The 57,671-nt window shown below is 68.8% G+C and carries 45 protein-coding genes (2 of these 45 cut by a window edge); 20 read left to right on the top strand and 25 right to left on the bottom strand.

What is annotated here, in order from left to right:
• Both ABZ345_RS31605 and ABZ345_RS31600 read left to right on the top strand, forming a co-directional pair.
• Positions 1–15,620 carry the 3' portion of a glycosyltransferase gene (locus tag ABZ345_RS31605; protein WP_359856712.1) on the top strand. Its footprint begins 11,896 nt before the window's first position, so the window shows 15,620 of its 27,516 coding nt (coding positions 11,897–27,516); its start codon lies beyond the left edge, outside the window; it ends in the stop codon at positions 15,618–15,620.
• 10 nt (positions 15,621–15,630) lie between these two features.
• Positions 15,631–16,479, top strand: coding sequence for an XRE family transcriptional regulator (locus ABZ345_RS31600; RefSeq protein ID WP_359856709.1), 849 nt, complete (start codon positions 15,631–15,633; stop codon positions 16,477–16,479).
• Positions 16,480–16,545: 66 nt separating this feature from the next.
• Here the strand turns inward: ABZ345_RS31600 and ABZ345_RS31595 are convergent, their stop codons facing one another.
• The gene (locus ABZ345_RS31595) at positions 16,546–17,406 is read right to left on the bottom strand and encodes a hypothetical protein (RefSeq protein ID WP_359856706.1); all 861 of its coding nucleotides are present in this window, start codon (positions 17,404–17,406) and stop codon (positions 16,546–16,548) included.
• A 294-nt stretch (positions 17,407–17,700) separates the two neighbouring features.
• Here ABZ345_RS31595 and ABZ345_RS31590 point away from each other — a divergent pair, with 294 nt between their 5' ends.
• The 6 genes from ABZ345_RS31590 to ABZ345_RS31565 all read left to right on the top strand — a co-directional run bounded on the left by ABZ345_RS31590 (position 17,701) and on the right by ABZ345_RS31565 (position 28,413).
• Positions 17,701–18,993 carry a prolyl oligopeptidase family serine peptidase gene (locus ABZ345_RS31590; protein WP_359856704.1) on the top strand — a complete coding sequence of 431 codons (1,293 nt, stop codon included), beginning with the start codon at positions 17,701–17,703 and terminating at the stop codon, positions 18,991–18,993.
• Between the two features lie 316 nt (positions 18,994–19,309).
• Complete coding sequence (locus tag ABZ345_RS31585; RefSeq protein WP_359856701.1) at positions 19,310–22,879, top strand: discoidin domain-containing protein; 3,570 nt, start codon at positions 19,310–19,312, stop codon at positions 22,877–22,879.
• A 25-nt stretch (positions 22,880–22,904) separates the two neighbouring features.
• A complete protein-coding gene (locus tag ABZ345_RS31580; protein ID WP_359856698.1) occupies positions 22,905–26,234 on the top strand; it encodes a CARDB domain-containing protein in 3,330 nt (1,109 codons plus the stop codon).
• Between the two features lie 54 nt (positions 26,235–26,288).
• Positions 26,289–27,140 (top strand): universal stress protein, encoded by an 852-nt coding sequence (locus tag ABZ345_RS31575; protein WP_359856695.1) that lies wholly within the window; start codon positions 26,289–26,291, stop codon positions 27,138–27,140.
• Between the two features lie 6 nt (positions 27,141–27,146).
• Positions 27,147–27,551: a hypothetical protein gene (locus tag ABZ345_RS31570; protein WP_359856692.1), complete on the top strand. Its 405-nt coding sequence runs from the start codon at positions 27,147–27,149 to the stop codon at positions 27,549–27,551.
• Positions 27,552–27,585: 34 nt separating this feature from the next.
• Positions 27,586–28,413 carry a hydrolase gene (locus tag ABZ345_RS31565; protein ID WP_359856690.1) on the top strand — a complete coding sequence of 276 codons (828 nt, stop codon included), beginning with the start codon at positions 27,586–27,588 and terminating at the stop codon, positions 28,411–28,413.
• Here ABZ345_RS31565 and ABZ345_RS31560 read toward each other — a convergent pair.
• The 3 genes from ABZ345_RS31560 to ABZ345_RS31550 all read right to left on the bottom strand — a co-directional run bounded on the left by ABZ345_RS31560 (position 28,410) and on the right by ABZ345_RS31550 (position 32,375).
• Positions 28,410–29,345 carry an alpha/beta hydrolase gene (locus tag ABZ345_RS31560; RefSeq protein WP_359856687.1) on the bottom strand — a complete coding sequence of 312 codons (936 nt, stop codon included), beginning with the start codon at positions 29,343–29,345 and terminating at the stop codon, positions 28,410–28,412. The genes ABZ345_RS31565 and ABZ345_RS31560 overlap by 4 nt on opposite strands.
• A 143-nt stretch (positions 29,346–29,488) precedes the next feature.
• Positions 29,489–31,489 carry a neutral/alkaline ceramidase gene (locus tag ABZ345_RS31555; protein WP_359856684.1) on the bottom strand — a complete coding sequence of 667 codons (2,001 nt, stop codon included), beginning with the start codon at positions 31,487–31,489 and terminating at the stop codon, positions 29,489–29,491.
• Positions 31,490–31,514: 25 nt separating this feature from the next.
• On the bottom strand, positions 31,515–32,375 hold the full coding sequence (locus ABZ345_RS31550; RefSeq protein WP_359856682.1) for an EamA family transporter: 861 nt from the start codon (positions 32,373–32,375) through the stop codon (positions 31,515–31,517).
• 257 nt (positions 32,376–32,632) lie between these two features.
• On the opposite strand from ABZ345_RS31550, the gene ABZ345_RS31545 reads away from it, so the two are divergent.
• Positions 32,633–33,481 (top strand): LysR family transcriptional regulator, encoded by an 849-nt coding sequence (locus ABZ345_RS31545; RefSeq protein WP_359856679.1) that lies wholly within the window; start codon positions 32,633–32,635, stop codon positions 33,479–33,481.
• On the opposite strand, the gene ABZ345_RS31540 is transcribed toward ABZ345_RS31545, so the two are convergent.
• Genes ABZ345_RS31540 through argG form a run of 4 tightly spaced genes read right to left on the bottom strand, consistent with a single transcriptional unit; the run spans position 33,469 to position 36,725 of the window.
• Positions 33,469–34,296, bottom strand: a complete 828-nt coding sequence (locus ABZ345_RS31540; protein ID WP_359856676.1) for a phosphotransferase — start codon at positions 34,294–34,296, stop codon at positions 33,469–33,471. The genes ABZ345_RS31545 and ABZ345_RS31540 overlap by 13 nt on opposite strands.
• Positions 34,289–34,915, bottom strand: a complete 627-nt coding sequence (locus ABZ345_RS31535) for a hypothetical protein (protein WP_359856673.1) — start codon at positions 34,913–34,915, stop codon at positions 34,289–34,291. The genes ABZ345_RS31540 and ABZ345_RS31535 overlap by 8 nt, the downstream gene beginning before the upstream one ends.
• Complete coding sequence (locus tag ABZ345_RS31530) at positions 34,915–35,229, bottom strand: hypothetical protein (protein WP_359856670.1); 315 nt, start codon at positions 35,227–35,229, stop codon at positions 34,915–34,917. Before ABZ345_RS31530 ends, ABZ345_RS31535 begins: the two co-directional genes overlap by 1 nt.
• 50 nt (positions 35,230–35,279) lie before the next feature.
• A complete protein-coding gene (gene argG / locus ABZ345_RS31525) occupies positions 35,280–36,725 on the bottom strand; it encodes an argininosuccinate synthase (protein ID WP_359856668.1) in 1,446 nt (481 codons plus the stop codon).
• 324 nt (positions 36,726–37,049) lie between these two features.
• Between argG and ABZ345_RS31520 the strand changes: the two genes are divergently transcribed.
• A complete protein-coding gene (locus ABZ345_RS31520) occupies positions 37,050–37,736 on the top strand; it encodes an NPP1 family protein (RefSeq protein ID WP_359856737.1) in 687 nt (228 codons plus the stop codon).
• A 3-nt stretch (positions 37,737–37,739) separates the two neighbouring features.
• Here ABZ345_RS31520 and ABZ345_RS31515 read toward each other — a convergent pair whose 3' ends face one another.
• On the bottom strand, positions 37,740–38,411 hold the full coding sequence (locus tag ABZ345_RS31515) for a helix-turn-helix domain-containing protein (protein ID WP_359856665.1): 672 nt from the start codon (positions 38,409–38,411) through the stop codon (positions 37,740–37,742).
• A 94-nt stretch (positions 38,412–38,505) separates the two neighbouring features.
• On the opposite strand from ABZ345_RS31515, the gene ABZ345_RS31510 reads away from it, so the two are divergent.
• Entirely contained in the window at positions 38,506–39,231 is a 726-nt protein-coding gene (locus tag ABZ345_RS31510) for an SDR family oxidoreductase (RefSeq protein ID WP_359856662.1), read from the top strand.
• The gene (locus ABZ345_RS31505; protein WP_359856659.1) at positions 39,231–40,103 is read left to right on the top strand and encodes an SDR family NAD(P)-dependent oxidoreductase; all 873 of its coding nucleotides are present in this window, start codon (positions 39,231–39,233) and stop codon (positions 40,101–40,103) included. The genes ABZ345_RS31510 and ABZ345_RS31505 overlap by 1 nt, the downstream gene beginning before the upstream one ends.
• 2 nt (positions 40,104–40,105) lie before the next feature.
• On the opposite strand, the gene ABZ345_RS31500 is transcribed toward ABZ345_RS31505, so the two are convergent.
• From ABZ345_RS31500 to ABZ345_RS31480, 5 genes are all read right to left on the bottom strand, one after another.
• Positions 40,106–40,825, bottom strand: coding sequence for a polysaccharide deacetylase family protein (locus ABZ345_RS31500; RefSeq protein WP_359856656.1), 720 nt, complete (start codon positions 40,823–40,825; stop codon positions 40,106–40,108).
• Positions 40,822–41,307 (bottom strand): MOSC domain-containing protein, encoded by a 486-nt coding sequence (locus ABZ345_RS31495; RefSeq protein ID WP_359856653.1) that lies wholly within the window; start codon positions 41,305–41,307, stop codon positions 40,822–40,824. Before ABZ345_RS31495 ends, ABZ345_RS31500 begins: the two co-directional genes overlap by 4 nt.
• 52 nt (positions 41,308–41,359) lie before the next feature.
• Complete coding sequence (gene msrA, locus ABZ345_RS31490; RefSeq protein ID WP_359856651.1) at positions 41,360–41,857, bottom strand: peptide-methionine (S)-S-oxide reductase MsrA; 498 nt, start codon at positions 41,855–41,857, stop codon at positions 41,360–41,362.
• A 23-nt stretch (positions 41,858–41,880) separates the two neighbouring features.
• Positions 41,881–43,044, bottom strand: coding sequence for an AI-2E family transporter (locus ABZ345_RS31485; protein ID WP_359856648.1), 1,164 nt, complete (start codon positions 43,042–43,044; stop codon positions 41,881–41,883).
• An 89-nt stretch (positions 43,045–43,133) separates the two neighbouring features.
• Positions 43,134–43,529 (bottom strand): nuclear transport factor 2 family protein, encoded by a 396-nt coding sequence (locus ABZ345_RS31480; protein WP_359856645.1) that lies wholly within the window; start codon positions 43,527–43,529, stop codon positions 43,134–43,136.
• An 84-nt stretch (positions 43,530–43,613) separates the two neighbouring features.
• On the opposite strand from ABZ345_RS31480, the gene ABZ345_RS31475 reads away from it, so the two are divergent.
• Positions 43,614–43,982, top strand: a complete 369-nt coding sequence (locus ABZ345_RS31475; protein WP_359856642.1) for a helix-turn-helix domain-containing protein — start codon at positions 43,614–43,616, stop codon at positions 43,980–43,982.
• Here ABZ345_RS31475 and ABZ345_RS31470 read toward each other — a convergent pair.
• Positions 43,979–44,884 carry an NAD-dependent epimerase/dehydratase family protein gene (locus ABZ345_RS31470; RefSeq protein ID WP_359856639.1) on the bottom strand — a complete coding sequence of 302 codons (906 nt, stop codon included), beginning with the start codon at positions 44,882–44,884 and terminating at the stop codon, positions 43,979–43,981. The genes ABZ345_RS31475 and ABZ345_RS31470 overlap by 4 nt on opposite strands.
• A gap of 58 nt (positions 44,885–44,942) precedes the next feature.
• On the opposite strand from ABZ345_RS31470, the gene ABZ345_RS31465 reads away from it, so the two are divergent.
• The gene (locus tag ABZ345_RS31465; RefSeq protein ID WP_359856637.1) at positions 44,943–45,488 is read left to right on the top strand and encodes a helix-turn-helix domain-containing protein; all 546 of its coding nucleotides are present in this window, start codon (positions 44,943–44,945) and stop codon (positions 45,486–45,488) included.
• Between the two features lie 12 nt (positions 45,489–45,500).
• On the opposite strand, the gene ABZ345_RS31460 is transcribed toward ABZ345_RS31465, so the two are convergent.
• A complete protein-coding gene (locus ABZ345_RS31460) occupies positions 45,501–46,268 on the bottom strand; it encodes a DUF4142 domain-containing protein (protein ID WP_359856635.1) in 768 nt (255 codons plus the stop codon).
• A 95-nt stretch (positions 46,269–46,363) separates the two neighbouring features.
• Here ABZ345_RS31460 and ABZ345_RS31455 point away from each other — a divergent pair, with 95 nt between their 5' ends.
• Positions 46,364–46,852 carry a MarR family transcriptional regulator gene (locus ABZ345_RS31455; protein WP_359856632.1) on the top strand — a complete coding sequence of 163 codons (489 nt, stop codon included), beginning with the start codon at positions 46,364–46,366 and terminating at the stop codon, positions 46,850–46,852.
• A gap of 30 nt (positions 46,853–46,882) precedes the next feature.
• Here ABZ345_RS31455 and ABZ345_RS31450 read toward each other — a convergent pair whose 3' ends face one another.
• The 4 genes from ABZ345_RS31450 to ABZ345_RS31435 form a co-directional block, all read right to left on the bottom strand.
• Positions 46,883–47,311, bottom strand: a complete 429-nt coding sequence (locus tag ABZ345_RS31450; RefSeq protein ID WP_359856629.1) for an SRPBCC domain-containing protein — start codon at positions 47,309–47,311, stop codon at positions 46,883–46,885.
• An 82-nt stretch (positions 47,312–47,393) separates the two neighbouring features.
• The gene (locus ABZ345_RS31445) at positions 47,394–48,458 is read right to left on the bottom strand and encodes a CU044_5270 family protein (protein WP_359856626.1); all 1,065 of its coding nucleotides are present in this window, start codon (positions 48,456–48,458) and stop codon (positions 47,394–47,396) included.
• Entirely contained in the window at positions 48,451–49,041 is a 591-nt protein-coding gene (locus tag ABZ345_RS31440) for an RNA polymerase sigma factor (RefSeq protein ID WP_359856623.1), read from the bottom strand. The genes ABZ345_RS31445 and ABZ345_RS31440 overlap by 8 nt, the downstream gene beginning before the upstream one ends.
• 70 nt (positions 49,042–49,111) lie before the next feature.
• On the bottom strand, positions 49,112–49,678 hold the full coding sequence (locus ABZ345_RS31435) for a GNAT family protein (protein WP_359856621.1): 567 nt from the start codon (positions 49,676–49,678) through the stop codon (positions 49,112–49,114).
• A gap of 58 nt (positions 49,679–49,736) precedes the next feature.
• Between ABZ345_RS31435 and lexA the strand changes: the two genes are divergently transcribed.
• Positions 49,737–50,390, top strand: coding sequence for a transcriptional repressor LexA (gene lexA / locus ABZ345_RS31430; protein ID WP_359856618.1), 654 nt, complete (start codon positions 49,737–49,739; stop codon positions 50,388–50,390).
• Here lexA and ABZ345_RS31425 read toward each other — a convergent pair.
• Complete coding sequence (locus ABZ345_RS31425) at positions 50,387–51,913, bottom strand: nucleotidyl transferase AbiEii/AbiGii toxin family protein (RefSeq protein WP_359856615.1); 1,527 nt, start codon at positions 51,911–51,913, stop codon at positions 50,387–50,389. The genes lexA and ABZ345_RS31425 overlap by 4 nt on opposite strands.
• Before the next feature lie 89 nt (positions 51,914–52,002).
• On the opposite strand from ABZ345_RS31425, the gene ABZ345_RS31420 reads away from it, so the two are divergent.
• Genes ABZ345_RS31420 through ABZ345_RS31410 form a run of 3 tightly spaced genes read left to right on the top strand, consistent with a single transcriptional unit; the run spans position 52,003 to position 54,247 of the window.
• The gene (locus ABZ345_RS31420) at positions 52,003–53,160 is read left to right on the top strand and encodes an LLM class flavin-dependent oxidoreductase (RefSeq protein WP_359856612.1); all 1,158 of its coding nucleotides are present in this window, start codon (positions 52,003–52,005) and stop codon (positions 53,158–53,160) included.
• Between the two features lie 29 nt (positions 53,161–53,189).
• On the top strand, positions 53,190–53,582 hold the full coding sequence (locus ABZ345_RS31415; RefSeq protein ID WP_359856609.1) for a MarR family transcriptional regulator: 393 nt from the start codon (positions 53,190–53,192) through the stop codon (positions 53,580–53,582).
• On the top strand, positions 53,579–54,247 hold the full coding sequence (locus ABZ345_RS31410; RefSeq protein WP_359856606.1) for a CE1759 family FMN reductase: 669 nt from the start codon (positions 53,579–53,581) through the stop codon (positions 54,245–54,247). Before ABZ345_RS31415 ends, ABZ345_RS31410 begins: the two co-directional genes overlap by 4 nt.
• On the opposite strand, the gene ABZ345_RS31405 is transcribed toward ABZ345_RS31410, so the two are convergent.
• On the bottom strand, positions 54,244–55,074 hold the full coding sequence (locus tag ABZ345_RS31405) for an SDR family NAD(P)-dependent oxidoreductase (RefSeq protein ID WP_359856603.1): 831 nt from the start codon (positions 55,072–55,074) through the stop codon (positions 54,244–54,246). The two genes, ABZ345_RS31410 and ABZ345_RS31405, sit on opposite strands and share 4 nt — an antisense overlap.
• A 58-nt stretch (positions 55,075–55,132) precedes the next feature.
• Here ABZ345_RS31405 and ABZ345_RS31400 point away from each other — a divergent pair, with 58 nt between their 5' ends.
• Positions 55,133–55,789: a TetR/AcrR family transcriptional regulator gene (locus ABZ345_RS31400; protein ID WP_359856600.1), complete on the top strand. Its 657-nt coding sequence runs from the start codon at positions 55,133–55,135 to the stop codon at positions 55,787–55,789.
• On the opposite strand, the gene ABZ345_RS31395 is transcribed toward ABZ345_RS31400, so the two are convergent.
• The 3 genes in view from ABZ345_RS31395 to ABZ345_RS31385 are tightly spaced (each overlapping or abutting the next) and all read right to left on the bottom strand, a layout consistent with a single transcriptional unit that may run on beyond the window.
• Complete coding sequence (locus ABZ345_RS31395) at positions 55,780–56,511, bottom strand: ABC transporter permease (RefSeq protein WP_359856597.1); 732 nt, start codon at positions 56,509–56,511, stop codon at positions 55,780–55,782. The two genes, ABZ345_RS31400 and ABZ345_RS31395, sit on opposite strands and share 10 nt — an antisense overlap.
• On the bottom strand, positions 56,508–57,236 hold the full coding sequence (locus tag ABZ345_RS31390; protein WP_359856595.1) for an ABC transporter ATP-binding protein: 729 nt from the start codon (positions 57,234–57,236) through the stop codon (positions 56,508–56,510). Before ABZ345_RS31390 ends, ABZ345_RS31395 begins: the two co-directional genes overlap by 4 nt.
• Positions 57,233–57,671: the final stretch of an ABC transporter substrate-binding protein gene (locus ABZ345_RS31385; RefSeq protein ID WP_359856593.1), read on the bottom strand. The gene runs 548 nt beyond the window's last position; 439 of the gene's 987 nt are visible here — the last part of the coding sequence; the start codon falls outside the window, past its right edge — the gene reads right to left on this strand; its stop codon occupies positions 57,233–57,235. The genes ABZ345_RS31390 and ABZ345_RS31385 overlap by 4 nt, the downstream gene beginning before the upstream one ends.

Raw genomic sequence — 57,671 nt, 5'->3', positions numbered from 1 at the left:
CTGTGGAGTCGGTGCCGGACCTGTCCGGTGTCGTCAACGAACTCACGGGCAAGCTCTCCGCGAACACCAAGAAGTTCGGCAGCGACTCGCTGATCCCGGACTCGGTGCTCAAGGACTCGATGAGCAACCTGCAGCGCATCGTCGACCTCAACTCGCCGGCCAGCGTCAAGGCGATGATCGACAGTGCGATGGACGGCGGCGTGCCGCTGCTGGTGCACCAGCCCGGCACGTTCGGCAAGGACTCCTACCAGGTCACGTTGCGGGCCAAGGCGGGCGAGCCGCAGTTCGACCAGGTCGTCAACGACGGCGTCGACATGACCCACAACAACGGCGGCTCCCGCAAGGAGAGCCAGGGTCAGGGCCGCGGTTCCGGCTGGGGCGCGGGCATCCGCGCGCCGGGCCTTGCCTCGCCGGGCAGCGCGAACCCGAACGTCTCCGGCACCGCTGGTGCGGCCGTGGGCGCGAACATCGGTGGCAGCAAGAGCAGTTCGGTCACCACCTCGACCACCGAGGCGTTCAGCAACACCCGGACCGCGAGCGGACCGGCGGCGCAGTACACCGTGCCGGTCGAGTTCGAGCTCGTCGTCGAAAAGGGCACCAAGGAGATCGCGAAGGCCGGGAGCGGCAAGCAGGAGATGGTGGTCCGCACGCACGCGGACAACCAGAAGGTCTCCCAGCCGACGTCCGGTCGCGGGAACCCGCAGCCGTACATGTCCGCCGCCAGCAAGCGCGGCAGCGAGTTCGGCACGCCCGAGGCGACGTTCGCCTTCCAACAGGACAGCCGTGCCACGCAGCTGCCACCGACCGCGTCGGTCGAGAACCTGCGCGGTGCCAACGACCTGCGCGACGCTGCGGTGAAGGCGTTGACGGAGGCGGGCGCGGGCAAGGGTCTCACCGGCAAGGGCACGGGCTCGTTGAACAGCCTGCTGGCCACGCTGAGCCCGGAGAACCTGCAGCCGCACCTGCCCTCGATGCTGTCGGGCCCGCTGGACGTGCCGGGTCTGAAGGAAGCGGCGCTGACGTTCGGGCAGGACGCCGACGTCAAGGTCTACGCGAAGCTGGTGAACCCGCAGCTGGGGTCGCTCAGCGACAGCGTCAAGATCGAGAACCCGCTGACCACGAAGACTTCGGAGACCTCCAGCGAGGCCAAGTCTTCCGAGACCGCCGACGTGTCGGTGGGTCTCGCGCAGGGCAGCGCGGCGGTCAAGCAGGGCACGGACCCGAAGGACACCGTCAACTTCGGCACCGGAGGTGTCGAGGCGCGGCACGCCGGTGAGGACTCCGCCGCGGTGTCCGGTGGACCGGCGCAGGCCGAGGGCGGCAACATCAAGCCCAAGGACACCCCGCGCACCGGGCTCGTGCAGTTCGACGTCGAGTACCGCGTGGTCGCGACGATCGGCGGCAAGACCGGTGTCGTCGACCTGACCGTGCCCGGTTCGGCCGGCGTGCGCATGCCCGACACCGCGGTCGAGACCGTGCTCAAGCACGAGCTCGGCGACTCGGTGAAGGACGCCCAGACCGAGGTCAAGAAGGCGGCCGACGACTGGCGGACCGCGGAGAAGGACGTCGAGAAGGCCCGGCACGACGCCCAGGACGCCATCAACGAGGCCGCGGCCGTGCTGGCGAGGACCGACCAGCCTCGTGGCGACGCCGCGACGGCGTTGAACGCCGCGGTCGACGCCCACTTGGACGCCGAGGCCAAGCTCCCGGCGCTGGAGGCCGAGGCCGCCAGGACGCAGGCCGAGGTGGCGCGCACCCGCGCCGAGATCCAGGAGCTCAACCCGCAGATCACGTCGCTGAGCCAGGACGCCCTGTCCACCAAGGACGCTCTCGACGACGCGCAGATCAACGGCGCTCCCCAGGCCGAGCTGGACCGGCTCGGGCAGGAGGCCGACGCGGCGCACACCGCGCTGACCGACGCCCAGCAGCAGCTCACCGACGCCCACGCGGACCTCGACGCCCAGCGCAAGGCCGCCGCCGACGCCCGCGCCGAACTGCAGGCACAGCACCAGGTCGTCGCTGAAGCGGACAAAGCCCGCGCCGACGCCGAGGCCGCGCACCAGAAGCTGGTGGACGAGCAGACCGCGGCCGAGAAGGCGATCAAGGACGCCGAGACCAGGCTCGACGACGCCCGGCGCGCCGCGGACGCCAAGCAGCAGGCGTGGTGGGACGCGAAGGCCGAGGTGGACCGCCAGATCGACGCGTTCAACACGGCCGCGCAGGCCCCGCCGCCAGTGCCGCCCAAGGACCAGCCGTCGACGAGCACGACCGCCGACACCACCACCAGCAACACGACGGCCGACACCAACGCGAACGCGAACGTCGGCCTCGACCAGAAGCCGTTGCCGCCGCTGCCCCCCGAGTCCTCCGTGGCGGAGACCAGCCGCAGCGGTGCCGAGGCGAGTTCGTCCCGCCCCGCGCCGCCGGCATCGTCCACTCAGGTCCGCAGCGGTGGCGCGCCGCCCGCGATGACGCCGCCGACCGCGGAGTCCCACCGCGGCAAGGACGTCATCACTGACGAGTCGTGGCGGCACGACCCCGCGAAGACCGCGGACTGGTCCCGCCCGAACAACCCGGCCGACCGCAGCAGCTGGGCCGACCGCAGGGACGACAAGAACGTCCGGACCGTCGACCAGGTCGTCCACGACGTCCGCACCGACAGCACGCCGGGCAACATCAAGTCCTACCAGGGACTCATCAACTACGACCTGCGCCGCATCGAGACGACTCCCGGCAACTTCGTGCAGGAGTACACCGTCAAGGTGCACGTCGACCCGGCCAAGGGCGTCAGCCCCGAGGTGATCGCACAGGTCAAGGACAACGCCTCCAACGGCGTGAACTCGTTGCTGAACCAGGGTTTCCGGTTGCCCAGCGGCGACCAGTTCCACCTCAACCTCGAGTTCACCGACAACCAGGCGGACGCGCACACCACCATCAAGGTCGACCCGAAGAATCCCAACGTCGACCAGACGCACTGGAACCCGGACACCAGCCCCGAGGTCCTCGCCCACGAAACCCTGCACTACCTGGGCATCCCGGACGAGTACAGCGACTCGAGCCGCGTGTTCCAGCAGCACGACACGAACTCCGGTGTCCACAAGGACGACGGCGGCATGATGGGTGCCGACGTCCACCTGCCCGACCCCGGCATCCGGCCACGTCACCTCTGGCTGATCGAACGCACCGCCAACAGCCAGGTCATGGTCCCGGACACCAGGCTGCAGCCCGCGGGCCCGGCGACCGTGCCGCCCCCGGCAGGCTGGACCCCGCCCGCCGACACTCCGCCCAGCACGAACACCAGGCCCGGCAGCAAGCCCGAGGTCGAGGGCGACACCCGGCCGATGAAGCGCGCGGCCAGCGCGGACGCCAACGACCGCGTGACCAAGCGCAAGCCCGCCGAACAGGCCTGGGCCGAGCCCGGTCCGAGCACGCAGTCGAGCACCGGCATGGACGTCGACGCCCAGCCGGACGTCCAGCCAGACAGCCAGCTCGACAACCTCGCCGCCAGCTTCGGCGACCTCTCGCTGGGCGAGGTCGACTTCGCCTACAACCCGTCGTTCGCGCGGCTGGCGAACGGCGACGTCGACCTGCCGACGAAGGACACGTACCTCCAGAACCTCAAGAAGAGCGTCGACAACGACACGCCGCCGTCGTTCGTTGTCAACATGATCGTCGGCAAGGACCAGATCGGTGACATCAACAACGTCATCGACAGCATCACGGCGGACGCGGGCGACCTGAAGAACAACATGGTGTTCGTGGTCGGCGTGAACGCCAAGACCGCGGACCTCCCGGCGCTGCAGCAGGCCATCAACGACGCCAACGCGACCGTGCAGGGCCGCACGGAACCGATCGCACTGGTGGCGCTGGATGCCGGAAACGGGGCCAAGTTCCCGTACGGCAAGATGCGCAACGACACGATGACCAGCAACGCCAACAAGTTCGCCGTCGGCGCCATGCTGGGCAAGGGCACGCACCCGTACCTCTCGATCCAGGACTTCGACAGCGGTTCACGGCGCGTGCCATCGGGCAAGGACGTCTTCACCCACTTCACCGAGACGGTCCACTCGCCGGAGGCCGGTTCGCTGCGGCCGTTGATGTACGTCGGCGGTTACCGGGTCGCCGACCCCGCCGCGCTCGTCAACGACGTCCAGACCCGGATCGACCGGGAGCAGGCGGCTCTGAACGCCGACACCGAGCTCGACGCCAAGGCCAAGAAGAAGAAACAGGACGAGCTCGACACCGCCCAGGCGCAGGTTCGCCGGGCCGACTTCGTCCAGAACTTCGAGCAGGCCATGCGCGACGACATGGACGCGCGGGCCCGGCAGGCGGACGTCAGCCCGCTGCTGCCGTACTCCCCCGAGCCGAACCTGTTCATCGACGCCGTCGTGCCGCTGGTCGACGAGAACGTGCGGTTCAGCCCCGGCACCGCGGAGTTCAACGGCCTCGGCAAGTCGATGAACGAGTTCGCGGCGGGCGAGATCGTCGACATCCACAAGGCCAAGTCCGCGTCGCAGAAGGACATGAGGACCCGCGTCGAGGACATCGTGACCGGCGCCGCGGTCGACGGCGCGACGAACCGCAACCCGTACCGCGGCGAGACCTTCTCCAGCGATTTCGTCAACGGGGCGGTCGGGACCGACCTGTCGAGGATCGCGCTCGGCTTCGCCAAGGACAAGGGCCAGAACTGGCCGCAGTCGCACGTCGAGTTCGACACGGTGCCCGGCCGGTTCTTCGGCGACAAGCCGGGGCCGGACGACAGGGCGGCGAAGCAGGGCACGTCTCCCAACGACATCCGCAAGGGGTTCCAGGGCAAGACGCACGCGGAGCGCGAGGCCCAGCAGCTCAAGGAACACACCTACGTTCCAGACCCGGCCACCGGCCGCCAGAAGCTCGAGTCCACCGACGGCGCGTGGACACCGAGTAAGGAAGACGCACGCAAGCTCGGCTGGCAGGACAAGAACAAGCTCGACAAGGGTGTCTCCGCGCCGTTGAAGGACGGTCTCGGCTACTCCGGCCTCGACCCCGAGGCCGCGCCGGCGCCCGCTCCCGGCACGACCGCCGGGCCTTCCACGAGCTCCGACGCCATGGACGTCGACACCCCGCCCGCCAAGAAGGGCAAGGGCGCGAAGAAGGAGAAGGCGCCGAAGCTCACCGCAGCGGAGAAGAGGGCCGCGACGGCGGCCAAGGAAGCGCTGCTGCCGGCGATCACCGTCGAGACCAAGCAGCACAAGATGGCCGCCATGCTGGACATGGCGTTGTCGGACAACAACAGCAGCGTCACCCGCACGTTCGGCACGTTCCAGCACGGCGTCCTGCCCCTGGCCCCCGCGCCCCGGCAGGACGGCGTGTTCAACGCGGTGCACCAGGCCCTGGGCAGCCCCGCGGACATCTCGCCGGAAAGCCTGCGGCACAACACCATCGAGAGGGCGTCGACCGCCTCGGCGCCGACCACCACGAAGATCGCCCGCTTCCAGCAGCAGCACGACCTCGCGGGTGGCCACCTGGTCAACGCGTTCATCGAGCCCGGCCCGACGCCGCAGACCCGCATTCCGGCCCACTTCAACCCAGGCTCCGGCGAGGTCGGGGTCGACAACGACGGCACGCCCGGCCGCGAGCTCACGGACGTCGAGCGCGAAGTCCAGAACCAGGTCGACGCCGACGAGAAGAAGGCCGACAACGCCAAGGCCGCCAAGGCCGAGGAACTGGCGGTCAAGCTGCTCGCGACCGAGATCGGCCGGCCGATCCGGGTCCACGGTCCCGGCGGGGTCTCGACCATCCAGCCGTTCGCCGAGCCGAGGCCCGAACTCGGGCCGAAGGCCACCAAGGCGGAGAAGGCGGCGGTTCAGGCCTGGCAGCCGCGGGTCTTCGGGGAGCCGCTCGACATCGACGCGCGGCCGAACCCCAGTGGCAACGGCAAGACCATCTTCAGCCCGCACACCCCGCCGAACGACCTCGGCGAGGGCCCGTCGCACCGCGCCGCGCCGCCCGCGCCCGAGGTCCAGACGCGTCCGGCACCGCCGAACCCGGTCATCCCGATGACCACACTGGCGCCGCAGCCGGTGGGCCAGGTCATGCCGGGGCAGCAGAACCTGCCCGCGTTCTTCCAGGACAACAAGGCGCTCGGCACGATCGCGTCGACGGACGTGCGCGGCGCCGACCAGGTCACCAACGCGATCGCGAACCTCAAGCCCGCCGACGCCGCCCGCATCCAGCAGGCGCTCACCGGCGACTTCGAGTCGTTCCTGGGTGGCGGCCGCACCTTCCAGGTCAAGATCGGCAACACCTGGTACGAGGCGGGCGTCCGCGCCACCATGGCGGCACCCGCCACACCGTCCACCGTGGACGCGCCGGACGTGAAGGTCGACGCGGTCGCGCAGTCCGGCAACTCGTCGGCGACCACACACACCGTCGCCACGGCCAACGACATCGGCGGCTCGGCCACGGCCGGTGTCGCCATGGGCCCGTACGGCTCGCTCGGCGGCAAGGCGCAGTTCGCCACGCCGGCGCAGTCGCAGACGTCGTCCACCTCGCTGACCGACCAGCGCGCGATCCGGGCGGGCGAGGGCTCGACGCAGGCCACCGTGCCGGTGGCGTACGACATCACGCTCACCGACGCGAACGGCAACGTCCAGACCTTCGACCCGGTCACCACCGGCACCGACGTCACGCTGCAGATCCCGAACGACCTCGCGACGATCACCAGCTCCGGCAACACCTCCGCCGCGGTCACGCCGCCGGACGCCGGGTGGGGCGCGAAGATCGAGCACCCCGCCCCCGAGGCGGTGTCGGTCGACGACCAGCAGAAGGCGTTCTCCGACGTCGCGGCGAAGCTGCACCCGTCGATCACCAAGGTCGGTTCTCCCGGCCGCGAGGCGCTGCAGAACTTCATCAGCCCCACCACGATCCGCAACAACCTCGGCTCGATGCTCGGCGGCGCCTACGTGACGTCGCCGGACCTGATCAGCCCGCACGCGAGCAAGGGCGCGGCGGTGCAGATGACGGCGACGCTGAAGACCGCGGAGCTGGTCGGCACGCACAACAGCTCGGTGCTGCGCCTGCACGACACGGCGTCGCACAGCAGTGGCGTGTCCTCCACGACCAAGTCCGGTGGCGGCGTCACGGCCGGCTTCGGCGGCAACATCGGTGTGCCGAACGCGGTCGGCGGCCAGGTCGGCGCCACGCTCGGCTACTCGGCCAGCGCCGCGGAGAACGTCAACGCGGGCACGAACGTCAGCCACAAGAGCGGCATCCAGATCAAGGGCGACACCGGTCTGTACAAGGTCACGGCCGAGGTCGAGGTCCGCACGCCGAGCGGTGCGCCGGTCAAGGTCCCGGTCACCACCTACCTGCGTCTCGGCCTGCCCGAGGCCGGCGCGCTGGGCCTGCCGACGCCGGACGGCACCCGCAACTCCACTGTGGACCCGGCCACCGCGGGCACGAAGTTCGCGCCGCCGTACATGGCCGGCGCGATCGCCGCGGGCAACGCGAAGGTCGGCGAGTTCACGCCGGCCGCGCAGGTGCAGAACCAGGTCGAGGACGCGGTGCGCGGCCTGCCGGGATTCTCGAAGTTCCTGCCGAGCTGGAACAACCCGAGCGCCAACCCGCGCAGCGGCAAGGGCCAGAGCTTCGCGGACGTCGCCGAGCAGATCGAGAACCAGCGCAAGCTGACCTCGCAGCTCTCGCCGGCGGCGTTGAAGACCAACATGGACAGCCTGATGGGCCCCGGCGTCCAGGTGCAGCTGAAGAACAGCGGCAAGGCCACCAACACCTACGTCAACGTCACCGTCAAGGCGAAGCTGACCAACCCGCAGCACCTCGGCCAGGCCGACGCGCGCAACGTCCGTGACGCGTCGTCGACCGGACCGAAGCTCGACGCGTCCACGACGACCACCAAGGGCTGGAGCGGTGGCGTCGAGGGCAAGGTGACGATCCCGGTCAAGACCGACGTGGCCGCGCTGACGCCGTCGCCGCAGTTCGGCGTGAAGTACAACCACTCGTGGGCGGACAAGACGACGGCCGGCCCGTCGGTCAACAGCACGTCGCTCAACGTCGGCAGCCCGAACGCCCAGGTGTTCCAGCACGACGTCGAGTTCGAGGTCGAGATCACGACGTTCACCCGGCCGCGCGCCTGGGTGCGGCGGATCGTGCCCGGTGCGCCCGGATTCCAGTCGCCCGAGGTGGCGACCGTCGCCAAGACGGGCGCGGGCCTGGACAAGATCGACGGCAAGGTCAACCTGTGGGTGTCGGACAGCTCCACTTTGGACACCGACCCCGGTGACGGGTTCAAGCCCGGCGACCCGGAGACCCGCAAGCTCAAGGACGCGCCGACCGTCAAGGACCTGCTGAGCGCGAAGCCCAAGGAGAGGTCACCGGACTTCCTGCACGTCGAGGCGGTCGCCAACACCGAGGCGCTGCGCAACGAGGCCATCGACGCGCTCAACCGCGCCGCCGGTGGTGACTCGGCGCTGACCGTGCCGGGCACCGCGTCGCGAGCGCAGATCGACAGGATGTTCTCCCCCGAGAACATCAAGGCCAACCTGCGCAAGCTGACCGAGACCGGCATGCAGGAACAGGGCCTGAAGTACGACCGGCGGGTTACCGACCGCACCGGCGCTCTCGGGATGTCGTTCCAGCTGAGCAACCCCAAGATCGTGTCCATTTCGGACAACACCGGAACCGAGAACGCGAACACCGGCGGCTACAAGGCTTCCCAGTCGTCGTCGACGAGCCGGTCGGTCGACGTCACCGGTGGCGTCAACGTCCCGATCAAGCCGAACCCGGCCGCGCCGGCCTCGCAGACCAGTGGCGCCGGCGGTGTCGCGGTGGCGGGCAAGTACACGCCGTGGTCGGACTCGAAGTCGTCGTCGAACGAGATCGGCGGCGCGGTCGACCGCAACTACGTGACGCCCGCCGGCGGCCGCACCGTCCTGGTGCAGCTGGACGCGGACGTCACCGTCGTCGGGGAGAGCCGCGCGGCGAACTTCCTGCACGGCGGCACACCACGGGCAGAGGGTGCTTCCGTCACGCTGCCCAACTCGGTGTTCGTGCGCGTGACCGAGGACGTGGCACGGGACATGGGCCTGCTGCCCGACGTGCAGCCGAACGTGCCCAAGCCCGACTTCCCGAAGATGGCGCCGCCGTCCTCGGTCGCCAAGGGCGAGCCGAGCGCGCTCGGTCTGTCCACTGTGGAGTCCGTGCCGGATCTCTCGGGTGTGGTCACGAAGCTGACCGAGGACGTCAACGCCAAGACCGCGAAGCGCTTCGGTGACCCGCTCGTGCCGGACTCGGTGCTCAAGGACTCGATGAGCAACCTGCAGCGCATCGTCGACTTCAGCTCGCCCGCCAGCGTCAAGGCGATGATCGACAGCGCGATGGACGGCGGCGTGCCGTTGCTGGTGCACCAGCCCGGCACGTTCGGCAAGGACTCGTTCCAGGTCACCCTGCGCGCCAAGGCGGACACGCCGCGGTTCCAGGAGGTCGTCAACGACGGCGTCGAGATGGAGCACACGGCCCAGGGCTCGCAGAAGGTGACCTCCGGCCAGGGGCGCGGCACCGGCTGGGGCATCGGCATCAAGGCGCCGGGACTCGCGTCGCCCGGCAGCGCGAACCCGAACGTGTCCGGCACCGCGGGTGTGATCGCGGCGGCGAACATCGGGCAGTCGCAGAGCCAGTCGGTAACCCAGTCGACCGTCGACCAGTTCAGCCAGTTCCGCGGCGCGAGCGGACCGGCGGCGCGCTACACCGTGCCCGTCGAGTTCGAGCTCGTCGTCGAGAAGGGCAGCAAGGTCGTCGCGCGGGCCGACTCGGGGCCGCAGGAGATGACCGTCCGCCTGCACGCGGACAACCAGAAGGTCGCCGGCTCCGGGCAGCCGCGGCCGTACTGGACGGAGATCCACACCCGCACCGCGGACCAGGGCAGCCCGCAGGCCGCGGCGCAGTGGCAGCAGGACGGTTCTCCCGCCGCGCTGCCGCCGACCGCGTCCGTGGAGAACCTGCGCGGCGCCCAGGACCTGCGCAACGCGGCGATCCAGGCGCTCACCGACGCGGGCGCGGGCAAGGGTCTCACCGGCAAGGGCACCGGCTCGTTGAACAGCCTGCTGTCCACACTGAGCCCGGAGAACCTGCAGCCGCACCTGCCGTCGATGCTGTCCGGTCCGTTGACCGTGCCGGGCCTGCACGAGGCAGCGCTGACGTTCGGGCAGGACGCGGACGTCAAGGTGTACGCGAAGCTGGTCGACCCGACGCTGAACTCGTTGAGCGACGCCGTGGCGCTCGAGAACCCGAAGTCGCAGGTCAGCTCTACCAGCAGCGACGCGAAGGTCTCCGAGACCGGGGACGTGTCCGTGGGACTCGCGACCGGCGGCGCCGCGGTGAAGCAGGGCACGGACCCCAAGGACACGGTCAGTTTCGGTGCGAGCGGCGTCGAGCTGCGGCACGCGGGCGAGGACTCGTCCGGGCTCTCCGGCGGACCGACCGACAACAAGACCAGCAACCTCAAGCCGAAGACCCGCACCGGCCTGGTGCAGTTCGGCGTCGAGTACCGCGTGGTCGCCACGATCGGCGGCAAGACGGCCGTCGTCGACCTGTCCGTGCCCGGCTCGGCCGCGGTCCGCATGCCGGCGGCCGAGGCGCAGACCGTGCTGGGCCACTCGTTCGACGCCGGGCTGACAGACGCGCAGACCGAGGTCAAGAAGGCGGCGGACGACTGGCGCAAGGCCGAGGTCGAGGTCGACGCCAAGCGGCACGAGGCGCAGCAGGTGATCAATGAGGCCGCCGCGCTGCTCGCCCGCAACGACTCCGCGTTCACGCGCGTGCAGATCGACTTCAACACGTCGATCGACCAGCATCTCGACGCGCAGGCACGGGTTCCGGCCCTGGAAGCCCAGGCCGAGACCGCGCGCATCGAGGAGGCTCGCACCACCGACACCATCGCGGACCTGACCGCACGGGTCGACGCCCTCGGCCTCGACGTGCTGGGCCTGCAGTCCCAGGTGGCCGAGGCCCGGCTCGACGCCGACGCCAAGGCGCAGACGCCCGAGCACGCGGCCGCCTCACTCGCGTTGCAGAACGCGCAGCAACGGGCCGAGGCTGCGATGAGCGCGTTGGAGCAGACACAGCAGCAGCTCAACGACGCCCGTGCGACGCTCGAGGTGCAACGCCAGGAAGCCGCCGACCGCCATGCCGACCTGACCGCACAGGAGCAGGCCGTCGCTCAGGCCGACGACGCCCGCACCGCCGCGGAGACCCAGCACGCACAGGCCGTCGCCTCCCTCGCCGCCGACCGCGCGGCGCAGGAGAACCGCATCAAGGACGCGGAGACTGTGCTGAACGACGCCCGCCGTGCCGCGGACGCCAAGCAGCAGGCGTGGTGGGACGCGAAGGCCGAGGTCGACCGGAAGATCGCCGACTTCAACACGGCTCCGGCCAGCAGCGACACGCAGACGCCTCCGCCGCCCCCGCCGCCTTTGGACAAGGGCAAGGGCGAGCAGCTGCCGCCATTGCCGCCTGCCGTGGGTGGCTTCGAGGCGGGTCCGAGCGGGAGCAGGTCGGCCCCGGCGGAGACGAACCCGGAGTCGAGCAAGGCCGGGCCGAGCCACGCCGAGTCGAGCAAGGCCGGGTCGAGCCACGCCGCGCCCAGCCACGCCGAGCCGAGCCACGCCGGATCCAGCCACGCCGAGTCCAACAAGGCCGAGTCCAACCACACCGAGCCCCGCCACGCAGAGCCCCGCCACGCCGGATCCAGCCGAGCCGGGTCCAGCCAGGACGTGCAGACGCGCCCGGCGCCGCTGCCCCCTTCGGCGCCGGCGGTCACGACCACGGCTGCCGACACCAACGCACCGACGGCCGCCACCACCACCGACGTCCACACCACCGCCACCGACGCCGACGCGCCCGTCACCCCGAGCACCACCACCGACGCGCCCGTCAGCCCAAGCACCCCCTCCGACACCCATCCCGACGTCACCGGGTCCACCGAGCTGGACACCCGGCTCGCCGCCCTCACCTCCGACGCCATGGCCACCGCGTCCCCGATGGCCAAGCTGGTCGAGATGAAGCTGCAGTCCGACCCGCGCAAGTACGTGCAATCCGAAGCGGGGCTGCACCTGCTGCACGCCTCGGTGGTGCTCGACACCAGGACCGACGAGATCGCCGCGATGGTCCAGGAGCACGGCATCGACGAGGTCGCGCGGACGTTCAACAAGGCGTTCGAGCGGCCGATCATCGAGACCGCGCAACTGCGGCAGTTCGGCGACCTCGGCAACCCGGACAACCGGGCCAGGTTCGACGAGTGGGCGCACCAGCTGTGGTCCACGGTCAACGGCGCGGACGGCCTCAACGCCGATCCGGACCGAGTCGCCGCGGACATCTTCAACCACGACAAGGGCTACAACCGCGCGTTCAACTTCGCGCAGGAGGCCGCGGTCGAGGGTCTCGTCGAGGCGCCGAGCCTCGGCCAGGCGATGGCCAAGTTCGGCGACCACGGCACCGAAGCCCCGGCGCAGGCGATGTGGTTGTTCCAGGTGATGGCCGAGGCGCAGCTCATCCCCAACGGCGGTGCGGTGAGCTCGGCGCAGTTCACCGCGGCGGTCAACAGCAACCTCGACGGTCTTCCGGCGGGGCTGGGGCTGAACGACGACAAGATCGCCGAGCTGGCCGAGATCCTCGACTCCTACGCGATGCTCGACGATGACACTGACACGGACGCAGCACCGCCCGCTCCCCCGGCCGATGCGGCTCCGGGCAAGCAGAACCCGTTGCACAGCACCGCGACCAGCGCGCCGTGGTTCGACCCTCGGACGCCGGTGTCCTCCCAGGCCATCGCGGACGCCCGCGCCACGACCCCGGCGACCAGCTGGGTGCGCGGCGAGGACGGCGGTGTCCTGAACACCACGACGGTCGGGCCGCGGGGCATCACCATGCAGTCCTGGCGCGGACCGATCGCCTACGACAACCGCGTGCTGAACGTCGACGGCGTGCCGGTGCGGGACTTCACGGTCCGGCTGCACCTGGACAACGCGGAAGGTGACATCCGGGACCGGACCCGCGCGGGCGTCGAGGAGATGTTCAACCAGGGGTACCGGCTGCCCAGTGGCGAGCAGTTCCACGTCACGGTGGAGTTCACGGACAACCCCGGCGACGCGCACGCCACGATCAACGTCACCGACGACCCCGAGGGCCGCGCGAACCAGCTGACCTGGCCCGCGCACACCGACCAGCGCAGGCTCGCGCACGAGGTCGGGCACTTCCTCGGCCTGCGCGACGAGTACCTCGAGACCGGTGACGTGAAGCCGATCTTCCAGCACCAGGACGGCAAGGGACGCGTAGTCAGCGACAACTCCCCCATGACCGCCGGCATCGACCGGGCGGACGCGAAGCTCAAGCCTCGTCACCTGGAGTTGATCGAGAGCCGGATGACCGCGCTGCAGTCGCACAACCGGCCGCAGCCGACGGCGTTCGACGCCGATCTGCCCGCGCCGAACATGCCCAAGCGCGAGCGTCCGGACACGATGGACGTCGACCAGGACGGCGATCCCACCAAGCGCCGCCGCGACGACGACCACGTGTTCGACGCGGGCGAGGAACCGTCCGATGTGGACATGGATGCGCCGGAGGTCGAGCTCGGCAACGAGAACGGCGTGCACAATGCCGCGTTCGAGAACCTCGCGAACGGGCAGACGCTCACGCCCATCACGGCCGAGAACTACTTGCGGCGCACCAGGGACAGCATCGCGAACAACGAGCCACCGGCGTTCGTCGTGAGCATGATCGTCCGGGCGGGCGAGCTGAACCAGCTCGACGACGTCATCAACGGCGTCATGGCCAACACGAACAACATGGACGGCCGCGTGGCGTTCGTGCTCGGCGTGAACGCGTCGTCGCAGCAGGACATCGACGACGCGATGACGGCCGCGGCACCGGTGGTCAACGGTCGCACGGAGCCCATCGCGCTGGTGAGCGTGCCGCACGGGCCGAAGGGCTTCAAGTTCGGCGAGACCCGCAACGCGACGCTGCAGAGCAACGCGCACGAGTACGCGGTGACGGCGTTGGCGGCCAACGGAACGCACCCGTACGTGTCGATCATGGACTTCGACGCGGGCGACCGCAGGACGCGCGAGGGCGGCCACGTCTTCGACCACGTCGAGCAGCTCATGGCCGCCGAGGAGGTCGGCCCGGCGGACGGCCCCGACACCCCGGCGCCGTTGCGCCCGTTGATGGTCGGCGGCGGTTACCGCGTGGCCATCACGCCGGAGCAGCTGCACGCGGACGTCACGGCCCGCATCGATGGCGACTCGAAGACCAGCGACGCGCAGAAGCAGGCCTACAAGGCCAAGCTGAACGAGCCGGGCTTCGCGGACCGGTTCGTGCACATGATCGACGCGGACATGCACGCGCGCCGCACCCAGCAAGGCATCCACCCGTTGCTGCCCTACACGCCGGAACCGAACCTGTTCTTCGACGCACTGGTGCCGCTCGCCGACCCGTCGGTGAAGTTCGGCGAGGGCGCGACGGAGTTCGGGCAGCTCAGCTCGTCGCTGAACAGGTTCCACGCCGTGGAGATCGCCGGTCACTACGACCCGCGCACGCCGGAGGAGAAGGCCGGGACCGTCCCGGTCGACCAGGCGAAGCTGGCCGCGGCCGCCGAGCTCGTCAGGGTCGACGTCCAGAACAACCGCGACCCCGTGCGCGGCCAGGCGTTCACCGCGGACTTCGTCTCGGGCGACACCGGCACCGACCTGTCCAGGATCGCCTACGGGCTGATCAAGGACGGCAAGCTGCCCCAGTCGCACACCGCGCTGCCGAACGTGACCGAGCGCTTCTTCGACGGCAAGCCCGCCAAGAAGGGCACCGCGTTCGCCGACGAACGCGAGCGGCTCTCGACCGGCGAGCAGCGGGTCGTCGAGCCGTTCCGCCCGCCCGCCGAGGGGCAGACCACGAACACGTGGAGCCCGCCCCGCAAGATGGAGACGCAGCTCGGCGCGCCGGCGAAGAACCGGATGAGCCCGGCCGTGTCGGCACCGCTGCCCGCGCCGTTCGGGCAGCAGCAGGCAGGTGTCCAGAAGGACCAGAAGGTGGTGGCGGCGCACGGGATCGTGGCGTCCGATCACCTCAACCAGACCCTGCGGCAGATCCGGCATCTCAACACGGACGTGCTGCGCGGCCAGAACCCGCCGCCGACCACCGACAACGGCCTGTACGCCGCGATCGGCGCGGCGAAGCAGGTCCACCCGGCGGCGCTGCGGCTGCAGGTCGTGGAGCTCGCGTCGAAGAGCCCCGCGGTGGCCAAGGCAGTGGCCGACTTCACCGTCAACAGGCCGATGCACACCGGGCACATGGTCGGCGCGCTGGTGGAGAACCTGAACTGGAACATGCAGCCCGACGCCCAGGAGAACAGCGGCGCCGGCAACGCACGTGACCTGGTCGGACACCTCATCGCGACCCAGCAGCGCGTGAACGTGCGGATCCACCAGCCGGGCGGCAACCCGGTGCTGCTGCGGCCGATGGGCGAGGCGACGAACGAAACGGTCGAGATCGAGATGGTGATGAACGGGCGTCAGGTCACCTATCGGCCGTACCGTGGCCCACAGGGGCTACACCAGGACGAATCGATGCTTTAGCGTGACGCGCGTGGACGAGTTCGCGGAAGCGCTCCGGTCGGCGATCACCAATCGTGGTCTCGGCCTGGAGCGACTCCGCGAACACCTCTCCCAGCACGGCGTGTCCGTGTCCCTGGCGACGCTGAGCTACTGGCAGACCGGTCGCAGCAAGCCCGAGCGCAAGAAGTCGCTGCAGGCCGTAGTCCACTTGGAACACATCCTGCAGGTGCCGCCGGGGCACCTCTACGAGCTTCTCGGGCCGCCCCGGCCGCGTGGCCGGTGGCTGCGCAAGGCCCCGGCGCCGATGTCCGCGTTCTGGTCGGAGCCGTCCCAGGTCGAGCACGCGCTCGACGACATGGAGACGCGGTGGGACGACCAGCTGATCCGGGTCAGCCAGCAGGACTTCGTGACCATCGGGGCGGACCGCACCGAGCGGTCGTTCCGTTCCCGCCAGGTGCTGTCGGCGTCGATGAACGGGCCCGACCGGTGGGTCGTGATCATGCACGTCGACGAGCGCGACCGGCCGTTGCCCGAGGTGCGGGCGTTGAAGAACTGCCAGATCGGGCGGTTGGTCGCGGACGAGACGCAGGGGTTCGTGGTGGCGGAGCTGCTGTTCGACAAGGTGCTGCGCAAGGGCGAGAGCATCGTGATCGAACACGAGCTGGTCAACGCCGCGCCGTGTCCACTTGCGACGAGCTACGAGCGCAAGTTCCGCCTGCCGGCACGGGAGTACGTGCTGGAAGTGACGTTCGAGGGGTCGCCGCCGAATTCTGTCGTGCAGCTCTCCGACAACTCCGCCGTGGATCCGGGCCGGACCTTGCTGGACGTGGCTTTGGACGTTCAGCCGGGTGTCCGGGGATTTCGGTGGGACTGGGCCTGAGACACGACTGAGGACGGGTGTTCCCCCGCGCCTTTCAGGGAACACCCGTCCACAGTGGATCGGTGATCAGCCGATCTTCTCGATCTTCGCCTTGCGGATCAGGAACTTGCCGGGCTCGCGGACCTGTTCGAAGGCCGCGTTGTTGAGCAGCACGCAGCTACCGGACACCGACGCCACCTTCACGGTGGTGGACTTGTTGTTGTCCAGGTTGGTGACCTTCAGCGTGGTGCCGATCGGGAACTCGCCACTCGACGCGGCGGGAGCGCCGCCCTCGCCGGAGAGCGTCACGGTAGAACCGTTGCAGACCTGCTGGCCGGACGCGCCGCCACCGTTGTTGTTGCCCTGGTTCGCATCGGGCTTCGGGGCGGGCTGGGCCGTGGCCTGGCCCTGGTTACCAGCGTTGTTGCCTTGGTTGTTGTTGCCCTGATTGGCGTTGCCCGCGCCGCCGTCACCCTTGCAGCCGGCCGCCTTGCGCCGCTGCTGGATGAGGTCGACCACGGCCTGCCGGTTCGCGATGCGGGCCTCGGACTGCGAGTCCGGGCTGGCCTTCTGCCCCGCGATGAAGTTCAGGTTGTTCTGCAACGCCTTGTCGAGCCCGCCGCAGTCCTCGCCGGACGTGGCGGCCTCGCCCTTCGCGGGCTGTTGCGCCTGGACCTTGTTGCCACAGCCGGCCGCCTTGCGCCGCTGGTTGATGAGGTTGACGACCGCCTGCCGGTTGGCGATGCGAGCCTCCGACTGAGCGTCGGGGTTCGCCTGCTGACCGGCGATGAAGTTCAGGTTGTTCTGCAGGGCGGTGTCCAGTCCGCCGCAGTCCTCAGCCGCGTTCGAGTCGGTGCCGCTGAAGGCGAAGATGCCACCGGCGACAGCAGCGACCGCGAGCATGGCGCCCGCGCCGATCATGGCGGGCTTGCGGTGTCGAGCGCCCATTCGATTCTCCTCGGGGTGTTCATCGGTGTTGTACCGGTGACTACGGGAAGGTCACGGACGGGGTTCAAATCGGACTAGACCACGTTGCTTTTAAATGCCTTTAAGGTTTTGCCGGCGAGGTGATCTTGCTGGTCAGAGCCGGTTTTCGTGTCCTGGCACGGAGTTGGGACTCGTGGTTCGTGAATGGACCAAGCGAGCGAATACCAGTGCGCTCGGTGGTCTGTTGGGCGGCTCAGCGGTTCGACGGCATTCGACGCAGCGGCGACTTGGGCGTTCGACAGCCGGGGCGGCAGAATGACACGCACCAAGACAGGGGGCCTCGGGGTGCGGGATCTGACCGACGAGATGGTGGTCGACCACTGCCCGCCTGCCGCGGACACAGCCCCGCCCAGGGATGTGCACGTCCCCGGACGGCACGTCGCCGAAGTCGCCAGGCATCCCGACGGACGGCTCGCGGTGATCACCTGGTCGTCGCCGGAGATCGACCCCGGCCTGCTCCACCCCGCGCTGCACGTGATCCGCGACGGCGAGATCACCGATCTGGGCCCGACCCCGGCCGACGCCGGGAAACCCGTGTGGTGGAACGACGAGGTCTGCTACCTCGCGCTGACACCGCCGCACCTGCAGGGCGGCAACGCCGTCTTCGACCAGCACCACCGCAACCTCACCGAAGGCCTGCCAGGCTGCCCCACAGACCTGATCCAGGACGACGGCCACGCACCGATCATGGTCGTCGCGACCGGGCTCGACACCGAGTTCCACCGCCTCGGCCACGGACTCCTCGGCCGCATCACGGGCGCGCACCGGCCGCGAGGCGGTCACGCCGACCAGCTCGGCGACGTCGAGTGGGGCGTCCAGGAACGCCTCCGCTACCGAGCCAGGGACGGACTCGACCTCGACGGCCTCCTGGTGCTGCCACCGAACAAGACCCGGCGCGACGGGCCGTTCCCGCTCATCACCCTGATCCACGGCGGCCCGTACGACCGCTGGTCCGACGACTTCCAGCTGCACTGGGTGCCGTCCGCGCAATGGTTCGCGCACCAGGGCTTCGCGAGCTTCCTGCCCAACCCCAGAGGAAGCCTGGGCAGGGGCCACGAGTTCGCGGCGGCCGTCGCCGGACGCGTCGGCCAGGAGGAGTGGCACGACGTCGAAACCGGGATCGACCTCCTCGTCGAGCAGGGAGTGGCCGACCCGGACAGGCTCGGCATCTCGGGCTGGAGCCACGGCGGATTCATGGCCGCGTGGGCGACGACCCGGACCGACAGGTTCAAGGCCGCACTGGTCGGCGCGGGCATCTCCGACTGGCCGAAGCTGATCGAGAAGGGCGAGTGGGGCACATTCGAGGCGGCGCTGGGCGACAGCCCTGAGCACAGCCCGCTCACCTACGCGGACCGCATCCGCACGCCACTGTTGATCGTGCACGGCGCCGAGGACACCAACGTTCCGCTGGAGCAAGCCGAACTGCTGCACCGAGCCGTGCGGCACTCCGAACTCGTCGTCTATCCCGGCGAGGGCCACTCGCTCAAGGCGCGTGAGCACAGGCTGGATCTGCTGAACCGAGCCAGAAGGTTGTTCGCGACGCTCTGAGGTTTGCGCAAGCCTTGCGCAAACGCTGCAACACGAAGGCAAGCCGTCGCAAGCGAGCCGATCGACAGAGAATCAATTTATCGGGGACGTTCGGGAACGAACCTCCTGCACCGGCAGATGAGCCGCCGCTGGTGATCGCCTTGCCGCGCCCACGACGGGGTTCAGGTACCGGAACTGAGGCAGGTCTTTCCTGTTCAGAGGGCTCTGTCGCAAATTTGCGCAATCACGTCGACATATTGCGGTAATCTGCTAGGCACTTCTACGGTGAGGCGCACCACACCCCCTCGCGTCCCCACCGAGAAGGGCCAAGCACGCCATGTCAACGACGACACGCGTCCGCTCCCTGCTAGCCCCGTTAGCCGCTTTGACGCTCACGGCAGCAACGCTCGTCATCGCCCCTGCCGCGCAAGCCGTGGGAGCCCTCGACCCGACGCTCCTGGCAACCACCTACAGCGCCAGCAGCACCAACCAGACCTACGGGCCGGGCAACGCCGGCGACGGCGACCAGTCGACCTACTGGGAGAGCGCGAACAACGCGTTCCCGCAATGGATCCAGGCGGACCTGGGCTCGGCGGTCAAGGCCGACCGGGTGGTCCTCAAGCTCCCCGCGGCGAACTGGGGCACCCGCACCCAGACCCTGTCGGTCCAGACCAGCACGGACGGCACCACCTTCACGGATCTGGTGGCGTCCAAGGGGTACGAGTTCAACCCCAGCGCCGCCAACACCGTCACCATCGGCTTCACCGCGGCCACCACGCGGTACGTCAGGCTGCGGATCACCGCGAACACCGGCTGGCCCGCCGGTCAGCTCAGCGAGTTCGAGGTCCACGGCCCCACCAGCGGTGACACCACGGCACCCAGCGCACCGGGCAATCTCGCCTTCACCCAGCCGCAGTCCGGCCAGATCCGCCTGACCTGGAACGCGAGCACGGACAACGTCGGCGTGACCGGCTACGACGTCTACGCCAACGGCAGCCTTCGCACCACGCTCACCGGCACCACGTACACGGACACCCAGCCCGACGGCCTCCGCGTGACCTATCACGTGATCGCCAGGGACGCGGCGGGCAACCAGTCCCCCGCCAGCAACTCCGTGACGCGGGAAGGCGCGACCGGCGAGAACCTCGCGCAGGGCAAGCCCGTCACCGCGTCCGGCTACGTGCACACGTTCGTCCCGGCCAACGCCAATGATGGAAACGTCCAGACCTACTGGGAGTCCAACGGCCTTCCCGGCACGCTGACCGTCCAACTGGGATCGAACGCGGACCTGAGCTCGATCGCGCTCAAGCTCAACCCCGACCCGGTCTGGGGCGCCCGCACGCAGAACGTCGAGGTGCTCGGCCGCGAGCAGAGCGCCACCGGCTTCACGAGCCTCGTTGCGGGCCGCGACTACCGCTGGGACCCGGCGAGCGGCAACAGCGTCACGATCAACGTCAGCGCCCGCGTCGCCGACGTGCAGTTGCGGTTCACGTCCAACACCGGCGCGCCCGGCGCCCAGGTGGCGGAGATCCAGGTGTTCGGCACCCCTGCCCCGAACCCCGACCTCACCGTCACCGCCACGTCGTTCACTCCGGCCGGCCCCGTCGAAACCGACCAGATCACGCTGAACGCCACCGTCCGCAACGCCGGGTCAGCCGCGTCCGGTGCCACCGACGTGACGTTCTTCCTGGGCACCACCGCCGTGGGCACCGCCCAGGTCGGCGCGTTGCAAGCGGGCGCGCAGGCGAACGTGAGCACCACGATCGCGGCCCGTCCGGAAGGCTCGTACCAGTACACCGCGAAGGTCGACGAGACCAAGAAGGTCGCGGAGCAGAACGAGACCAACAACTCCCGCCTGCACCCGGACCCGCTCGTCGTCACGCCCGTGCCGAGCTCCGACCTCGTCGCGGTACCGGCCTGGTCACCGAGCAACCCGAGCAGTGGTCAGAACACCACGTTCACCGTCGCGATCAAGAACCAGGGCACGATCAACAGTGCCGCGGGCGCTCACGGCATCACGCTCACGATCCTGAGCAACGGCCAGACCGTCCGCACGTTCCCCGCGAGCCACAGCGGCACGATCAACGCCGGCGCCACGACCGCACCGGTCAGCCTCGGCACCTGGGCCGCGGCGGACGGCCGGTACACGATCCGCACCACGATCGCGAACGACGGCAACGAGATCCCGGCCAAGCAGGGCAACAACACCAGCGAGCAGTCGCTGTTCATCGGCCGTGGTGCCAGCGTTCCGTGGCAGCACGTCGAGGCCGAGGACGCGGTCACCGGCGGTGGCGCGCAGGTCCTCGGTCCGAACAGGACGATCGGCGACCTGGCGGGTGAGGCGTCCGGCCGCAGGGCCGTCACGCTGAACAGCACCGGCCAGTCGGTCGAGTTCACGACGTCTGGCCCCACGAACACGCTGGTCACCCGCTTCTCCATCCCGGACAACTCGGGTGGCGGTGGCATCACCTCGAACCTCAACGTCTACGTCAACGGCCAGTTCCACAAGGCCATCGACCTGACGTCGAAGTACATGTGGCTCTACGGCAACGAAGCCGAGCCGGGCAACTCTCCCGGAGCGGGCGGGCCGCGCCACATCTACGACGAGGCGAACGTGACGCTCGGCTCGACGTTCCCGGCGGGCACGAAGATCAAGCTGCAGAAGGACGCGGCCAACACCACGAACTACGCGATCGACTTCGTGAACTTCGAGGACGTCCGCGCCGCCGGGAACCCCGACGCCGCACGCTATGCCGTACCCGCCGGGTTCACCCACCAGGACGTGCAGAACGCGCTCGACCGCGTCCGCATGGACACCACCGGCACCCTGATCGGCGTCTACCTGCCCGCGGGCACCTACCAGACCAGCCAGAAGTTCACCGTCTACGGCAAGGCGATCCGCGTGATCGGCGCGGGACCGTGGTTCACCAGGTTCCAGGCACCGACCGGCCAGGAGAACACCGACATCGGCTTCGACGCGCAGTCGTCCGCGAGCGGCTCGACGTTCAGCGGGTTCGCGGTGTTCGGCAACTACACCGCGCGCATCAACGGGCCGGGCAAGGTGTTCAACTTCGCCGACGTGCAGAACATGACCATCGAGAACATCTGGGTCGAGCACATGATGTGCCTGTTCTGGGGCAACAACGTCGACAACAACGTCATCAAGGACAGCCGCATCCGCAACATGTACGCGGACGGCCTCAACATGACCAACGGGTCGGCGGGCAACAGGGTCTCCAACATCGAGGCCCGGTCGACCGGTGACGACGCGTTCGCGCTGTTCGCCGCCACCGACTCCGGCGGAGCCGGCCAGCAGAACAACACCTTCGAGAACCTGAGCGTGCTGACTCCGTGGCGCGCGGCGGGTCTCGCGGTCTACGGCGGCAAGAACAACGTGTTCCGCAACATCTACGTGGCGGACACGCTCACCTACTCCGCCGTGACGATCAGCTCGCTCGACTTCGGTTACCCGATGGAGGACTTCGGGCCGGAGCCGACGACGTTCAGCGGCCTCACCCTGGTCCGTTCCGGCGGCCATTTCTGGGGCGCGCAGACGTTCGGCGCGATCTGGATGTTCTCGGCTTCCAAGAAGTACACCGGGATCCGGGTGAGCGACGTCGAGATCATCGACCCGACGTACAGCGGAATCATGTTCCAGACCAAGTACAACGGTGCGGCCGAGAACATCTTCCAGGACACCGTCCTGTCCAACGTCAGCATCTCGGGTGCGCGCAAGAGCGGTGACCAGTTCGACGCCAAGTCCGGCTTCGGCCTGTGGGCCAACGAGATGCCCGAACCCAACCAGGGCCCTGCCGTCGGTGAAGTGACGATCAACGGCATTCGGTTCAGCAACAACTTCCAGGACATCAGGAACACCACGACCACCTTCAAGATCAATATCAGTTGATTTCCCTGCCGTGAAGGACAATTCCATGAAATCCACGCTCATGAAGCGTGCGGTGAGTGCTGCACTCGTCACCGCACTGACACTCTTCGGACTGACACCAACGGCAGGAGCAGCAGTCGTAAGGCTCTCCGCCAACCTGACCGCGTCGAGCACCAACGGCCCGTACGGCGCCGGAAACGCCGACGACGGCAACCAGGGCAGCTACTGGGAGAGCACCAACAACGTGTTCCCGCAGTGGATCCAGGCCGACCTGGGCACCGCGAAGAACGTCAGCAAGGTCGTGCTGCGGCTGCCCTCGAACTGGGAACAGCGCACGCAAACGCTTGCTGTGCAAGGAAGCTCGAACGGCTCGCAGTTCAGCGACATCTCCGGGTCCGGCAGCAGGGTGTTCTCGCCGGCGTCGAACAACACCGTGACGCTGGACTTCGCGGCGACGTCCGTGCGGTACGTCCGCGTGACGATCACCGCGAACACCGCCTGGCCCGCTGGCCAGCTGAGCGAGTTCGAGGTGCACGGCGAGTCCGGCCCGGTCGACCCGCCGCCGACCGGCGACAACCTGGCTCAGGGCAAGCCCGTCGAGGAATCGGGTCACGTGCACGACTTCGCGGCCGCGAACGCCGTGGACGGCAACACCGGCACGTACTGGGAGTCCAACGGCTTCCCCGGTCACCTGACCGCGAAGCTGGGCTCGAACGCGGACGTCACCTCGGTCGTCGTGAAGCTCAACCCGGACGGCGTCTGGGGTGCGCGCACGCAGAACTTCGAGGTGCTGGGCCGCGAGTCGAGCGCCACGGCGTTCGCGACCCTGAAGGCACGGGCGGACTACCGGTTCGACCCCGCGAGCGGCAACAGCGTCACGATCCCGGTGAGCGGCCGGGTGGCGGACGTCAGGCTGCACTTCTACTCGAACACCGGCGCGCCCGGTGGCCAGGTCGCCGAGTTCCAGGTGTTCGGTGCGGCCGCACCGGCTCCCGACCTGACCGTCACGAACCTGACGTGGACGCCCGCCAGCCCGAGTGAGGCGGACGCGATCAGGCTGACCGCGACCGTGCGCAACGGCGGCACCGTGGCGTCCGGCGCGACCACGCTCAACGTCACCCTCGGAGGCAGTTCAGCGGGTACCGCCCAGGTCGGCGGGCTCGCCCCTGGAGCCACGGCCACCGTCAACGTCGACGCGGGCCGTCGGGGCGCCGGGTCCTACGCGGCCGCGGCCGCGGTGGACCCGGCCAACCAGGTCCCGGAGACCAACGAGGGCAACAACACCTTCACCTCCGGCTCTCCCCTGGTCGTCGGCCAGGCGCCCGGACCGGACCTGCAGATCACCGGCATCACGCCGAACCCGTCGTCACCGGCGGCCGGTCAGCAGGTGACGTTCGCGGTGTCGGTCAACAACCGCGGCACGTCAGCCGCAGGTGCATCGGTGACGCGCGTGGTCGTCGGTGGCAGCACGTTGAACGCCAACACTTTCGCTATCAACGCCGGTCAGACCGTCACGGTCAACGTCGGCACCTGGACCGCCACCAACGGCGGTGCCACGGCCACCGCGACCGCCGACGCCACCGGCCAGGTCGCCGAAACCAACGAGAACAACAACGCCGCGGCTCAGTCCATTGTGGTCGGACGCGGCGCTTCGGTTCCGTTCACCAGCTACGAGGCCGAAAGCGGCCGCTACCAGGGCCAGCTGCTGGAGGCGGACGCGAAGCGCACGTTCGGGCACACCAACTTCGGCAGCGAGTCCAGTGGCCGCAAGTCGGTGCGGCTCGACGCGCAGGGCCAGTTCGTGGAGATCACCTCGACCGTCAGCACGAACTCGATCGTCGTGCGCAACTCGATCCCGGACGCCGCAGCCGGCGGTGGCCAGGAAGCGACGATCAGCCTGTACGCCAACGACCAGTTCGTGCAGAAGCTGAACCTCTCGTCGCGGCACAGCTGGCTGTACGGCAGCACCGACGACCCCGAGGGCCTCACGAACCGGCCGGGTGGCGACGCTCGCAGGTTGTTCGACGAGTCCTCGACGTTGCTGGCGAACAGCTACCCGGCCGGCACGAAGTTCAAGCTGCAGCGCGACTCCGGTGACAACGCGCAGTTCTACGTCATCGACCTGATCGACCTGGAGCAGGTCGCTCCGGCCGCGCAGAAGCCCGCCGAGTGCGTGTCGATCACGCAGTACGGGGCTGTCGCGAACGACCAGACGGACGACGCGGATGCCATCCAGCGCGCGGTGACCGCCGATCAGAACGGCGAGATCCCGTGCGTCTGGATCCCGGAAGGCAGGTTCCGCCAGGAGAAGAAGATCCTGACCCTGTTCAACTCCGGTCAGTACAACCAGGTCGGCATCCGCAACGTCACGATCCGCGGCGCCGGCATGTGGCACTCGCAGCTGTTCTCGCTGACGCAGCCGCAGGACGCGGGCACGATCAACCACCCGCACGAGGGCAACTTCGGGTTCGACATCGACGACAACACGCAGATCTCCGACATCGCGATCTTCGGTTCCGGCCGGATCCGCGGCGGTGACGGCAACGCGGAGGGCGGCGTCGGCCTCAACGGCCGGTTCGGCAAGAACACGAAGATCACCAACGTGTGGATCGAGCACGCCAACGTCGGCGTGTGGGTCGGCCGCGACTACACGAACCTGCCCGACCGCTGGAACCCCGGCGACGGCCTGCAGTTCAGCGGCATGCGAATCCGCGACACCTACGCCGACGGCATCAACTTCACCAACGGCACGCGCAACTCCACGGTGTTCAACTCGTCGTTCCGCACCACGGGCGACGACGCGCTGGCGGTGTGGGCGTCGAAGTACGTGAAGGACCAGAACGTCGACGTGGGCAGTGGCAACGCGTTCCTCAACAACACGATCGCGTTGCCGTGGCGTGCCAACGGAATCGCGATTTACGGAGGTTCCAACAACCGCGCGGAGAACAACATCATCTCCGACACCGCGAACTACCCGGGCATCATGCTGGCGACCGACCACGACCCGCTGCCGTTCGGCGGCACGACGACGCTCGCCAACAACGCCCTGTACCGCACCGGTGGCGCGTTCTGGGGTGAGGCGCAGGAGTTCGGCGCCATCACGCTGTTCTCGCAGAACCTCGCCATCCCCGGGGTGGTCATCCGGGACACCGAGATCTACGACTCCACCTACGACGGCATCCAGTTCAAGGGTGGTGGCAGCGGCATGCCGGACGTGCGGATCACCAACGTGCGCATCGACAAGTCCAACAACGGCTCGGGCATCCTCGCGATGGCCCAGGCCCGCGGCTCGGCGCACCTGACGAACGTCACGATCACCAACTCGCGTGACGGCGACATCCTGATCGAGCCAGGTTCGCAGTTCATCATCAACTAGATCGCATTTAGAACCACCTCCAGCTGGGTATGCCCTGGTTGGAGGTGGTTTCTCATGTCCACGGTCGTGGTGGGTTTCGACGGCTCCGACCTCGCGCGGCGAGCCGTTCTCTGGGGCGCCGAGGAAGCTTCACGGTGTGGTGCGGCTCTGCAGGTCGTGCACGCGGTCCGCGCTCCGATGCCCGAGCCCGTCTTCACGCCGACGTCCGCCCCGATCCCGGAGTTCGTCACCGAGGAGACGCTGGCGCGCGCCGCCGAGGACCACCTCGCCGAGCTGTCCGCCGAGATCAGGCAGGGCTGGCCGGACCTCCCGGTCTCGACCCGCGTCGGCCTCGGCCGCGCGGTCGACGTGCTCGCCGCCGAGGAAGGCTCGTTGCTGGTTCTCGGGTCCTCCGGCCGCACGGGGATCGCCGAGATGTTCCTCGGTTCCACCGCCTCCGAACTGGTGTCGATCGGTGGCCGCCCCGTCGTCGTGACGCGCTCCGGCCCCTTGGACGGCCAGGTGGTCGTGGGTATCGACGGCTCCGAGACTTCCACCGACGCGATCGAGTTCGCCTTCGCGTTCGCCTCCCGCCACGGCCGCGAGCTCCTGGCCGTCTACGCGTGGAACGACGTCGGCTGGGCCGAACTGCCCGAGCAGGACTTCGACCACATCCGCAGGGACCTCGCCAAGCTCCTCGACGAACAGCTCGCCCCGCACCGCTCCCGTCACCCCTCGGTGCACGTCGCCCAGGAGGTCGCGTTCGACGCCCCGGCCCGCGCGTTGCTCCAGGCGGCCGACGGCGCTGCCCTCATCGTGGTCGGAAGCCACGGCCGCGGCGCGGTGAAGCGTGCAATTCTGGGCTCGGTCAGCCACGCTGTGCTCCACCACGCGCCGTGCCCGGTCGCCGTGGTCCACCGGAGGTGACGCGAGATGCGCGGGTTAGCGGCCGTGCTGTTCTGCCTGATGCTGGCGTCCTGCGCCGGCCAGCAGGCACCGCCCCAGGCGCCCGCGTCGAGCTCTCCGGCGTCCGACACGTCCACGCCGAGCATTCCGGCACCGCTGCCACCCTCGTCCGCGCCGCTCACCACGACGCCGACGCGGGCGCCGCAGCCGGGTGCGATGACGGTGCGCGGCACGGTGGCCGGGGGCGTCGAGGCCGGCTGCCTGACGCTGAACACCGGCACCGCCCAGTACCTGCTGCTCGGCGCCGACCCCGCGATCGCGGTGGCCGGCGCCGAGATCGAGGTGACCGGGCGGGCCGAGCCCGGGGCGATGACCACCTGTCAGCAGGGCACGCCGTTCCGGGTCGAGGAGACGGTGCGGATCAACCCTTGACCTCGATCGCGCTGGAGGTTGAAGACTCCCGATCATGACGATCTGGATCTGCGGAACCTGCGGCGTGGAGCACCCCGACAGCGCTCAGCCGCCGGCCGCCGACTGTGCGATCTGCGTGGACGAACGGCAGTGGGTGCCCGCGTCCGGTCAGGTGTGGACGACGCTGGACGAGCTTGCTTCCGAGGACCACGTGCTGGAGCACGTGGAGCTGGAACCGGGTCTGCACCAGCTGCACCGGACGCCGGAGTTCTCCATCGGTCAGCGCACGCACCTGGTGCAGACCGATCAGGGCAACCTGCTGTGGGACCCGCCCAACTACGTCGACCAGCAACTGGTCGACAAGATCGTCGAACTGGGCGGGGCCGCCGTGATCGTCGCGAGCCACCCGCACATGTACGGCTCGCAGGTGAGTCTCAGCCACCGGCTCGGCAACGTCCCGGTCCTGGTGCACTCGGCCGACCGGCAGTGGGTGCAGCGCGAAGACCCGGTGATCCGGGAGTGGTCCGGTGTTCTCGAGGTGCTGCCCGGCGTCACGCTCGTCGAAGCCGGTGGGCACTTCCCCGGTGCCGCGGTCGCGCACGTCGCCTTCGGAGCCGGTGGGAAGGGCACGCTGCTCGTCGGGGACACCATGGTTCCGGTGCCGGACACCGGGTGGGTGACGTTCATGCGCAGTTACCCCAACCGGATTCCGTTGTCCGCGGGGCTGGTGCGGCGGATCGTGGAGCGGCTGGAGCCTTATCCGTTCGACCGGATCTACTCACTGCTGGACGGCGCGGTGCTCGTCGATGCCAAGAACGCGGTGCGCCGCTCCGCCGACCGGTACATCGCCTGGGTCAGCGGAGCGAACGATCACCTCGGCTAGGCCTGGAGCGCGGTGCGCAGGAACCCCGCGGCCTGGGTGATCGCGGCCTCGGCGGCGTGCGTGCCGCGCAACGCGTTCAGCATCACGAAGTCGTGGATCACGCTCGCGTACCGGACGGCGGTGACGGGCACGCCGGCCTCGCGCAGCTTGTCCGCGTAGGCCTCGCCCTCGTCGCGCAGCACGTCGGCCTCGGCGGTGATCACCAGCGCCTGCGGCAGGCCTTCCAGCTGTTCGGTGGTCGCGCGCAACGGCGAGGCGGTGATCTCGGCGCGCTCCTGCGGGTTCGTCGTGTACTGGTCCCAGAACCACTGCATGCCGTCGCGGCGCAGGAAGTAGCCCTCGGCGAACTGCAGGTACGAGTCGGTGTCGAAGGACGCGTCGGTCACCGGGTAGAAGAGCACCTGGGCCTTCAGCGAGACGTCGCCGCGTTCCTTGGCCTGCAACGTCAACGCCGCGGCCATGTTGCCGCCGACCGAGTCACCGGCCACCGCGATCCGCGACGCGTCGAGACCGTACGACGCGCCCTCGGAGACGATCCACCGCGCGGTGGCGTAGTTCTGGTCGATCGCGACCGGGTAGCGAGCCTCGGGCGAGAGCGAGTAGTCGGGGAAGACGACGGACGCGCCGGCGCCGACGGCCAGTTCGCGGACCAGGCGATCGTGGGTGTGGGCGTTGCCGAAGACCCAGCCCGCGCCGTGGATGTAGAGGATGACGGGGAGCTCACCGGTCGCACCGGCCGGCTTGACCACGCGGACCTTGAAGCCGTCGAGCTCGACCCATTGCTCGTCGATCTCGGGCTTGTCGATCGCACTCGACTGGACCTCGTCGACGGCCTTGCGGCCCTCTTCCGGGGCGATCTCGAACAGGAACGGCGGCTGGGCGGTGGCGGCGGCGAACTCGGCGGCGGCGGGCTCGAGGACTGGACGCTTCATGACTTCCTCCTGGCGTTCCGGGGTGGACACCAAGAAACCTAGTGCGCGATTAAATCGTGTACAACGTAATGACAGCCTCACCGCCATCGGGAATAGAACTCGGCCCCCGCCGAACCGACGGGGGCCGAGTCAGGTGGCGGGCCTCAGCCCACCGTGAAACCGGCTGTCGCTCCCGTGAAGCCGGTGATCTTGCCGGTCCAGCCGCTCTTCTCGTCGCCGTGGTGCACGATCCGGTAGGTGCCCGCGGGCGTGCCCGCCGGGATCTGCCAGGTGATCGTGGCGTTCGAGAACGCGATGCCGACCCGTTCCCACTTGTAGCGCGTGGACCAGTCACCGTCGTCGGCGACGCGCACCCACTGACCGTTCACCTGCTGCTGCACCTCGAGGAACGTGCCGTTGCGGTGCAGGTTGTTCTTCGGGTGCCCGGTGACGAACACGGCCGTGACGGTCTCACCGCGCGTGTAGGACGGCTTAGGAGCACTCAGAACATCGCCGTACTTCTTGTCGGCGGGCTTGTCGTCCAGCACGACGCCGGTCTGCAGGTCGATGTCGGTGAACGGCGGCTTGCCGGGGTTCGGACCGGCGGCGAGCGGAGTACCGGCCTTCATCGACGCCGCGATCTTGCCGAACTCCTGCTGGTACGCGGGAGTGGTGTTGCGGCCGAACAGGGTGGAGCCGCCCTCGTACTGCTGCGAGTCGTACTCCTCCGGCGTCGTGACGTACTGGCTGTAGTCGTTGGAGTAACCCTGGATCAGCACGTTCCGCAGCGAGACACCCAATTCCGCGGCCACGGCCTTGCGGATGCGCAGACCCGCGGTGATCGTGACCTCACCCGGCATCGCCACGAGGTGCAACTGTCCGATCCGGACCAGCTGCAGCGGCACGATGTTCGGCGTCGCGCCGATCAGACCCGTTGGCACCAGAGAGGCCTTGGGGAACTGGCAGTCCCGCAGCCACTGCGGGACCTCCATCTGCAGCGGCTCGAACAGCTTCTTCCACGGCGACTGCATGCCCTCGGAGAAGCCGGGGATCGCCGGGCCGTCCTCGACGCTGCCCGCGATCGTCGACGCGCCGACGACTCCCGAGCACGTCGTGCCCGCCTTGCCGTCCGGCGTGAACCTGCCGTCGACCTGCACGGCCGACATGTCCACGAACGTCTGGCGGTAGTCGACACCGCCGGAGACCGCCGCCGTGGCACCGTTGTAGATCTCCTGCGCCTTGCGGTTCTGGCGCTCGCCGATGATGCGGGCGTTCTCCCACTCGTTCTCGGTGGGGCCGGATCCGGGCTTCAGGTTGAGGTTCGGCGACATGTCACCGGCGTTGGTGTTCGGGAACGCCGCCACGAAGCCCGCGCTGTTGTCCAGGTACCGCACGCCCTTGTCGTCGTGCTCCCACTGGTACGCCGCGTATCCCTTGTTGTCGGGGCTGATCAGCGTGTTGGCGTTGGTGATCGACGTGTTGTGCGTGGCGAACCAGCTGATCGCGCCGACGTCGTCGCCGGACTGCTTGAACTTCAGCACGGTCATCTGCGGGTCGATGCCCTGCGGGAACGCGGCCTTGTCGGGGTTGCGGTCGAACGCGACGCGCGACCGGTTGACCGACGCGTTCGTCAGTTCGCCGACGCCGAGGCTGATCGAGCCGGGCTTCAGGTCCTCGTGCGCCTCGACGACCGACTCGGCGATGCCGTCGACCACGGCCGCGAGAGCCTGCGGTTGCATGCCGAGGATCGACAGGTTGTAGGCGAGGTTGTGCGACTGGCCGCCGGGGCCGCTGTGCGTGTGCGTGGCGGACAGCAGCAGGTTCTCGCGCGTGTAGGTGTTGCCGTACTTGGCCTGCAGCTTGGCGAGCACGCCCTCCTGGACCGCGCGGAAGATCATCGCGAGGTCGGCGTTGACGTACGCGACGCGCTTGCCGTTCGCGCGGTCGACGACGACGTAGGCCCGCGACCGCAGCCGCTGGGCGATGCCCGTCGTCTTCTGGTCGAACTTGGAGTAGCCCATCATGCCGTTCTCGGCGGCCGGGCCCGTGACGTCCGAGATCCCTCTTCCGACGAGGTAGGGCTCGGGATCAGCCCACGCGAACGGGCCGCTGACCAGCGCAGCTCCTGTTAGGGCGGCAACGACCGTCATGACTGCAGTCCGCATGGACACCCCACTAAGTGAAGGGGATTCACATTTCGGACTGAACGGTAGGTGATCCAGGCCACTCGGAGCAAGTGACTGCGAGTGCATTGGCGGTGACGACGAGCAAGATTCCAGCCCAATGGTGGAGTTCGAGCCGCTCCCCCAGCAGGACCAGGCCGGCGAGCGCGGCGAGCACCGGGTGCACGCTGCACGCCAGCCCGAAGAACCGCGCGGGCACCTTCCGCAGCGCGATCACATCGGCCGCGTAGGGCACCACGCTGCAGAACACGCCGGCGCCGACCGCGTACAGCACCGCGGCACCGGTGAACTGGCCCTGCGCGATCAGGAAGATCGCGACCGGGACGTAGAGCAGCGCCGACACGCTCGTGGCCGCCGCCGGTGCCTGCAGACCGGGAAGTCGTTGCCCCACCAGGCGGTTGAGCAGGATGTACGCGGCCCAGCAGGCCGCCGCGAGCAGCCCGGCGCCGATGCCGAGGTAGTCGCTGCTCGGACCGGGCAGCACCAGCACGTAGACGCCGGCGGCAGCGATCAGCACGAACACGATGTCCAGCCTGGTGCGCGACCCGGCCAGTGCGACGGCGAGCGGGCCGAGCACCTCCAGCGTGACGGCCAGGCCGAGCCCGATCCGGTCGACCGCCGTGTAGAGGCTGAGGTTCATGGTGGCGAACACCAGGCCGAGCGCGATCGTCGGCCACCACTGCGCCCAGGTGAATCTTCGCGGGTCCGGGCGGGCGACCGGCAGCAACACCGCCGCGGCCACGAACTGGCGCACCGCCACGACACCGGCCGGGCCGATGGTGGCGAACGCGTGGGCGCCCACCGCGGCGCCGAGCTGGCTGCTGGCCGCGCTGGCGGTCATCGTGGCGAATCCGCCGAGGCTCTTCATGTGGATCAGCCTGCGGTTTCGCGGTCGATACGGGAAATGCATCGGCTGCGCCAGCCATACGCCGGACGTATGGATCTCGGCTAGTGGTGTGGCCCGGAAGGTTGCCGGGGGAATTCGCGGTCAGACGGGTGCATCGTGGTGCCGCCCCCGCGTCCTCATACTGGATGTATGGGGGCGCGGGGGCGGTGCCGCGAGGCGCCCTGCTGAGCGTGAATTACCTCGCCAACGTTCCGGGACGCGCCATTAGGCTCCGGCGCATGGATCTGCGGCACCTGCGGGCGTTCGTGGCCGTGGTCGACGCGGGCACGTTCACCGACGCGGCCACCGCGCTCGGCCTCACCCAGGCGTCCGTCTCCCGCTCGGTCGCCGCACTCGAGGCTTCACTGGGCGCCCGCCTGCTCCAGCGCTCGCCCCGGCACGTCTCCCTCACCACGACCGGCACGCAGGTCCTGGCTGCCGCACGACGGGTGCTGGACGAGGTCGCGCACCTGTACCGGATCGCGTCCGAGTCGCAGACCGAGCTGAGGGTCGGCTACGCGTGGTCGGCGCTGGGCAAGCACACCCGGCGGCTCCAGAAGGCCTGGGCCGCACTGCATCCCGGGTTGCCGCTGGTGTTCGTGCAGTCGAACTCGCCGACCGCGGGCCTCACCGAGGGCACCGCCGACGTCGCGGTCGTGCGGCGGGCGCTCGACGATCCGCGCTTCGAGACGGCGTTGCTGGGCACCGAGCGGCGCTACGGCGTGGTGGCGACGGACAACCCGTTGGCGCGCAAGCGTTCGCTGTCGCTGGCGGACTTCTCCCGGTACGGCATCGCGGTCGACGACCGGACCGGAACGACCACTTTGGACCTGTGGAAGCACGGCGCGGCGCCTGCCGTCGTGCGCAACACCCACGGCGTCGACGAGTGGCTGACGTTGATCGCGGCGGGTCAGGCGGTCGGGATGACGTCGGAGGCGACCGCATCGCTGAACCCGCGCCCCGGCGTCGCCTATCGGGCCGTGAAGGACGCGCCGCCGATCCCGGTGTGGCTGGCGTGGTGGAAGGACCAGCCGCCGCAGCATCTGAACGACCTGGTCACGCTGGCGTGCGACGCCTATCGCGGCTGAAGCTGCGCCAGCCGTTCCAAGGCACTCCAGACGTACCGGTCCTGGCCCGAGTCGATCCCGTAGAGCCCCGAGTCGACCGGCGCCATCCGGATGCGCTCCTCGACGTGCCTCTGCATGCCCGGCCAGGTCTCGCTACCGTGCCGCGCGTAGGCCTCGATCAGCTCGTCGAGCCTGCCGAACTGCTTGACGAGCCTGCGGAAGTCCGCGGCGGGGTCGCCGAACAGCGAGTCGGTCCAGTCGATCACGCCGGACAGCCTTCCGTTGTCCACCAACGTGTTGGCCGGGCAGATGTCGGCGTGTGCGACGACCGACCGCGGCGGCCACGTCGAGTCGTCGTCGATCCACGCTTGCCAATAGCGCCACAACTCGGCGGACAGGCCGAGCTCGGTGCGGGCGCGGTGGATCTTGCGCGCGATCGTCGAGCGGATCTCGCCGGGCAGGCGCATCTCGACGCCGGTCCGCGCGGCTTCTTCCTGCCCGATGGTGTGGAGGGCGGCGAGAAACCGTGCCACGTCCTCGAAGTACTCGTCCGAGGGCTCGTCCGCACGGTCGCCGGGGAGCGCGCGGTAGACGGCGATGTCCTGGTGCTCCGGGAGCCAGCGCGGCACCGGGAACGGGACCCGGTCCGCGACCAGGTCGAGCAACGCGCGTTCCGGGCCCATGCGCTTCAACGCCCACTCGCGCCGAGGCTGCCGCAAGATCCAGGCGGCACCCTCGGCGTCCAGCGCGTGCAGCACCAGGAAGTCGCCGCCGGACTCGACGAGCGAGCCCGGCCGCAACCCCATCGCCAGCGCGATCTCGCCGATCTCAGTCAATGAGCACCTTGATCGGGTGATGAACGTCCTTCTCGCACAGGAAGATGTTCAGGTTTCCGTCCTCGCCGAACACCCACTCGACGTTGTCTCCGGACGGCTCGTACGTCCCGAGGGACAGCGTCTGCCTCTGCACCGCACCGCACTCCGGACACGCGAACGTCAGCGGATCGGAGTCGTTCCACGCGGTCCAGCCGCCGATCTTCGTGCCGCCGGAGATCTTCGCCGGGTACTCGGTGTACCGGATCGGCTCGAAGACGTTGACCGTGGGAACGTAGAGCTCTTCCTGCTGCGAGGGCTGTGGTTCCTCCTCGATCAGCTCGAACACCGTCGTGGAGTCACGCCACACCAGCCGCACGTCAGGACCCGGGGTGTCGTGGTCGAGCGTGCAGAGGAAGACCTGCAGCAGATCGGTGCCACCGGGGAACGGCAGCTCGGGGAAGTCCCGCTGATAGAGCTGAACAGCGCCGACGAACGGCTCGCCGTCGGCGTCGCACGACGGCCACTCGTCGTCGATCGGCCACAGCATCGGGCCGCCGATGTGGCTGTCGGCGTCGGTCGGGTCGCCCTCCAGCGGGTTCAGCAGCACCGCCGGGCGCCCGTAGTCCTCCTCGGCGGCCATCAGTCGACGTGCCGCTTGATCGGGTGCTGGACATCCTGTGTGCACGCGAACACGGTCAATGCGCCCTCCCGGCCGAACTCCCACCCGACGACCGCACGTTCGGCGACCTCGCAGGAGCACAGCTCCTTCTCGGGTTCCTCGTGGGTGTAAAGAGCTAGCAGAAGGCAGCGGCCGGCTCCGCAGGAGGGGCATTGCAGGACCTGGAGCAGATCGGTGCCGCAGCGGACCGCCGATGTGGCTGTCGGTACCGCCGGCGAGCCGTGGACCGGATGCAGGCGAACAGCGGGCCGGACCCACTCCCCCATGATCGACACGAAGGATCAGGCTAGCTCCCGGCCCGGGGTTCGGGCCGGGAGCAGTCGAATCAGTCCGTTCCCGACTCGATCGCGGCCGAGTCGAGCAGTTCGTCGGCCGCCGAGACGGTGCCGCGCGAGGCGATGACCTCGGCGCCGCCGTCCGGGACCTCGCCGATCAGCTTGGTCGACTCGGGCTGGGCCGAGATGAGCGCCGACTGGCGGTTGCCGACCATGCCGAGGCCCGCGAAGAGCTCCAGCTTGGCGCGGGAGTCCGCGATGTCGAGGTTGCGCATGGTCAGCTGGCCGATGCGGTCGACCGGGCCGAATGCCGAGTCCTCGGTGCGCTCCATCGACAGCTTGTCCGGGTGGTAGCTGAACGCCGGGCCGGCCGTGTCGAGGATCGAGTAGTCGTCGCCGCGACGCAGCCGCAGCGTGACCTCGCCGGTGACCGCGGCGCCGACCCAGCGCTGCAGCGACTCGCGCAGCATCAGCGACTGCGGGTCGAGCCAGCGGCCCTCGTACAGCAGACGGCCGAGCTTGCGGCCCTCGTTGTGGTACGCGGCGACGGTGTCCTCGTTGTGGATCGCGTTCACGAGACGGTCGTAGGCGATGAAGAGCAGCGCCATGCCGGGCGCCTCGTAGATGCCGCGGCTCTTGGCCTCGATGATGCGGTTCTCGATCTGGTCGGACATGCCCAGACCGTGGCGGCCGCCGATGGCGTTCGCCTCCAGCACGAGGTCGACGGGGCTGCCGAACTCCTTGCCGTTGATCGTGACCGGGCGGCCCTGGTCGAAGCCGATCGTCACGTCCTCGGTGGCGATCTCGACCGACGGGTCCCAGAACTTGACGCCCATGATCGGCTCGACGATCTCGATGCCCTCGTTGAGCAGCTCGAGCGACTTGGCCTCGTGCGTCGCGCCCCAGATGTTCGCGTCGGTCGAGTACGCCTTCTCGACGCTCGACCGGTACGGCAGGTCACGCTCCAGCAGCCACTCGGACATCTCCTTGCGGCCACCGAGCTCGGTCACGAACGCCGCGTCGAGCCACGGCTTGTAGATGCGCAGCGACGGGTTCGCGAGCAGGCCGTAGCGGTAGAACCGCTCGATGTCGTTGCCCTTGTAGGTGGAGCCGTCGCCCCAGATCTGGACGTCGTCGTCGAGCATGGCGCGCACGAGCATGGTGCCCGTGACCGCGCGCCCGAGCGGGGTCGTGTTGAAGTACGCGCGGCCACCGGAGCGGATGTGGAACGCGCCGCACGCCAGCGCCGCGAGTCCCTCCTCGACGAGCGCCGACCGGCAGTCCACCAGACGCGCGATCTCGGCACCGTACATGCCCGCGCGGCCGGGGACCGTGTCGATCTCAGGCTCGTCGTACTGACCGATGTCCGCGGTGTACGTGCACGGCACCGCGCCCTTCTCACGCATCCACGCGACCGCGACGGAGGTGTCGAGACCACCGGAGAAGGCGATGCCGACGCGTTCGCCGGCGGGAAGTGAAGTGAGCACCTTGGACACGTTGAGAATTATGCACGACGATGTATGAGCATGCACGTCGGGGGTCCTGTTAGTTGCGCCTCAGGGCTGTCGCCGCAGGTAGTGAGCCATATATCTCCCTCGACCGCAGGATGGGCGAGCCCGTGACCGATTCCGTTGCGGGCGTGTGAAATTCCCGGATCGCAAAGATTTGGCGAACTACCTAGACGTGAAGGTGGTTCATGTACCACCTTCTGCCTCGCAAGCCTCTCCGCTCCCCCTGCCCCGGAATCGAGGCCGCTGTTGAAGAAGAAACTCCTGCCCGCGCTGGCCGGCGCTCTGCTGATCACCGCGCTGTTCCCCGGAATCGCACTCGCCGACCCGCCCCAGGCCATCCCCGCCAACTACGCGGCCGAGGACGGCAAGTGGCAGCCCGCGTTCGACTACGACGGTGACGGTTGCTACCCGACCCCGGCGGTCTCGCCGACCGGACAGATCGCGACGGGCCTGAAGAACTCGGGCGCGTTGAACGGCAACTGCCACGACAGGTCCGACCTGGACAACACCAACTCCTACAGCCGTTCCAAGTGCAACAACGGCTGGTGCGCCTACCTGTACGACCTGTACTTCGAGAAGGACCAGGCCGTGCCGGGCTGGGACTGCTGCGGCCACCGCCACGACATCGAGCACGTGGTCATCTGGGTGCAGAACGACGTGGCCCAGTACGTCTCGACGTCGGCGCACGGCAAGTTCAGCACCTACTCGCGGGACAAGGTGGCCTGGGAAGGCAACCACGCGAAGATCATCTACCACAAGGACGGCGCCAGCACGCACTGCTTCCGCCTCGCGGGCTTCACCGAGCAGGCGGAGAACCACTACGGGGTCTACCAGTACCCCGGCCTGGTCAGCTGGGACCGCTTCCCGGCCGGGGTGCGCGACAAGCTGGTGAGCGCGGACTTCGGCAGCGCGTCACTCGCGATCAAGGACAGCGCGTTCAACTACAACCTGGGCATCGCCAAGCCGTCCGGGATTGCGTTCGACCCGAACGCGTGAGCCTCACTTAGCCACGCGATCAAGCCACTCGGCCAGGAGGGCCCGTTCCGCTGGAGACAGCATCAGGGGCGGGTCCTCTTCCAGTGCCACCCTGAGCGCGATCGCGCGACTCGGGATGTCCGTCGGCTCGTCCGGTGAGGCGTCCGTCGTGATCGCCCTGATCACCTGTTCACGGGAGAACGTGATCAGCTCGAGGTCGCGCTCCTCCTCCGGCGTCGCGATCAGCGACAGCACGACGCCCGTGCCCGCCGCGTGCACGAACTGCGCGGCCTGGTCGATGGGGACCGTCAACCGGCCCACCTGCGCGATGCGGCTGATGATCTCGCGGAGCATCGCGTCCGCCTCCAGCCGCGCCTCGCGCCTGCGCGGCTCGCCGTACATCAGCAGGTAGAACGCGGGCCGCGCCAGGCCGAACCCGATGTGCAGCTCCCACCCGCGACGCAGGTCGTCGACGGGGTTGTCACTGGCGCCCATCGCGTGCTTGGTCGCGAGGTAGTCGGCGAAACCGTAGGCCGCGACGGCGTCCAGCAGGCCGTCCTTGTCCCCGAACAGCCGGTACAGCGTCGGCGCCTGCACACCCGCGGCCGTCGCCACCGCGCGCGTGGAAACGGCTTCCTTGCCGCCCTCGATCAGCAGGTCGGCCGCAGCCCTCACCAACCGCTCCCTCGTGTCCATGTAACGACGATAACACATCGGGGGTAGCACTGATTCTATATCGGTGCTACGTTCATGGTGTTAGCGACGGAAACAGCAGGTAGGGAGCATCGAAATGACACGCGTTGCGATCGTCACCGGCGGATCGAGGGGCATCGGGCGGGCAGCCGCCGAGCGTCTCGCCGCGGACGGCATAGCCGTCGTCATCGTCTACGCCGGCAACAAGGTCGAAGCCGACAAGGCGGTCGAGGCCATCAAGGCTTCGGGTGGCCAGGCCATCGCCGCCCAGGCGGACGTGGCCGACGAGGTGGCACTTTCCGCCGCCTTCGACCTCGCCACCGAGACGTTCGGCGGCGTGGACGTCGTTGTGAACTCCGCGGGCATCATGCCGCTGGGCACGGTGGCGGACATGGACCTCGAGGTCTTCGACCGCATCATCCGCACCAACACGCGCGGCACGTTCGTGGTGTCACAGCAGGCGGCGCGTCGTTTGCGGAACGGCGGCGCCATCATCAACGTGTCGTCGTCGGTCGTGGGGCTGCGTTTCCCGCAGTACGGCGCCTACGCGATGTCCAAGGGCGGCGTCGAGGCGCTGACCCTGGTCCTGGCTCGCGAACTGCGCGGCCGTGACATCACCGTCAACGCCATCGCCCCTGGGCCCACCGCGACCGCGCTCTTCCTGGAGGGCAAGGACGAGGCGACGATCGACAACCTCGCGAAGCAGGCTCCTCTCGAGCGCATCGGGTCGCCCGAGGACATCGCGGAGGTCGTCTCCTTCCTGGCGGGACCTGCCCGCTGGATCAACGGTCAGGTCGTTCGTGCGAACGGAGGCATCATCTGATGGGCAAGGTCATCGTTGTCACCGGAGCGTCGAGCGGTTTCGGAGCACTGGCAGTGCGGGCCCTGGCTCGCGCCGGCCACACCGTCTACGCGGGTATGCGTCAGACCACGGGTCGCAACGCCGCGGCCGTCGCCGAGCTCGGTGCATTCGGTAGTGAGAATGGCGTCGACGTGCACGCCGTGGAGCTCGACGTGCAGTCGCAATCGTCGGCCGACGCAGCTGTTGAGTTGATCATCGCAGAACAGGGCCGCCTGGACGTGGTCGTGCACAACGCCGGCCACATGGTCACCGGCCCGGCCGAAGCCTTCACGCCGGAGCAGTACGCGGCTCTCTACGACGTGAACGTCCTTGGCACGCAACGGGTCAACCGCGCCGCCCTGCCACACCTGCGCGCGCAACACTCCGGCCACGTCGTGTGGGTGGGTTCCTCGTCGACGCGCGGCGGCACTCCCCCGTACCTGGCACCGTACTTCGCGGCCAAGGCGGCGATGGACGCGATCGCGGTCTCGTACCGCGCCGAGCTGCTGCGGTTCGGCATCGAGACCACGATCGTGGTGCCGGGCGCGTTCACCCACGGCACCAACCACTTCGCGCACAGCGGCACCCCCGCCGACGCTGAAGTCGCTGCCGCGTACGAGGAGTTCTACCCCGGCCTGATGGAACAGGTGGCCAGCAAGCTGGCCGAACTGGAGCCGTCGTGGGCGGACGTCGGCGCGGTGGCGGACGCGATCGTCTCCGTCGTGGACGCTCCGAAGCCGCCGTTCCGCGTGCACGTCGACCCGTCGTCGGATGGCGCCGAGGTCGTGAACGGCGTGGCCGACCGGGTTCGCAGCGAGTTGCTGCGCCGGGTGGAGCTGGCCGACCTGATCTGAGTTCAGGCTTCGTTGAGGAGCGCGGACACCGTGACGAACCGGAAGCCGCGCTCCTTTAGCCCGGCGATGATCGGCTTGAGGGCTTTCCTGGTCTCTTCGCGGCTTTGGTACATCGGGTGGAGCAGGATGATCGAGCCCGGCCTGGTCTCCTCGAGGACGTCGGTCTCGATCTGTTGCGCAACAGGCGTTCCCTCGGAGTCCGGTTCGACGTCCCACATGATCGTCTTGCGGTTGTGGGTCTTCAGGTAGTGCGGCAGGGCGAAGAGCTTCTTGCCGTTGGGCGGGCGGAAGTGGATCTCGCCCTGGTAGCCGGTGTCGCGGATCTGCTGGTCGGTGTCCTCGATCTCCTTCGCGACCGTGCCTGGGGTCACGCCGACCATCCGCTGGTGGTTGTAGGTGTGGTTGCCGATCTCGTGGCCGGCTTCGGCGATTTTCCTCCCGAGTTCCGGGTGGCTGCGCAGGTCTCGGCCCATCAGGAAGAACGTGGCTTTGATCTGTTCTTCCTGCAGCGTGTCGAGGACCTGCTGGGCGCCCGCCGGGTCCGGGCCGTCGTCGAAGGTGAGGGCGACGACCTTCTCGGTGGTCTCCACCCGGTTGATCAGCTCACCGAAGAACTGGAACGTGCGGGAGCTGCTGACGTTCCAGAGCGTCGCGGCGATGACGAGGACCACGACGAGGCTGACGGCGGTGATGATCGTTGGCTTGCGGCGCAACCACTTCATGCGTCCACTATGGCCAACGCGGCTTTCCCGACGCGCAGCACCCCGTCATCCAGCGGCACGGTTCTGATACCGCCTTTGCCGCGCAACGCCTTGAACGCGCCCGGAGCGATCACCGCATCCATCCAGGCACACGGGTTCGCCGGGCGATGAACCTCGAACCGCACGGGCCCATCGCCGGTGTCGAGGCTGAACACGGCACCGCGAGCAAGCGAGTCCACGTCGAACCCGCGCACGACGATGTTCCGCCGCGCGAGCAACGGATCCACGGCCCACGGGTCCAGCGACTCGGCCGCGATCAGGGTGACAGCGGCATTGCGGTGGGCGGCGTGGTTGAAGTAGCGGTCGCCGACGATCCCGAGCCCGGCGCGCACCTCCACGTGGTCGCGTGAGACAGGCCCTGGATCGGGACGAGGGCCGTCCGACGGACGGCCCTCGTAGGCGTGCACGCGTGAGACGTGCAGCGCGACGATCTCGACGTTCACGCCCGGTCCTCGCCGACGTGCACGGACCGCACGTGCGGCGCGACCAACCGGATCACCGCTCGCCGAGCTGCCACTCCGGCCGCACGTAGTGGCACGTGTAGCCGTTCGGGTACCGCTCCAGGTAGTCCTGGTGCTCCGGCTCGGCCTCCCAGAAGTCCGACTCCTGGATGACCTCGGTGACGACCTTGCCCGGCCACTTGCCGGAGGCGTCGACGTCGGCGATGGTCGCCTCGGCCACCTGCTTCTGCGCGTCATCGGTGTAGAAGATCGCCGACCGGTAGCTGGCGCCGATGTCGTTGCCCTGGCGGTTGCGGGTCGACGGGTCGTGGATCTGGAAGAAGAACTCCAGGATCTGCCGGTAGCTCAGCTGCGCCGGGTCGAACACGATCTCGATGGCCTCGGCGTGGTTGCCGTGGCGGCGGTAGGTGGCGTTGGGAGTGCTCGGGTCGCCGGTGTAGCCGACGCGGGTGGAGACGACTCCGGGGTGGCGGCGGAACAGGTCCTGCATGCCCCAGAAACAGCCGCCCGCGAGAACAGCCTTCTCCGTCACAGTGCTTCTCCTCTGCTCGGTGTTCACTCAGCAGAACGTTCGGTCTCGGCCGGTTCATCCCCGTCGACTTGTGACGTATCCATTACGGGCGCCTCCGTGACGGGCGCCGCGGACCGCGCATCGATGACCTCGCCCAGATAGCGCATGACGACGGCCACGGCGGCGGCGATCGGCACGGAGAAGAACGCGCCCGCGATGCCGTACAGGGACGTACCCGCGGTCACCACCAACAGTACGACCGCCGCGTGCAACCGCAAGCTGCGCGACTGCAGGATGGGCTGCAGCACGTTGCCCTCGACCTGCTGCACCACGATCACGATGACCAGCATGATGATCGCCGTGGTCAGGCCGTTGCTGACCAGCGCCACCAGCACGGCCAGCGCACCGGCGATGAACGCGCCGATGATCGGGATGAAGCCGCCGAGGAACGTCAGCGCGGCCAGCGGAACCGCCAGCGGCACGCCCAGGACCACCAGGCCCAGCCCGATGAACACCGCGTCGATGAGCGACACGATCGCCTGGCTGCGGATGAACGAGCCGAGCGTCACCCAGATCCGCTCCAGCACCGTCGTGACGTGCCCGCCCGCGCGCTCGCCGACCAGGCCGCGCAGCCACGGCGTGAACCGCATGCCGTCCTTGACGAAGAAGAAGGCCAGCAGCAACGCCACCAGCCCGGTCACCACACCGGACGTCACCGCGCCCGCACCGGTCAGCAACCCGTTCGCGATGGACCCGATGCTCGACTTGACCTGCTCGACCCCCTGGGCGATCAGCCGGTCGAGGTCGCTGCCGCGCAGGTTGAACGGCGGCCCCGCCACCCAGTCCTGCAGCTGCTGCACCGCCTTGGTGGCACTCGAGGCGATCTCCGGCACACCGGACGCGATCGACGACGCGATGGCCGCGATCACCCCGCCGAGCACCGCCAGCCCGACGACCAGCACGATCGTCGCCGACAGCGCCGAGTTCAGCCCCTTGGACATCAGCCACCGCGCCGGCGGCCACAGCACCGTCGTGATCAGCAACCCCAGCAGCACGGGCATCACGACCACCCACAGCTGCCCGACCACCCAGAAGACCATCCAGAAGCCGAGCGCGGCCAACGCCACCCGCAGACTCCACCGCGCGAGCCAGCTCACGCCGTGCCCGATGGCCTCACCCTTGTCCGCCCACGTGCGATCCCGTTCCACGCGGACAGTCTGTCGTGATCTAACCCGATCGGGTGGCAGACCCGCCGTTTATCTGGCGCTACGGCCCGCGTTGTCACGACCCGAACGGGTCAGCCGACGCCCCAGAACGCGTCTTCCTCGGCCGGGTCGGCCGTGTACAGCCACACCTCGGCGACCTTGCCATCGACCACGCGCATCACGTCCACCCCGACACCGTCCATCTCGGCACCGGACCGCTTGGCCGTCCAGTGCACCGGCGCCGCCACGACGTCGCCGTTGAGCATCAACGGGGCGTTGCGCTTCAAAGCGAAGGTGCCCTCGGACACCTCCATCATCCCGCCGATCATCGCGCCCACGGCGTCAGAACCGCGGTGGGTGCCGGAGAAGCGGTTGGAACCCGGCTGGTGCCACACGATGTCGTCGGCGAACTGGGCCGCGACGGTGGCGAAGTCGCCGGACTCGAGAGCGTCGAAGTAGCGGGTGGCGACAGCGAGCGGGGAGGTCATTGGTTTCTCCTTCGGCTTGGTGTTGCCCTATGCTCACCAAAGGTAACCAATTACCTCAACGTAACTAATGGATGGATGTGCTCCATGTCACAGACGGTGCCCGACTGGAGCGTGCTGGCCGCCACGTGCCCGTCGCGGTCGAGCCTCGCACGCATCGCCAACAAGTGGACGGCGATGGTGGTTTCGGTGCTGGGCAACGGTCGCATGCGGTTCGGTGACCTCAAGACGAACATCGACGGCATCAGCGGCAAGGTGCTGACGGAGACGCTCCGGGACCTCGAGCGCGACGGCCTGGTCACGCGGCACGTGTACGCCGAGGTGCCACCGCGGGTCGAGTACGAGCTGACGGAGCTCGGCTTCACGTTGCACGAGCCGTTGCTGGTGCTGTGCCGGTGGGCCGAGCAGCACATCGCACAAGTGCTCATCAACCGCGAGACGTACGACGCGCGCTAACGAAGGCTGGCCGCGCACTCCAGAACCGTCGTGCGCGCGGGACGGGGCTCCCAGCCGAGCACGGAAGAAGCCTTCGCGTGCGAGTGCGTGTAGGAACGACCGAGCATCGGCACCAGAGGCCGAAGGTCGCGCGCCACCAACGAAGCGGCGCGCACCACGACGTTCGGCAGCTCGCGGGCGGGCACGTCCAGAACCCGCGCCACGTCGGCCATCCACATGAACTCGCTGACCGCGATGAACCGCTCCCCCGCGGCATCAGGAGCCGTCATCGCGCGGATGTGCAGGTCGGCCACGTCGCGGACGTCGACGATGTTGAGCCCCACGCGCGGCACACCCGGCATGCCGTCGAGCATCCGGCCGATCACCCGCACCGACCCCAGGTTCTCGCGCGAGTGCACCGGGCCGAACACAGCGCCCGGCAACACCGTCACCAGTGAAGTCTCCTTGTCGCGCATGAACTCCCACGCCGCCCGCTCGGCCAGCACCTTCGAGCGCCGGTACTCGTCGGACTTCTGCGACGGGTCGGTCCACACCGTCTCGTCGAAGGACCCCGTCGAGCCCGGCGGCGGCGTCGCGGCGGCGCAGGACGAGGTCATCACGACGCGGGAAACGCCCGCGTCGACCGCGTGACGCAGCACCCGCAACGTGCCGTCGCGCGCCGGGCCGACCAGGTCGCCCTCGCCGCCCAGCGGTGACGCAACGTGCAGCACGTACTTGACGCCGGACATCGCCTCCGCCCAGCCGGCATCGGAAGTCAGATCGGCGGACACCACCTCGGACGAGCCGGGCACGGCCGGGCGCCGCGAACGAACCGTCGTGCGCACGTCATAACCGCGCGACAGCAGCTCCGCGATGGTCCAGCCGGCCACGAAACCCGAGCCGCCGGTCACCAGAACGGTCATGGCAGAACCTCCGTTTCGTTAGCCGATCGGCTAACGAAACTCACTGTAGCATCGCCGCATGACCCGCGCCGCCCAAGCCGAACGCACCCGCGCTCATATCCTCGTCACGGCGCGCCGGTTGTTCGCGAGCCACGGGTACGACGCGACGTCGCTGCAGACGATCGCGGACGAGATGGACGTGACGAAGGCGAACGTCTACTACTACTTCCGCACCAAGTCCGCGATCCTGGAAGCGTTGCTGGACAACAGCATCACGTTCTTCCAACAGCTCCTCGACGAGACCGCGAGGATCAAGGGCAAGCGGGCGCGCACCGAGCACCTGGTCGCTGGGTTCGTCGACCAGGTCGTGGCGAACAGGGCGTTGTCACCGCTCGGCCAGACGGATCCGAGCGTGCGCCGCAACGAGCGGATCAACGCGGGCCTCGACGAGCTGGCGCACAAGGCGATGCGGCTGCTCTACGGCGACGAGCCGACCGACGACCAGAAGGCCGCGTGGTTCCTCGCGAGCGACGTCGGCCCGGTGATCGCGGGCCTGCGTCACCTGACCGACGACGAGCTGCGCGAGGTGCTCAGGCGGCTGTGCCTGCGGGTGCTGAAGGTGTGAGGACGTCCAAAGCTAAGGGTGCATCTTGCGACTGCTCCGCCCGCCGCTCCACAGCCAGATCCCGGCCACGACGGCCGCCACGACACCCAGCCCGAGCAGGCCGTCGGGAATGCCGTCGTCCTGCTGCTGCTGCGCGGAGTTCTGCGGAACGACCGGCTCCGGCACACGCGGCGGCAGCGAGGGCCCGGCCGAGGAAGGCTGCGCGACCAGCGCCAGCGGGATCGCCTCGGTGTCGTTGAAGTCGACCAGCCCAGTGGCCTCGAGCACCGTCATGTGGTCGAGCACGGTCTCCATGCAGACCTTGGCGTAGTCGCGGATCGCCGTGTTGCGCGTGCCGGTGCGCACGGTGGCCAGGAACTTGTAGACCACGCCGTGCGCGGCGCGAAGCCGGTTCGCGAAGACCTTGTCGAACTCGGCACTGCGAGCGGGCGCGGCCGTCATCTCGTTCAGCCAGCCCTGCTGCGACTCGTTGGGCTGCGTGGGCAACTGCACGTTGAACGTGCGCGCGAGCTCGACGGTCCGCCGGTCCAGGTCGGCGTGCCCCTCGATCAGGTGACGCCCGGCCTCCTGCACCTTCGGGTTGGCCGACTTCTCGAGCCCCATCCGGCCGGCGGGGCCCTCCCACAACCCGGCGAGCGCCACCTTCTGGAGCAGGTCGCGCCCCGCCGGTCCCATCGGGCCGAACGCGGTGGGGACGTAGTCGGGCCCCAGGTCCTTCTGCGCGAACGCGGGTGGCGCACCGACCAGGAGGACGAGCAGGGTGATGAGCAGTATCCGCATGCCGGGAGGTACGGACAGACGACGGGGCCGCGTCCGTTGCACAGTGCAATGGTTATCGGTTCGTTATCAAAGACCGACCCTGTAGAACTAACCGGATGAGTGATGTCGACGACCTGACCGACGCGGTCCTCACCGCGTCCCGCCTGCTGATCGCCGTGTCGGCACGCTCGCTGGCGGCCGTCGAGGAGACGCTCACGCTGCCCCAGCTCCGGATGCTCGTTCTGCTCGAGAGCCGCGGGCCCATGAAGCTCACCGCGCTCGCCGACCTCCTCGAGGTCAACCCGTCCACGGCGAAGCGCATGATCGACCGGCTGATCACGTCCGGCATGGCCGACCGCGAGCCGAACCCCGTCACGAAACGCGAGGTCGTGGTCGTGGCGAGCGAGGAAGGCCGCCGCGTCGTCGGCGAGGTGATGACGCGCAGGCGGGCCGAGATCAGCACGATCGTGGCGCGCATGCCCGAGCACCTCCGGCACGGTCTGGTCGAAGCACTGACGGCGTTCACCGACGCCGGCGGTGAACCCCGCTGGTCAGCCCGCGACGAGACGCCGGAGCGGACCCGCGACCGCGCGAAGGTCGACTGACGAGTCCAACGCGCGGTTCACGAGCCCAACTCAGCTTTCGGCCCTCTTCTGGAACGCGGCGAGCACCTCGGGCCAGCCACCCTTGTTGTCCTCCAGGGCCTTCGCCCGCAGCTCCTCCGACCCGGCCAGCGCCGCGAACCCGCTCTCCACCACGCGCAGCCGCGTCCCCGTCCCCTCGGGCGTGAGGGTGAACTCGACCAGCGTGGTGTTGTCCGCGCTCAGCTCCGCGCCACCGAACGCGCTGGCCCAGCGGTACGACACGTAGGTCCGCGGCGTCACGGTCTCGACCCGCACCGGGAAGTCGCCGTAGGTGTCGTTCTTGCACAGCGTCGTCTCACCCTCGACGGCCGTGCCGGACGGCGTGGAGGCCACCCACCACCCCGGCTCGGTCACCAGCTGCCAGACGCGCTCCGGCGTCGCCTCGATCAGGGTCTCGCGTTCGATCCGATCCACGGTCACGACCAGCTCCCCACATCCGCCAATAAGTGCAACCCCAGAGTTGCACATCCCCCGATGATGTGCAACTTCAGGGTTGCATGTTTTACGAGCGGGCGCCGAGCGAGCCGACCACCGCGGACGTCACCGCGGACGAGCTGCGGACGGTGCCCTTCTCCAGGCCGCCCTTCTCCTGCGGCTGGTCCTCGGCGACGACCTCACGGGTGCCGATGAAGTCACCGTTGGCCGGGTCGATGATGATCTCGGTGAAGTCGTCGTAGTACTTCATGCCGAGCGCGACCCCCTCCTTGCCGTCGAGGTTCGCCCGCTTGTCGGTCACCACCAGACCGGGCAGCAGCGCGAGCGCACGGAAGATGTTCGCGCGCGCCTCGGCGGGGTACTGGCCCGTCCGCAGCGCTTCGAGAGCCGAGATGAACGCGCCCGCATCCTCGGCGTGGCCGTCCTCCCTGAGCATGGCCAGCAGTTGCTTCGGATCCTTCGGCAGCGCGGCGATGAACTCCGCCGTCGGGTTGTGGAACGACGCCTCGGTGCAGCGGTCCGGCTGGCCCTCGGCGAAGTAGGAGTACTTGCCGCACTTGCCGCGGAACTCCTCGCCGTCCTTGAACGGCGTGGCCGCGTCCGGATTGCCGTTCCCCTCGTGGCCGGGCACCCACCTCACCGAGTTGATCTTGTTCTTGAGCATCCACTCGTCCCGGAAGTCCGCGGGAATCCACTGCTCCTGGACGAAGTCGGAGGACGAGGCCCTGGCGGACTCCCCCAGCTCGATCATGATGCCCTCGTACCGGGTCCGCACGTACCGGAACTGGCCGGGGCCGACCGGGTGGTCGACGACCCGGGCAGCGAGGTCCGCGGCCTTGATCAGCTCCTCGGCCGCGGTCGCCGAGGTGCCACCCGTGTCGACGGTCAGCGCTCCCAGGCCACCCGCGGTCAGCACGCCCACGGCGGCCGCGGCGGCGAGCCAGCGGACACGGCGGCGCGGCCGGTGTTCGGCGCCCACGGCGACGGGTTCTTCGATAACGCGCGCCTTCAACGCGGCGGCCAGCGCGTTCCGGCCCGCGGCGACGTCGAACTGGACGGGCTCCTCGCCGGCACGGGTCAGCGCGGCGTCGAGCACTCGGTCGAGGGTCTCGGGCTTGGTCGGCTCAGACATGGCTGTCCTCGGAAAAGTTGTGGTCGGTCGCGGCGAGGCGGGTGCGCAGGCGGGCGCGGCCGCGGTGCAGCCTGGTGCGCACGGTGGCCACCGGGAGGTCGAGCGCCACGGCGATCTCGGCCGGTGTGAAGTCCGCCCACGCGTGCAGCAGCAGCACCTCGCGTTCTTCGACGCGCAGTTCCGCGAGCCAGCCGGTGAGCGGCCCGGCGAGCACGTCCGCGTCCGCCGAGGCGCTCACCCGGTCGCCGATGTCGGCCTCGTCGGTGCGGGCCGCGTGAGCCTTGCTCCACGCGCGCAACTTGCGTTCCTCGGCCCGTACATGGCCGCGCAGCAGGTTCGTCGCCACGCCGTAGAGCCACGCACGCACGGCGTCAGGTTCGTAGACCTGCCCGGCGCGTTGGTCCCACAGCACGAGAAAGGCCTCGGAGACCACGTCCTGCGCGGTGTCGGCACCGACCCGCCTGGCCACGTAGCGGTGCAGCCGTTCGGCCGTGGACTCGTAGAGGGTCAGCAGCGCGGCCTCGTCCAGCACGCCGGGCGCCTCGTCAGGTGTCAGCGCCACGGGCGCCACGTCGCTTCGCACTTCCCTACCTGACCGCAGGCCCCAGGAGCGTTCCCGGCTTGTGCTCACCGCCACATCGTGCGGGCCGCGATCAGATCTCGCTCGGGTACGGGTGCCGGGCGGCGAACTCGGGAGCGGTCATGCCGAACAGCACCGCGTCGTGGTGGCGGCCGGCGAAGAACTCGTGGTTGCGCAGCCTGCCCTCCTCCGTGAAGCCGAGCTTGCGGTGGAACGCGAGCGAGGGCTCGTTGAACGCCCACACGCCCGCCTCGCACTTGTGGAACCGCCGCTCGCCGAACATGAAGCGCAGCAGCAACGGCACCGCGTCCGAGCCGTAGCCGCGTCCTTTGTGCTCACTGCCGATCGCGATGCCGTACCCGAACCGGCCCGCGCGGTAGTCCAGGAAGAACGCCGACACCGACCCCACGAGCACGCCGTCCGCCAGCGACTCGATCGCGAGCTGGAACTTGTCGCCGTCCGGCTTCTTGAGCGCGGCCTGCTCGGCCCACTCGCGTTGCCTCGCGGCCGAGAACGGCTGCTCGATCCGGTGCGACCTGCGCATGTCGTCGGTGTCCTCGTCGAACTTCCGGAACGCCTCCCAGTCCTCCGGTTCGATGCCGCGCAGCCGTACGAGATTCCCCACCCAGAATGAGCTCATCGCCTGATCAAACGACCACCCGTTCGTGTCCGGCAACCGGATTACTACTATCAGCCCGGTGACCGCCTACGACGATCTTGAACTCGACACGACGGTGCTGCCGGAACGCCAGCAGAGGATCCTGGTCGCCATCCGCGACTGGGTGGTAGAGCACGGCTACTCCCCCAGCACCCGCGAGATCGGCGACGCGGTCGGCCTGAAGTCGTCCTCCAGCGTCTCCAAGCACCTGTCAGCGTTGGAGGACAAGGGTTTCCTCAAGCGCGGCCCGTCGGTGACGCGGCCGATGGACGTGCGGGTCTTCCTGCACGAGACGGCGGTCGCGCAGCTGTCCGACGACTCGATCTCGGTGCCGGTCGTCGGTGACATCGCCGCCGGCACGCCGATCTCCGCCATCGAACACGTCGACGACGTGCTGAGCCTGCCGCGCGGCCTGGTCGGGCGCGGCAGCAACGTGTTCGCGCTGCGCGTGCGCGGTGACTCGATGATCGACGCCGCGATCTGCGACGGCGACATGGTCGTGATCCAGCAGGCGCAGGAGGCCTACAGCGGGCAGATCGTCGCCGCGATGATCGACGAGGAGGCGACGGTCAAGGTGTACCAGCGCCGCAACGGCCACGTGTTCCTCGAGCCGCGCAACCCGGACTACCCGGTGATCGACGGCGACAAGGCCGTCATCCTCGGCATCGTCGTGTCGGTGCTCAGGAGCGTCTAGGCCAGGGCGGCCGCGATCCGTTGCAGCAGAGCCTGTTCGTCGGCTTTGGTGACCGGTAGCTCGCTGGGCGCGTTGTCCCAGTCGACGTGATCCAGCTCCAGCACGGACTTCCGGTCGAAGTCGAGTGCTCGGGCACCCAGCTCCGGTTCCAGCAGGTCGATGACGAGACCGGTGTTCACCGTGGTGCGCTCGGCAAGCAGCGCGGCGTCGTAGAGGTCCTTGGCCTGCGGGTAGCTGTCCGTGACGAGCCATTGGAGCTTCCACGCGAGGGAGAGCTCCTGGTTCGCGGCGAGCAGCGTCGTGCCGGCGATCTGGAGCGGCTCGGGTTCGAGGGGCAGGTCCTCGTTGAACACGAAGTCCAGCTGGATCGCGCCCTGCGGCAGCCCCTCGACGTCGAACGGGAGCACCAGCCGCCGTCCTGGCACCCGCTCGTAGGTCCAGATGTGCTCGGTGGAGTACTCCTCCGCCTTGAGGCCGGGACCGGGGTCGATGTCGACGTGCGCGACGAGGTCGTTGATCAGCCGCTCCGCCTGGGGCCCGTCGAACGCGAGGTCGTGCGGGACGACCACGAAGTCGAGGTCACCGGGTTCTCGCGCGGCGTCGCCGAACCACTCCCGCATGAGCACGCTGCCGCGCAGCACGAGGCTGCCGTACCACATCGACTCCTCGCCGATCAGGTACAGGATGTGCGCCATCGCCTTGCGCCGCGTGTCGAGCCACCGCGCGCCCTGCTCCGGGTCGCCGAACCGCGGGTCGCCGCCCCGGAACGCGTGGTTGAAGTGCTTGAGCGCCGGGTCGAACACCGCGCGCTGCGTGATGTCGTGGCCCGGTTTGAGCACGAGCGGCCGGTAGGTGTCCGGGAAACCACTCTCCCCTGCCGGTGCCTGCCGCAGCCGTTCGTCCAGGCTGTGTGCGGTCTTCCCGTGGATCCAGCCGTTGTCGATGTGCAGCGCGTCGTCGTCGACGACGTACTCCTCCTCGACCTCGAGCACCTCGAACTCTCCGAGGCCCGCGAGCAGCGCCTGCAGTCTCGACTGGGCCGTGGCCCGCCCGACGCCGAAGCACCGCTGCGTGATGAACCGCTCCATCGAACCGTCGTCGTACATCCGGCGGGCGTTGCGCGAGATGTGCGCGTCATGCCCTTCGACCGCCTTGAAGACGCGTGCGTGCCAGTCGTGCCACTGCCCCGTCATCAGCACTTTGACGTGGTGCTCGAAGTACAGCGCGGGATCGGCCTCGTCATCGGTCCGCGGCACGCCGTCGTTCCACGGCGCGGCCTCGATCTTGATCCGGACCACGAACAGCTCGGCCTCGAGCACCCTCCGCCGCCACTCCTCGGCCAGCGCCCGGACCTCGTCGAGCGTGCCCTGCGCACCGATCGTCAGCATCGGCTGCGACGGCACGTCACCGCGGTGCAGTTCGATGTGGCTGAACTTGAGCCCGTGCCGCTCGGCGAACTCCCCCAGCTCGTCCACCTGCCACTCCGAGCCCGTCAGATGCAGCTCGAACTCGCCCGCGTACATGTGATCAGCGTAGTGGGAATAGTCCGGCGGCCCGTGCGTTAAAGTAGATGCAAACGCATAGAACTCGAGGATCGAAGGAGGCGGCTGCCGTGCAGTTCGGAATCTTCTCGGTGAGCGACATCACCAGGGACCCGGTGAGCGGCGAGACCCCCAGCGAGGCCGAGCGGATCGACGCGATCGTGCAGATCGCCGAGAAGGCCGAGGAGGTCGGGCTCGACGTGTTCGCGATCGGCGAGCACCACAACCCGCCGTTCTTCTCGTCCGCGCCCACCACGCTGCTCTCGCACATCGCGGCGAAGACCAAGAAGCTGATCGTCAGCACCGCGACGACGCTGATCACCACGAACGACCCGGTGCGCATCGCCGAGGAGTACGCGATGCTGCAGCACCTGTCGAAGGGCCGCATGGACCTGATGCTGGGCCGCGGCAACACCGCGCCGGTGTACCCGTGGTTCGGTCAGGACATCCGGCAGAGCCTGCCGCTGGCGCTGGAGAACTACAACCTCCTGCACCGGTTGTGGCGCGAGGACGTCGTGGACTGGGAAGGCAAGTTCCGCACGCCGTTGCAGGGCTTCACCTCGACGCCGCGGCCGTTGGACGACCTGCCGCCGTTCGTGTGGCACGGGTCGATCCGCACGCCGGAGATCGCGGAGCAGGCTGCCTTCTACGGTGACGGCTTCTTCGCGAACAACATCTTCTGGCCGAAAGAGCACTACATGCGGCTGATCAAGTTCTACCGCCAGCGGTACGCGCACTACGGCCACGGCACGGAGAAGCAGGCCATCGTCGGCCTCGGCGGTCAGGCCTACATCGCGAAGCGGTCGCAGGACGCGCTCAAGGAGTTCCGTCCGTACTTCAACGAGGCTCCGGTCTACGGGCACGGGCCGAAGATGGAGGACTTCATGGAGATGACGCCTCTGTCGGTCGGCAGCCCGCAGGAGGTCATCGACAAGACGCTGACCTTCCGCGAGCACTTCGGCGACTACCAGCGCCAGATGTTCCTGATGGACCACGCCGGCCTGCCGCTGAAGATGGTCCTGAACCAGCTGGACCTGCTCGGCGAGGAGGTCGTTCCGGTGCTGCGCAAGGAGATGGAGTCGCGCCAGGACCCGGAGACCGCCAAGCCGCCGACGCACGCCCTGCGCGTCAAGGAGAAGTACGGCGACCAGCCCGCCCGCCAACCCAAGCCGAACGCCAACCGGGGTGACAACGTCACGGGTGGCTCGCCGTACCAGGACAACCAGTGACGCGAGCGAACGAGGCGTGGGAGTCTCTGATGAGGGCCTACGCCGTGCTGATGAAGCAGTTCAACGCGGAGGACGTCTGGGGCGACCTGACGATGCGGGAGTACGACGTCCTCTACACGTTGTCCAAGTGCGACGGTCCACTGCGGATGAGTGAGCTGAACCGCCACGTGCTGCTCAGCCAGCCCGCCCTGTCCCGCATGGTCGACCGCCTGGTCGACCGCGGGCTGGTGGAGCGCTGCACGGACCCCGGTGACCGCCGGGGTGTGCGCCTGTCGCTCACCCCGGAAGGTCGCAAGACCCAGCGGGAGATCGGCCGCCCGCACGCTCGCAGCGTCACCCGCGCGTTGAACGTCCTTACGCCAGAAGAACTCGAACAGCTCGCCGTGATCACCGCAAAACTCGCGGGGAACGAGGAGAAATGACCACCCAGAAGCAGCTCGTGATCGTGTCCGCCGGCACGAGCGACCCGTCGTCCACGCGGTTGCTCGCCGACCGCGTCGCCCAGCGCGTGGCGACGCTCGGGCTCGGCAAGGAGCTCACCGTCGGCATCAAGACGGTCGAGCTGCGCGAGCTGGCCGGCGAGATCGCGAACGCGTTGGTGTCCAACCACATCGGCCCGAAGCTGCAGAAGGCGATCGACGCCCTGCAGCACGCCGACAGCATCGTCGCCAGCACCCCGGTCTACAAGGCGGGCGCGAGCGGCCTGTTCACGTCGTTCTTCCAGATCCTGGACAACGACCTGCTGATCGCGAAGCCCGTCGTGCTCGCCGCGACCGCCGGCACGGCCCGGCACGCACTCGTGGTCGACGACCAGATGCGCGGCCTGTTCGCCTACCTGCGGACGATCGTGGTGCCGACGTCGCTGTTCGCCGCGACCGAGGACTGGACCGACCCCGGACTGAACAAGCGGATCGACCGCGCGGCCCTCGAACTGGTGGCGCTCATGGCCTCCGCGTTCGAGAAGACGGTGCGCGACGAGTCGTGGGGCCGCTACCAGCACGAGTTCGGCAGCGCGGGCGGCACCGAGCTGTCGATCGACCTCGACTCGGACCTGATGAAGCTCGCCGCGGGCGGTTCCGCGAGCTAGAAGTCCGCACCGCGCGAGAGCGTCTCGTGCGCGCGGAGTTCCACCAGCGCGTTCTCGTGCATGGCCACGGCGGCGTCGTACGCGGCGCCGCCGAGCACGATCCGGTGCGGCGGCTCGGGTGCGTTCATCGCACTGAGGACCGCCCGCACTCCTCGTTCCGGATCACCCGGCTGCTTGCCGTCCTGGTCCGCGAACGTCGTCCGGATTCCTTCCACCAGACCGAGGTAGGCGTCGACGGTCTCGCGGACCGGCTCGTCCTGGAAACCGGCGTAAGCCTTGGTGCGGAACGATCCCGGCTCGACCACCAGCACCCGCACGCCGAACGGCTCGACCTCCTGGCGCAGCGTCTCCGACAGCCCTTCGAGGGCGAACTTCGCAGCCGAGTAGTAGCCGAACCCCGGCACGCCGACGAGTCCGGCCAGGGACGACATGGTCACGATCCACCCACTGCCTCGCCGGCGCATGCCCGGCAGCACCGCCCGCAGCACCTCGACCACCGCGAAGAGGTTCAGGTCGAACGTGCGCCGGATCGTCTCGCCGACCGACCCCTCCACCGAGCCGTACCAGCCGCGGCCCGCGTTGTTCACGAGCACGTCGATCCCGCCGAACCGTTCCTCGGCCGCTGCGACGGCCGTTCGCACCTGCTCGGCGTCAGTGACGTCGAGGGGCAGGACCAGCACGCGGTCACCGTGCCCCGCGGCCCATTCCCGCAGCTCATCGGGGCGACGCACGGTAACGGCGACCTGATCGCCCTGCTCCAGCGCAGCGTCGGCGTAGGCCAGGCCGAACCCGCCGGGCGTCCCTCCGGTGATGAACCAGGTCCTCATCGCACTTCTCCCATCGCTATAGCAATCTATGTAGCGCTATATACGCTACTGTAGCGACATGCAGAACGCACGGGACCGGCTGCTGCTCGCGGCGGCCGAACTGCTGGACGGTGGCGGCACGGTGTCGACGAGAGCCGTGTGCGAACGAGCCGGGGTGCAGGCGCCAACGCTGTACCACCACTTCGGCAGCAAGCAGGGGCTGATCGACGCTGTGCTCAACCACGGCTTCACCCAGTACGTCGCGGTGGAGAGCTCCGGCGACCCGCTCGGCGACCTGCGGGAGGGCTGGGACAGGCACGTGCGGTTCGGGCTGGAGCACCCGTCGTTCTACGGGCTGCTCTACGGCCGGGTCGAACTGGGAAAGCCGTGCGCCGTAACGGCTCCCGCCCACGCCGCGCTGCGCGACAGGTTCACCGAGGCCGCTCGCGAAGGCCTGCTCACCGCGCCGCCGGACGACGCCGCGGAACAGCTGCTCGCCGCGAACGTCGGCGTCACGCTGACCCTGATCGCCCAGCCCGAGCCGGACTTCGGCCTGTCCGAACGCGTCCGCGAGGCCGCGCTCGCCGGGGTGATGCGCGGCACGAAAGCCGAGGCACCGACCCGCGCGAACGCCGCCCTCACCCTGCGGGCCCTGGTCGACGCGGACCCGGCAGACCTGTCGCCGGGCGAACGCGCGTTGCTCGGCGAACTGCTGGACCGGCTGGCTCAGGCGTAGGGCAGCACCTTCTTCTCCACGTAGGACAAGCCGTAGAACAGGCCGACGCTGATGATCGCGAGCAGGGTCATCGCCGCGAACGCCAGCGCGGTGTCGGCGCTCGCACCGGACGTGTAGATCACGTAGCCCAGTCCGGCGCGGGCACCGACGAACTCGGCGATCACCGCCCCGATCACGGCCAGCGAGATCGCCACCTTCAGCCCGACGAAGACCTGCGGCAGGGCATATCTGAGCCGCAGCTTGAAGAACTCCTGGCCGCGGGTGGCGTCGAGCGACCGGAACAGCTCCACCAGTTCCGACGGCGTCGACTTCATGCCGGACGCGGTCGAGATGACGATCGGGAAGACGCACACCAGCACGACCATCAGCACCTTCGACTCGATGCCGAACCCGAACCACACCACCACGATCGGCGCGAGGGCGACCTTCGGCACGGAGTTGAGCGCCACCAGCAGCGGGTAGAACATCCGCTCCATGATCTTCGAGCCGACGATCAGCAGTGCGATCGGCACACCGGCCACAATGGACACTCCGAACCCGAACACGGCCTCCTGCAAGGTGACCAGCGTCTGTTCGAGCAGGTAGCCCGGCAGCTCGACGAACGACGCGACGACGTCCGGCGGTGACGGTACGAGGAACGAGTCGATGCCGAAGACGATCGTCGCGAGCCACCAGAGCCCGATGATCGCGAGCAGACCCAGTACCGGCAGCACTGTCTTCACGCGGTCACCTCGCTCAGCAACGCGCGGAGTTCCCGGCTGACCTCGTCCAGTTCGGCCTGTCCCAGCGCACGGGGCCGGGGCAGGGCGACGTCGACGATCTTGTGGATCCGGCCGGGACGCGGGCTGAGCACCACGATCCGGTCGGCGAGCAGCACAGCCTCGTCGATGGAGTGCGTGACGAACACGACCGTGCGCGGCAGCTCCAGCTGAACCCGTTGCAGCTCCTCGGAAAGCTCGGTGCGGGTGATGGCGTCCAGAGCGGAGAACGGTTCGTCCATCAGCATCACCCGCGGGCTCTGGATCAGCGACCGGCACAGCGACACCCGCTGCTGCATCCCGCCGGACAGCTCGTCCGGCAGCCGTTTCTCGAACCCCGCCAAGCCCACGAGTGCGAGCAACTCGTGGGCGCGATCCCGATGATCACCGAGGCCGAAGATCTCGACCGGCAGCAGCACGTTGGACAGCACCGACCGCCACGGCAGCAACGCCGGCCGCTGGAACATGACCGAGACGTCACGCCGTGGCTTGGTCACTTCCTCGCCGGCCACGAAGATCCGGCCCTCGGTCGGCGTCAGCAGCCCGGCGATCAGGCGCAGCAAGGTGGACTTGCCGCAGCCCGACCGCCCGATCACCGCGACGAACTCGTGCTCGCCGACCTCCAGGTCGATGCCCGCCAAGGCGTCGACCGTCCCGAAGCTCTGCGAGACCTGCTCGACCGTGATCACTTCGGGGCGAGCCCGAACATCGCGAGGTCATCCGGCTTCACCGACCCGTCGGGGATCGCGCCCGCGTCCACGAGCGTGCGGACGATCTTCTGGACACGCGCTTCGGTCAGCCCTCCGACCCGGCCGCTGTATCCGTCCGGCTTGACGTAGGGCGCCATCAGCCCGACCTCGGTGCCGGCCACGCCTGCGTCCTGGGTCGGCTGGTACTTCTTGAGGATCGGCCCGACCTCGTCCGGGTGGGCGATCGCGTACTCCAGCCCCCTGAGCAAGGCGTTCATGAAGTTCGAAGCCTGCGGTGCCTTGTTCAGCCCGTAGTCCTTCGACGTCACCAGCACGTTGCCGTAGAGATCGGGAACCAGGTCGCCGTACGGCAGCACGACCGCCTTCTTGCCCTTCGCCGCCGCCTCGATCAACGGCTTGCCGACGACGAACTGC

The organism is Lentzea sp. NPDC005914 (assembly GCF_040629405.1).
GTDB lineage: Bacteria > Actinomycetota > Actinomycetes > Mycobacteriales > Pseudonocardiaceae > Lentzea.
This window is presented reverse-complemented; position numbering and strand designations above follow the sequence as displayed.

Bases quoted from the DNA above. Each gene is read 5' to 3' on its own strand.
- ABZ345_RS31595 (WP_359856706.1), bottom strand. From the start codon at position 17,406: ATGGGCGCTCGACACCGCAAGCCCGCCATGATCGGCGCGGGCGCCATG.
- ABZ345_RS31590 (WP_359856704.1), top strand. From the start codon at position 17,701: ATGACACGCACCAAGACAGGGGGCCTCGGGGTGCGGGATCTGACCGAC.
- ABZ345_RS31585 (WP_359856701.1), top strand. From the start codon at position 19,310: ATGTCAACGACGACACGCGTCCGCTCCCTGCTAGCCCCGTTAGCCGCT.
- ABZ345_RS31580 (WP_359856698.1), top strand. From the start codon at position 22,905: ATGAAATCCACGCTCATGAAGCGTGCGGTGAGTGCTGCACTCGTCACC.
- ABZ345_RS31575 (WP_359856695.1), top strand. From the start codon at position 26,289: ATGTCCACGGTCGTGGTGGGTTTCGACGGCTCCGACCTCGCGCGGCGA.
- ABZ345_RS31570 (WP_359856692.1), top strand. From the start codon at position 27,147: ATGCGCGGGTTAGCGGCCGTGCTGTTCTGCCTGATGCTGGCGTCCTGC.
- ABZ345_RS31565 (WP_359856690.1), top strand. From the start codon at position 27,586: ATGACGATCTGGATCTGCGGAACCTGCGGCGTGGAGCACCCCGACAGC.
- ABZ345_RS31560 (WP_359856687.1), bottom strand. From the start codon at position 29,345: ATGAAGCGTCCAGTCCTCGAGCCCGCCGCCGCCGAGTTCGCCGCCGCC.
- ABZ345_RS31555 (WP_359856684.1), bottom strand. From the start codon at position 31,489: ATGCGGACTGCAGTCATGACGGTCGTTGCCGCCCTAACAGGAGCTGCG.
- ABZ345_RS31550 (WP_359856682.1), bottom strand. From the start codon at position 32,375: ATGAAGAGCCTCGGCGGATTCGCCACGATGACCGCCAGCGCGGCCAGC.
- ABZ345_RS31545 (WP_359856679.1), top strand. From the start codon at position 32,633: ATGGATCTGCGGCACCTGCGGGCGTTCGTGGCCGTGGTCGACGCGGGC.
- ABZ345_RS31535 (WP_359856673.1), bottom strand. From the start codon at position 34,915: ATGGCCGCCGAGGAGGACTACGGGCGCCCGGCGGTGCTGCTGAACCCG.
- ABZ345_RS31515 (WP_359856665.1), bottom strand. From the start codon at position 38,411: ATGGACACGAGGGAGCGGTTGGTGAGGGCTGCGGCCGACCTGCTGATC.
- ABZ345_RS31510 (WP_359856662.1), top strand. From the start codon at position 38,506: ATGACACGCGTTGCGATCGTCACCGGCGGATCGAGGGGCATCGGGCGG.
- ABZ345_RS31505 (WP_359856659.1), top strand. From the start codon at position 39,231: ATGGGCAAGGTCATCGTTGTCACCGGAGCGTCGAGCGGTTTCGGAGCA.
- ABZ345_RS31500 (WP_359856656.1), bottom strand. From the start codon at position 40,825: ATGAAGTGGTTGCGCCGCAAGCCAACGATCATCACCGCCGTCAGCCTC.
- ABZ345_RS31480 (WP_359856645.1), bottom strand. From the start codon at position 43,529: ATGACCTCCCCGCTCGCTGTCGCCACCCGCTACTTCGACGCTCTCGAG.
- ABZ345_RS31475 (WP_359856642.1), top strand. From the start codon at position 43,614: ATGTCACAGACGGTGCCCGACTGGAGCGTGCTGGCCGCCACGTGCCCG.
- ABZ345_RS31470 (WP_359856639.1), bottom strand. From the start codon at position 44,884: ATGACCGTTCTGGTGACCGGCGGCTCGGGTTTCGTGGCCGGCTGGACC.
- ABZ345_RS31465 (WP_359856637.1), top strand. From the start codon at position 44,943: ATGACCCGCGCCGCCCAAGCCGAACGCACCCGCGCTCATATCCTCGTC.
- ABZ345_RS31460 (WP_359856635.1), bottom strand. From the start codon at position 46,268: ATGCGGATACTGCTCATCACCCTGCTCGTCCTCCTGGTCGGTGCGCCA.
- ABZ345_RS31455 (WP_359856632.1), top strand. From the start codon at position 46,364: ATGAGTGATGTCGACGACCTGACCGACGCGGTCCTCACCGCGTCCCGC.
- ABZ345_RS31445 (WP_359856626.1), bottom strand. From the start codon at position 48,458: ATGTCTGAGCCGACCAAGCCCGAGACCCTCGACCGAGTGCTCGACGCC.
- ABZ345_RS31435 (WP_359856621.1), bottom strand. From the start codon at position 49,678: ATGAGCTCATTCTGGGTGGGGAATCTCGTACGGCTGCGCGGCATCGAA.
- ABZ345_RS31425 (WP_359856615.1), bottom strand. From the start codon at position 51,913: ATGTACGCGGGCGAGTTCGAGCTGCATCTGACGGGCTCGGAGTGGCAG.
- ABZ345_RS31415 (WP_359856609.1), top strand. From the start codon at position 53,190: ATGAGGGCCTACGCCGTGCTGATGAAGCAGTTCAACGCGGAGGACGTC.
- ABZ345_RS31410 (WP_359856606.1), top strand. From the start codon at position 53,579: ATGACCACCCAGAAGCAGCTCGTGATCGTGTCCGCCGGCACGAGCGAC.
- ABZ345_RS31405 (WP_359856603.1), bottom strand. From the start codon at position 55,074: ATGAGGACCTGGTTCATCACCGGAGGGACGCCCGGCGGGTTCGGCCTG.
- ABZ345_RS31400 (WP_359856600.1), top strand. From the start codon at position 55,133: ATGCAGAACGCACGGGACCGGCTGCTGCTCGCGGCGGCCGAACTGCTG.